At 66.1% G+C, this 53,228-nt stretch carries 65 protein-coding genes (2 of these 65 only partly in view); 30 read left to right on the forward strand and 35 right to left on the reverse strand.

Translation table 11 applies throughout. From position 1 onward, the window contains the following. A protein-coding gene (locus tag ACSYDV_RS20230; RefSeq protein ID WP_438325796.1) for a lipopolysaccharide biosynthesis protein crosses the window boundary here: on the forward strand, positions 1-286 show its final stretch. 1,247 nt of this gene lie to the left of the window's left edge; the window shows 286 of its 1,533 coding nt (coding positions 1,248-1,533); its start codon lies off the left edge, out of view; it ends in the stop codon at positions 284-286. On the opposite strand, the gene ACSYDV_RS20235 is transcribed toward ACSYDV_RS20230, so the two are convergent. Both ACSYDV_RS20235 and ACSYDV_RS20240 read right to left on the reverse strand, forming a co-directional pair. Further along, on the reverse strand, positions 279-1,064 hold the full coding sequence (locus ACSYDV_RS20235; RefSeq protein WP_438325798.1) for a nucleotidyltransferase family protein: 786 nt from the start codon (positions 1,062-1,064) through the stop codon (positions 279-281). The genes ACSYDV_RS20230 and ACSYDV_RS20235 overlap by 8 nt on opposite strands. After that, positions 1,061-1,990: an alpha/beta hydrolase gene (locus tag ACSYDV_RS20240; RefSeq protein ID WP_438325799.1), complete on the reverse strand. Its 930-nt coding sequence runs from the start codon at positions 1,988-1,990 to the stop codon at positions 1,061-1,063. Before ACSYDV_RS20240 ends, ACSYDV_RS20235 begins: the two co-directional genes overlap by 4 nt. Positions 1,991-2,143: 153 nt before the next feature. Here ACSYDV_RS20240 and ACSYDV_RS20245 point away from each other — a divergent pair, with 153 nt between their 5' ends. From ACSYDV_RS20245 to ACSYDV_RS20260, 4 genes are read left to right on the forward strand one after another with little or no spacing between them, the layout of a single operon-like run. Further along, positions 2,144-2,974, forward strand: a complete 831-nt coding sequence (locus ACSYDV_RS20245) for a diacylglycerol/lipid kinase family protein (RefSeq protein WP_438325801.1) — start codon at positions 2,144-2,146, stop codon at positions 2,972-2,974. After that, complete coding sequence (locus ACSYDV_RS20250) at positions 2,971-3,819, forward strand: metallophosphoesterase family protein (protein ID WP_438325802.1); 849 nt, start codon at positions 2,971-2,973, stop codon at positions 3,817-3,819. Before ACSYDV_RS20245 ends, ACSYDV_RS20250 begins: the two co-directional genes overlap by 4 nt. Before the next feature lie 46 nt (positions 3,820-3,865). Then, the gene (locus tag ACSYDV_RS20255; protein ID WP_438325804.1) at positions 3,866-4,960 is read left to right on the forward strand and encodes an Rv3169 family protein; all 1,095 of its coding nucleotides are present in this window, start codon (positions 3,866-3,868) and stop codon (positions 4,958-4,960) included. Then, positions 4,957-6,000 carry a phosphotransferase gene (locus ACSYDV_RS20260; RefSeq protein WP_438325806.1) on the forward strand — a complete coding sequence of 348 codons (1,044 nt, stop codon included), beginning with the start codon at positions 4,957-4,959 and terminating at the stop codon, positions 5,998-6,000. The genes ACSYDV_RS20255 and ACSYDV_RS20260 overlap by 4 nt, the downstream gene beginning before the upstream one ends. Here the strand turns inward: ACSYDV_RS20260 and ACSYDV_RS20265 are convergent. From ACSYDV_RS20265 to ACSYDV_RS20280, 4 genes are all read right to left on the reverse strand, one after another. After that, positions 5,997-6,302, reverse strand: coding sequence for a hypothetical protein (locus tag ACSYDV_RS20265; RefSeq protein ID WP_438325808.1), 306 nt, complete (start codon positions 6,300-6,302; stop codon positions 5,997-5,999). The genes ACSYDV_RS20260 and ACSYDV_RS20265 overlap by 4 nt on opposite strands. Before the next feature lie 103 nt (positions 6,303-6,405). Beyond that, positions 6,406-6,903 carry a 30S ribosomal protein S9 gene (rpsI, locus tag ACSYDV_RS20270; protein ID WP_438325809.1) on the reverse strand — a complete coding sequence of 166 codons (498 nt, stop codon included), beginning with the start codon at positions 6,901-6,903 and terminating at the stop codon, positions 6,406-6,408. Beyond that, on the reverse strand, positions 6,903-7,382 hold the full coding sequence (gene rplM / locus ACSYDV_RS20275) for a 50S ribosomal protein L13 (RefSeq protein ID WP_438326007.1): 480 nt from the start codon (positions 7,380-7,382) through the stop codon (positions 6,903-6,905). Before rplM ends, rpsI begins: the two co-directional genes overlap by 1 nt. Positions 7,383-7,623: 241 nt before the next feature. Then, on the reverse strand, positions 7,624-8,670 hold the full coding sequence (locus tag ACSYDV_RS20280) for a COX15/CtaA family protein (protein ID WP_438325810.1): 1,047 nt from the start codon (positions 8,668-8,670) through the stop codon (positions 7,624-7,626). Between the two features lie 103 nt (positions 8,671-8,773). Between ACSYDV_RS20280 and ACSYDV_RS20285 the strand changes: the two genes are divergently transcribed. From ACSYDV_RS20285 to galU, 6 genes are all read left to right on the forward strand, one after another. Next, complete coding sequence (locus tag ACSYDV_RS20285) at positions 8,774-9,766, forward strand: M48 family metallopeptidase (protein WP_438325811.1); 993 nt, start codon at positions 8,774-8,776, stop codon at positions 9,764-9,766. A 58-nt stretch (positions 9,767-9,824) separates the two neighbouring features. Further along, positions 9,825-10,361, forward strand: a complete 537-nt coding sequence (gene msrA / locus ACSYDV_RS20290; protein ID WP_438325812.1) for a peptide-methionine (S)-S-oxide reductase MsrA — start codon at positions 9,825-9,827, stop codon at positions 10,359-10,361. A gap of 137 nt (positions 10,362-10,498) precedes the next feature. Next, positions 10,499-11,023, forward strand: coding sequence for a regulatory sequestration protein YfiR (gene yfiR, locus ACSYDV_RS20295; protein ID WP_438325814.1), 525 nt, complete (start codon positions 10,499-10,501; stop codon positions 11,021-11,023). Continuing rightward, positions 11,020-12,258: a diguanylate cyclase DgcN/YfiN gene (dgcN, locus tag ACSYDV_RS20300; RefSeq protein ID WP_438325815.1), complete on the forward strand. Its 1,239-nt coding sequence runs from the start codon at positions 11,020-11,022 to the stop codon at positions 12,256-12,258. The genes yfiR and dgcN overlap by 4 nt, the downstream gene beginning before the upstream one ends. 26 nt (positions 12,259-12,284) lie before the next feature. Beyond that, positions 12,285-12,797, forward strand: coding sequence for an outer membrane lipoprotein YfiB (gene yfiB, locus ACSYDV_RS20305; RefSeq protein WP_438325816.1), 513 nt, complete (start codon positions 12,285-12,287; stop codon positions 12,795-12,797). A gap of 69 nt (positions 12,798-12,866) precedes the next feature. Beyond that, the gene (gene galU / locus ACSYDV_RS20310) at positions 12,867-13,730 is read left to right on the forward strand and encodes a UTP--glucose-1-phosphate uridylyltransferase GalU (RefSeq protein ID WP_438325818.1); all 864 of its coding nucleotides are present in this window, start codon (positions 12,867-12,869) and stop codon (positions 13,728-13,730) included. Between the two features lie 40 nt (positions 13,731-13,770). Here the strand turns inward: galU and aqpZ are convergent, their stop codons facing one another. Together aqpZ and ACSYDV_RS20320 are read right to left on the reverse strand one after the other, a co-directional pair. Continuing rightward, a complete protein-coding gene (aqpZ, locus tag ACSYDV_RS20315; protein ID WP_438325820.1) occupies positions 13,771-14,496 on the reverse strand; it encodes an aquaporin Z in 726 nt (241 codons plus the stop codon). Positions 14,497-14,592: 96 nt separating this feature from the next. Next, positions 14,593-15,870, reverse strand: a complete 1,278-nt coding sequence (locus ACSYDV_RS20320; protein WP_438325821.1) for a methyl-accepting chemotaxis protein — start codon at positions 15,868-15,870, stop codon at positions 14,593-14,595. Positions 15,871-16,053: 183 nt separating this feature from the next. Here ACSYDV_RS20320 and ACSYDV_RS20325 point away from each other — a divergent pair, with 183 nt between their 5' ends. Then, on the forward strand, positions 16,054-16,359 hold the full coding sequence (locus tag ACSYDV_RS20325; protein ID WP_438325823.1) for a hypothetical protein: 306 nt from the start codon (positions 16,054-16,056) through the stop codon (positions 16,357-16,359). 45 nt (positions 16,360-16,404) lie between these two features. On the opposite strand, the gene ACSYDV_RS20330 is transcribed toward ACSYDV_RS20325, so the two are convergent. Beyond that, on the reverse strand, positions 16,405-17,073 hold the full coding sequence (locus ACSYDV_RS20330; RefSeq protein ID WP_438325825.1) for a S24 family peptidase: 669 nt from the start codon (positions 17,071-17,073) through the stop codon (positions 16,405-16,407). A 125-nt stretch (positions 17,074-17,198) separates the two neighbouring features. On the opposite strand from ACSYDV_RS20330, the gene ACSYDV_RS20335 reads away from it, so the two are divergent. After that, on the forward strand, positions 17,199-17,459 hold the full coding sequence (locus ACSYDV_RS20335) for a hypothetical protein (protein ID WP_438325826.1): 261 nt from the start codon (positions 17,199-17,201) through the stop codon (positions 17,457-17,459). After that, positions 17,456-17,782: a hypothetical protein gene (locus tag ACSYDV_RS20340; protein ID WP_438325827.1), complete on the forward strand. Its 327-nt coding sequence runs from the start codon at positions 17,456-17,458 to the stop codon at positions 17,780-17,782. Before ACSYDV_RS20335 ends, ACSYDV_RS20340 begins: the two co-directional genes overlap by 4 nt. A gap of 6 nt (positions 17,783-17,788) precedes the next feature. On the opposite strand, the gene ACSYDV_RS20345 is transcribed toward ACSYDV_RS20340, so the two are convergent. Then, positions 17,789-18,652: a hypothetical protein gene (locus ACSYDV_RS20345; protein ID WP_438325828.1), complete on the reverse strand. Its 864-nt coding sequence runs from the start codon at positions 18,650-18,652 to the stop codon at positions 17,789-17,791. Between the two features lie 48 nt (positions 18,653-18,700). Next, positions 18,701-19,912, reverse strand: a complete 1,212-nt coding sequence (locus ACSYDV_RS20350) for a TIGR04063 family PEP-CTERM/XrtA system glycosyltransferase (RefSeq protein ID WP_438325830.1) — start codon at positions 19,910-19,912, stop codon at positions 18,701-18,703. Between the two features lie 109 nt (positions 19,913-20,021). Between ACSYDV_RS20350 and ACSYDV_RS20355 the strand changes: the two genes are divergently transcribed. From ACSYDV_RS20355 to ACSYDV_RS20390, 8 genes are all read left to right on the forward strand, one after another. Further along, a complete protein-coding gene (locus tag ACSYDV_RS20355) occupies positions 20,022-20,186 on the forward strand; it encodes a hypothetical protein (RefSeq protein WP_438325831.1) in 165 nt (54 codons plus the stop codon). Further along, the gene (locus ACSYDV_RS20360; protein ID WP_438325832.1) at positions 20,179-21,528 is read left to right on the forward strand and encodes a putative O-glycosylation ligase, exosortase A system-associated; all 1,350 of its coding nucleotides are present in this window, start codon (positions 20,179-20,181) and stop codon (positions 21,526-21,528) included. The genes ACSYDV_RS20355 and ACSYDV_RS20360 overlap by 8 nt, the downstream gene beginning before the upstream one ends. Next, positions 21,525-22,655, forward strand: a complete 1,131-nt coding sequence (locus tag ACSYDV_RS20365; protein WP_438325833.1) for an acyltransferase family protein — start codon at positions 21,525-21,527, stop codon at positions 22,653-22,655. Before ACSYDV_RS20360 ends, ACSYDV_RS20365 begins: the two co-directional genes overlap by 4 nt. A 203-nt stretch (positions 22,656-22,858) precedes the next feature. Further along, a complete protein-coding gene (locus ACSYDV_RS20370) occupies positions 22,859-24,019 on the forward strand; it encodes a mechanosensitive ion channel family protein (protein WP_438326008.1) in 1,161 nt (386 codons plus the stop codon). A 95-nt stretch (positions 24,020-24,114) separates the two neighbouring features. Further along, positions 24,115-24,573 (forward strand): MaoC family dehydratase, encoded by a 459-nt coding sequence (locus tag ACSYDV_RS20375; RefSeq protein ID WP_438325834.1) that lies wholly within the window; start codon positions 24,115-24,117, stop codon positions 24,571-24,573. Between the two features lie 53 nt (positions 24,574-24,626). Continuing rightward, entirely contained in the window at positions 24,627-25,808 is a 1,182-nt protein-coding gene (locus tag ACSYDV_RS20380; RefSeq protein WP_438325836.1) for an acetyl-CoA C-acyltransferase, read from the forward strand. Continuing rightward, the gene (locus ACSYDV_RS20385) at positions 25,808-26,392 is read left to right on the forward strand and encodes a carboxymuconolactone decarboxylase family protein (protein ID WP_438325837.1); all 585 of its coding nucleotides are present in this window, start codon (positions 25,808-25,810) and stop codon (positions 26,390-26,392) included. The genes ACSYDV_RS20380 and ACSYDV_RS20385 overlap by 1 nt, the downstream gene beginning before the upstream one ends. Before the next feature lie 15 nt (positions 26,393-26,407). Next, positions 26,408-26,698 (forward strand): putative quinol monooxygenase, encoded by a 291-nt coding sequence (locus ACSYDV_RS20390; RefSeq protein ID WP_438325838.1) that lies wholly within the window; start codon positions 26,408-26,410, stop codon positions 26,696-26,698. Positions 26,699-26,945: 247 nt separating this feature from the next. Here ACSYDV_RS20390 and ACSYDV_RS20395 read toward each other — a convergent pair whose 3' ends face one another. Both ACSYDV_RS20395 and soxR read right to left on the reverse strand, forming a co-directional pair. Next, positions 26,946-27,428, reverse strand: coding sequence for a hypothetical protein (locus ACSYDV_RS20395; RefSeq protein ID WP_438325839.1), 483 nt, complete (start codon positions 27,426-27,428; stop codon positions 26,946-26,948). Between the two features lie 89 nt (positions 27,429-27,517). Further along, the gene (gene soxR / locus ACSYDV_RS20400) at positions 27,518-27,988 is read right to left on the reverse strand and encodes a redox-sensitive transcriptional activator SoxR (protein WP_438325840.1); all 471 of its coding nucleotides are present in this window, start codon (positions 27,986-27,988) and stop codon (positions 27,518-27,520) included. Between the two features lie 103 nt (positions 27,989-28,091). Here soxR and ACSYDV_RS20405 point away from each other — a divergent pair, with 103 nt between their 5' ends. Together ACSYDV_RS20405 and ACSYDV_RS20410 are read left to right on the forward strand one after the other, a co-directional pair. Further along, positions 28,092-28,487 (forward strand): VOC family protein, encoded by a 396-nt coding sequence (locus ACSYDV_RS20405; RefSeq protein ID WP_438325841.1) that lies wholly within the window; start codon positions 28,092-28,094, stop codon positions 28,485-28,487. A 63-nt stretch (positions 28,488-28,550) separates the two neighbouring features. Further along, complete coding sequence (locus ACSYDV_RS20410; RefSeq protein WP_438325843.1) at positions 28,551-29,015, forward strand: pyridoxamine 5'-phosphate oxidase family protein; 465 nt, start codon at positions 28,551-28,553, stop codon at positions 29,013-29,015. A 107-nt stretch (positions 29,016-29,122) separates the two neighbouring features. Here ACSYDV_RS20410 and ACSYDV_RS20415 read toward each other — a convergent pair whose 3' ends face one another. Then, entirely contained in the window at positions 29,123-30,112 is a 990-nt protein-coding gene (locus tag ACSYDV_RS20415; RefSeq protein ID WP_438325844.1) for a dipeptide epimerase, read from the reverse strand. A 24-nt stretch (positions 30,113-30,136) separates the two neighbouring features. Between ACSYDV_RS20415 and ACSYDV_RS20420 the strand changes: the two genes are divergently transcribed. After that, positions 30,137-30,532 (forward strand): YkvA family protein, encoded by a 396-nt coding sequence (locus ACSYDV_RS20420; RefSeq protein WP_438325845.1) that lies wholly within the window; start codon positions 30,137-30,139, stop codon positions 30,530-30,532. 343 nt (positions 30,533-30,875) lie between these two features. On the opposite strand, the gene ACSYDV_RS20425 is transcribed toward ACSYDV_RS20420, so the two are convergent. Beyond that, entirely contained in the window at positions 30,876-32,096 is a 1,221-nt protein-coding gene (locus ACSYDV_RS20425; protein ID WP_438325847.1) for a polyhydroxyalkanoate depolymerase, read from the reverse strand. Positions 32,097-32,350: 254 nt separating this feature from the next. On the opposite strand from ACSYDV_RS20425, the gene ACSYDV_RS20430 reads away from it, so the two are divergent. Then, on the forward strand, positions 32,351-34,162 hold the full coding sequence (locus tag ACSYDV_RS20430; protein ID WP_438325849.1) for an ABC transporter transmembrane domain-containing protein: 1,812 nt from the start codon (positions 32,351-32,353) through the stop codon (positions 34,160-34,162). Positions 34,163-34,187: 25 nt separating this feature from the next. Continuing rightward, a complete protein-coding gene (locus ACSYDV_RS20435; protein ID WP_438325850.1) occupies positions 34,188-34,730 on the forward strand; it encodes a DUF1993 domain-containing protein in 543 nt (180 codons plus the stop codon). On the opposite strand, the gene ACSYDV_RS20440 is transcribed toward ACSYDV_RS20435, so the two are convergent. Both ACSYDV_RS20440 and ACSYDV_RS20445 read right to left on the reverse strand, forming a co-directional pair. After that, positions 34,681-35,406, reverse strand: coding sequence for a nucleotidyltransferase family protein (locus ACSYDV_RS20440; RefSeq protein WP_438325851.1), 726 nt, complete (start codon positions 35,404-35,406; stop codon positions 34,681-34,683). The genes ACSYDV_RS20435 and ACSYDV_RS20440 overlap by 50 nt on opposite strands. Before the next feature lie 154 nt (positions 35,407-35,560). Then, the gene (locus ACSYDV_RS20445; RefSeq protein ID WP_438325852.1) at positions 35,561-35,983 is read right to left on the reverse strand and encodes an ExbD/TolR family protein; all 423 of its coding nucleotides are present in this window, start codon (positions 35,981-35,983) and stop codon (positions 35,561-35,563) included. Positions 35,984-36,075: 92 nt separating this feature from the next. On the opposite strand from ACSYDV_RS20445, the gene ACSYDV_RS20450 reads away from it, so the two are divergent. Next, on the forward strand, positions 36,076-36,246 hold the full coding sequence (locus tag ACSYDV_RS20450; RefSeq protein ID WP_438325854.1) for a hypothetical protein: 171 nt from the start codon (positions 36,076-36,078) through the stop codon (positions 36,244-36,246). A 157-nt stretch (positions 36,247-36,403) separates the two neighbouring features. Here the strand turns inward: ACSYDV_RS20450 and ACSYDV_RS20455 are convergent, their stop codons facing one another. From ACSYDV_RS20455 to ACSYDV_RS20500, 10 genes are all read right to left on the reverse strand, one after another. Beyond that, the gene (locus ACSYDV_RS20455; protein ID WP_438325855.1) at positions 36,404-37,519 is read right to left on the reverse strand and encodes an OmpA family protein; all 1,116 of its coding nucleotides are present in this window, start codon (positions 37,517-37,519) and stop codon (positions 36,404-36,406) included. 130 nt (positions 37,520-37,649) lie between these two features. Further along, a complete protein-coding gene (locus ACSYDV_RS20460) occupies positions 37,650-38,102 on the reverse strand; it encodes a DUF2793 domain-containing protein (protein WP_438325856.1) in 453 nt (150 codons plus the stop codon). A 12-nt stretch (positions 38,103-38,114) separates the two neighbouring features. Next, positions 38,115-40,292: a GTA baseplate fiber-binding domain-containing protein gene (locus ACSYDV_RS20465; protein WP_438325858.1), complete on the reverse strand. Its 2,178-nt coding sequence runs from the start codon at positions 40,290-40,292 to the stop codon at positions 38,115-38,117. A gap of 2 nt (positions 40,293-40,294) precedes the next feature. Beyond that, positions 40,295-40,660, reverse strand: coding sequence for an NlpC/P60 family protein (locus ACSYDV_RS20470; protein ID WP_438325859.1), 366 nt, complete (start codon positions 40,658-40,660; stop codon positions 40,295-40,297). A 34-nt stretch (positions 40,661-40,694) separates the two neighbouring features. Then, complete coding sequence (locus ACSYDV_RS20475; protein WP_438325861.1) at positions 40,695-41,528, reverse strand: phage/gene transfer agent baseplate hub protein; 834 nt, start codon at positions 41,526-41,528, stop codon at positions 40,695-40,697. Then, positions 41,522-43,843 carry a DUF2460 domain-containing protein gene (locus ACSYDV_RS20480; RefSeq protein WP_438325862.1) on the reverse strand — a complete coding sequence of 774 codons (2,322 nt, stop codon included), beginning with the start codon at positions 43,841-43,843 and terminating at the stop codon, positions 41,522-41,524. The genes ACSYDV_RS20475 and ACSYDV_RS20480 overlap by 7 nt, the downstream gene beginning before the upstream one ends. Next, the gene (locus tag ACSYDV_RS20485; protein WP_438325863.1) at positions 43,843-44,421 is read right to left on the reverse strand and encodes a tail tape measure protein; all 579 of its coding nucleotides are present in this window, start codon (positions 44,419-44,421) and stop codon (positions 43,843-43,845) included. Before ACSYDV_RS20485 ends, ACSYDV_RS20480 begins: the two co-directional genes overlap by 1 nt. Beyond that, a complete protein-coding gene (locus ACSYDV_RS20490) occupies positions 44,414-44,626 on the reverse strand; it encodes a phage tail assembly chaperone (protein ID WP_438325865.1) in 213 nt (70 codons plus the stop codon). The genes ACSYDV_RS20485 and ACSYDV_RS20490 overlap by 8 nt, the downstream gene beginning before the upstream one ends. 151 nt (positions 44,627-44,777) lie before the next feature. Further along, entirely contained in the window at positions 44,778-45,089 is a 312-nt protein-coding gene (locus ACSYDV_RS20495) for a GTA-gp10 family protein (RefSeq protein WP_438325867.1), read from the reverse strand. Next, positions 45,086-45,493: a phage tail tube protein gene (locus ACSYDV_RS20500; protein WP_438325869.1), complete on the reverse strand. Its 408-nt coding sequence runs from the start codon at positions 45,491-45,493 to the stop codon at positions 45,086-45,088. The genes ACSYDV_RS20495 and ACSYDV_RS20500 overlap by 4 nt, the downstream gene beginning before the upstream one ends. Positions 45,494-45,542: 49 nt before the next feature. Here ACSYDV_RS20500 and ACSYDV_RS20505 point away from each other — a divergent pair, with 49 nt between their 5' ends. Next, positions 45,543-45,878 (forward strand): hypothetical protein, encoded by a 336-nt coding sequence (locus ACSYDV_RS20505; protein WP_438325871.1) that lies wholly within the window; start codon positions 45,543-45,545, stop codon positions 45,876-45,878. Positions 45,879-45,984: 106 nt separating this feature from the next. On the opposite strand, the gene gp17 is transcribed toward ACSYDV_RS20505, so the two are convergent. From gp17 to ACSYDV_RS20545, 8 genes are all read right to left on the reverse strand, one after another. Further along, on the reverse strand, positions 45,985-46,377 hold the full coding sequence (gene gp17, locus ACSYDV_RS20510) for a tail completion protein gp17 (RefSeq protein WP_438325872.1): 393 nt from the start codon (positions 46,375-46,377) through the stop codon (positions 45,985-45,987). Continuing rightward, positions 46,374-46,922 (reverse strand): head-tail connector protein, encoded by a 549-nt coding sequence (locus tag ACSYDV_RS20515; protein WP_438325873.1) that lies wholly within the window; start codon positions 46,920-46,922, stop codon positions 46,374-46,376. The genes gp17 and ACSYDV_RS20515 overlap by 4 nt, the downstream gene beginning before the upstream one ends. A 161-nt stretch (positions 46,923-47,083) precedes the next feature. Beyond that, on the reverse strand, positions 47,084-48,226 hold the full coding sequence (locus tag ACSYDV_RS20520; protein WP_438325875.1) for a phage major capsid protein: 1,143 nt from the start codon (positions 48,224-48,226) through the stop codon (positions 47,084-47,086). Positions 48,227-48,241: 15 nt separating this feature from the next. Beyond that, on the reverse strand, positions 48,242-48,661 hold the full coding sequence (locus ACSYDV_RS20525; protein WP_438325876.1) for an HK97 family phage prohead protease: 420 nt from the start codon (positions 48,659-48,661) through the stop codon (positions 48,242-48,244). After that, positions 48,658-48,984: a DUF6127 family protein gene (locus tag ACSYDV_RS20530; RefSeq protein ID WP_438325877.1), complete on the reverse strand. Its 327-nt coding sequence runs from the start codon at positions 48,982-48,984 to the stop codon at positions 48,658-48,660. Before ACSYDV_RS20530 ends, ACSYDV_RS20525 begins: the two co-directional genes overlap by 4 nt. Positions 48,985-49,081: 97 nt before the next feature. Next, positions 49,082-50,188 carry a phage portal protein gene (locus tag ACSYDV_RS20535; protein ID WP_438326010.1) on the reverse strand — a complete coding sequence of 369 codons (1,107 nt, stop codon included), beginning with the start codon at positions 50,186-50,188 and terminating at the stop codon, positions 49,082-49,084. Positions 50,189-50,657: 469 nt separating this feature from the next. Beyond that, complete coding sequence (locus ACSYDV_RS20540; protein WP_438325879.1) at positions 50,658-52,004, reverse strand: DNA-packaging protein; 1,347 nt, start codon at positions 52,002-52,004, stop codon at positions 50,658-50,660. After that, positions 52,004-52,519: a hypothetical protein gene (locus ACSYDV_RS20545; protein WP_438325880.1), complete on the reverse strand. Its 516-nt coding sequence runs from the start codon at positions 52,517-52,519 to the stop codon at positions 52,004-52,006. Before ACSYDV_RS20545 ends, ACSYDV_RS20540 begins: the two co-directional genes overlap by 1 nt. Before the next feature lie 531 nt (positions 52,520-53,050). Between ACSYDV_RS20545 and ACSYDV_RS20550 the strand changes: the two genes are divergently transcribed. Next, positions 53,051-53,228: the 5' end (the start) of a M28 family metallopeptidase gene (locus ACSYDV_RS20550; protein WP_438325881.1), read on the forward strand. It continues 1,496 nt past the right edge of the window; 178 of the gene's 1,674 nt are visible here — the first part of the coding sequence; the start codon lies at positions 53,051-53,053; the stop codon falls past the right edge of the window.

Below are 53,228 nucleotides of genomic sequence, written 5' to 3' on the forward strand. Positions count from 1 at the left end.
GATCGGACTGATCGTGATGGCGGGCACCCCGATGCTGCAACTGGCGTTCAACGAAAAGTTGCATCCCTTCGACCAGCAGTTTCCTCGCGTCGCACTACGCGGGATCGGCATCACCCTGATCGCGGGTATTGCCGCCCTGCTCGCCGGTCGCCTGCCCGATGCGATCGCATTGCCGCTGATCGCCATCATCGCCGCCGCCGGGATATGGGCGTCGATGCGTTTTGCGCTACCGCTCGCCGACCGTGCCTCGCTCGGCAAGACCGGACGGACGTTGCGGCTTAGCTGACCGCGCTCCGGCGCGCCGCGATAATCCGCTCGATCAGTTCGATATCGACGGGCTTGTCGGCGTCGATGCACGCCTCGCCCTCCGACATCGGCACCACTTTCGCTTTCAGCCCGAAACGCAGGCCCGCGCGCGCGATCCCCTGCTGGATGGTAAAGAGGCGCAGCAGGGCGCCGATAAGAAGCCACGGTCCAAAGGCTGCGATGATCTTCAGCCCCTTCTTGCGGTCGCGTTCGATCCGCCCCCAGAAATCGAGCAGCGGCAAGACGCGGCGCCCGCGCAGCCGGAACATATTCGCCCCCGACCACCAGCCACCGCGAAACTTCAGCCACGTCCGCTGCGATTGCGGATAACGCGCCAGCAGCACGTCGCGCTCGACCATCGCGACCGCGACGTCGCTGTCCCAGGCGCCGTTCAGAAATTCTGCGATCATGGCGGGGGTCAGCAACACATGATCGGCGGTGGTCACCATTACCGGGTCGTCGCCGGGCGGCAGCGCAGCGGCGAGCGAGGCGCTGATCCCCTGCCCCGAATCCTGAAACCGCACGTCACCGGGAATATTCGCAAGCGCGGGGTCGGCGGCGAGTGCCGCGCTATTCTGCGCGAGAATCGTGATCGTCCCGACCAGCGGCGACGCGGCCAGCGCACGCACGACATGGACGAGCATCGCATCGCCTGCGATCGGCAGCAGCGCCTTGGTCGAAACGCCGCTGCCGTCGAGCAGCGGATCGGGGCCAGGACGGCTTCCGGCAAGGACGATGGCGGGGGTGCGGCCGGTCATTTCGCTGCGGCCTCCCCGGCTGGCGCGAGACGACGCCCGGTGACGCCGCGCAGGAAATCGCTCGCCTCGTCCAGCACCGGCCCCTTGCCGCGAAACGGCTGCGCCAGCGCCATCACGATGCCGGTATGGCCCATGCCGGGGTAGATGCGCAGCACCGCCGACCCGCCCGCCTTTTCGATCGCGGCGGCCAGATTCTGGCTGTTGCGCGGCCGCACGACATCATCCTCGTCGCCATGCGCCAGCCACATCGGCGGCGCATCGCGGCGCGCGAAGGCGATCGGCTGGGTCTTTTCGATCGGACGCACCTTGCCCATCGCCTTTTCGGCGCGACCGCCCTTTTCGAGCGGCAGGAAATCATAGGGACCGGCCATGCCCGCGACGCCGCGGATCACCGACGGATCGCTCCCCGCGCCGCGCAGCCATTGCGGGTCGAGCGCCAGCATCGCGGCGTTATAGGCGCCCGCCGAATGGCCCATCAGCGCGATCCGGTCGGGATCGCCGCCCAATGTGCCGATATATTGATGCACCCACGCGACCGCCGCCGCGCTATCGTTCAGAAAATCGGGCCAATGCGCCTTGGGCACCAGCCGGTAATCGGGAATGACGACGACGAAGCCCTGGCTCGCCAGCGCGCGACCGGCAAAGCCGTAGCTCTCGCGATCCCCGCTGTCCCAGCCGCCGCCATAGAAAAAGACGATGACCGGCAGACGGTCGCCATCCTGTGCGCCTTCGGGAACCCAGATATCGAGCGACTGGCGCGGCCCGCGCCCATAGAGCTGACCGCCCAGCAGCAGCCGCGCACCATCACCCTGACCAAGCAAGCGGTCGGCCATATTCAGCGACTTTGCGCCGCCTGCGACGACCAGCTTCGCCCCGCCGCCGAACAGCAGGATGAGCAGCGCCACCACGATGATGAATTTGATCAACCGCCGCCCCTTTGGTTTCGGCCTTGCCGTGAAGCGCGCGTCCTACAGGGCGGCGCGGCGGCGAACAAGCGGCGAGCGATGAGATGTCACCAGCCTGCCCCTCCTCTGCCCGCAAACCCGTGACCTTTTCCGTCCTCATGCGTAGAAAAGCGCATGACCGCAAAATTCAGCCGCCCCGCTCTGATCTGCAACAGCCAAAGCGGCAGCCATGACGAAGCCATTCTCGAACATATTGCCGAGGCATGCAGCGCGCACGGCGCGCCGCTCGCGGCGACCTTTGCGTTGCCCGACGGCGATATTCCCGATGCCGACGCGCTGCGGGCGCAGAATATCGACCTGCTGCTCGTGTGGACCGGTGACGGCACGATCAACGCCGCCGCAACGCGTGTCGGGGGATGGGACGGCGCGATCCTGCCGCTGCCTGGCGGAACGCTGAACCTGTTGTCGAAGGAGCTGCACGGCGACCGGCCCGCGCCCGACATTCTTGTCGACGTGCTCACCGGCAAGGGACGGCGCCGCCCCATCCCGATCGTCCGCAGCGACGCAGGCGACGCCTTCATTACCATTATCGCGGGCCCCGCGACGCGCTGGGCCGAGGTGCGCGAGACGATGCGGCAGGACGGGCTACTCGAAGCGAGCCGCGCCGCCCCCGATGCGCTCGATACCATGCTGAACGCCCCCGGCGTTCGGGTGGCCGGGCAGACGCAGGCTTATCCCGCGATCATCCTGACCCCGACCGATGCGGGCCTCCGCGCCGATGGCATTCTGACCGAAGGCACGGGCGATGTGCTGCGCCATGGCCTTGCCTGGCTCGGCGGCGACTTCCGTGATGGACCGAGCGAGGCGATCACAACCGGGGAGACGATCATCCTCGAAAGCGACGACGCCATCAGCCTCGAGCATGACGGCGAGCTTGGCGAAATGGCTTCGCCCGCGCGCTTTGCCATCGGGACTAGCGCGGTGGACTTCATCGCCACGGAATGACGCTTCTCTATCACATCAGCGACCTGCATTTCGGACTCGAGGACTCGGCCGCCCTCGCCTGGTTCGCCGATATTGTGCGCCGCGAACCGCCCGACGCGGTGTTGATCACCGGCGACCTGACGATGCGCGCGCGATCGCGCGAATTCGCCGCGGCTTGCGACTGGATCGGCGCGCTCGGCGCGCCGGTGACGGTCGAGGTCGGCAATCATGACCTGCCCTATTTCAACCCGGTCGCGCGCTTCCTTTATCCCTATCGCCGCATTCTCGGAATCGAGGCGCTGATCGAACGCGAGATCGACCTGCCCGGGCTTGCGGTCGTGCCGCTCAAAACGACCGCGCGCGCGCAGTGGCGGCTGGACTGGTCGAAGGGCTGGGTGACGCGCAAAGCGCTGGCGAAGACCCTTTCCGCGATCGACGCGCTACCGCCCCGCACCCAGACGCTGGTCACCGCGCACCATCCGCTGGTCGAGGCCGGAACGCGCGGCCGCGCGCTGACCCGCGGCGGATCGCGCGCACTTCGCGAACTCGCCGCGCGCGGAGTGACTGCGGTCTTGTCCGGCCATGTCCATGACGCGTTCGATCTGGTCGCCGATACCGACGCCGGCCCGATTCGCATGATCGGCGCCGGAACGCTGTCGCAGCGCATCCGGTCGACCCCGCCAAGCTTCAACGAATTGCGGATCGCGGGTGAGGAGCTGACCGTGCTGGTCCGCAATGTCGAGGCGGTGCCGACCCCCGATATGCAGATCGGCGATATCCCGCCCGACGCCCTGCCGCCGCGCGAGCCGGGCGAGCCCGTCGCCCCGATCGACGCCGTCCCGCCGGTCGATCCGCCGGTGCATTGACAGCAGCCCTCATCTCCTTAGGTTGCAAAGAAAAACGGGATGAGAGATGATGCTGACCAAGGGCGACGATTTTCCATTGCACCAGACGAGCGAGCCGATCGCCTTCGCGGGCACCGACCGCAATTTCTATGACCGCTATTTCTTCAACGGCTATGCGCCGGACGGATCGGTATTTTTCGCCGCCGCCATGGGTTTTTACCCGCAACTCGGGATCGTCGACGCCAGCTTCTGCGTCATACGGGACGGGGTGCAATATAACCTCCGCGCCAGTCGCCGCTCGGGCGGCGAACGCTTAGACCTCAGCGTCGGGCCGATATCGATCGCGATCGATATCCCGCTACAGCAGGTCACGCTGCGCATCGCGGCGAACGATGGATTGCTCGCGGGCGAACTCTGCTTCAGCGGGCGCCATTTCCCGATCGAGGAACCGCGCTTCATCCGCCGCAACGGCACGCGCCTGTTCATGGACTATACGCGGATGACGCAAAATGGCCGCTGGTCGGGCTGGCTGTCGGTGGGCGGCCAGCGCGTCGAGGTGGGCAGCGACTGGGCGGGGACGCGCGACCGCAGCTGGGGCGTCCGTCCCGTCGGCGCCAGCGAACCGCAACCGCCGCCCGAGGGCAATTTCAACCAGTTCTTCTGGCTGTGGACGCCCTGCAATTTCGATGACCGATCGCTGTTCTTCCACAGCAATGACGATGGCGTCGGCGCGCCATGGAACCGCCGCGCGGTGATCATTACGGATGGCGGCGCAGAACAGCATTTCGACGCCGCAGGCTTCGAGATCGGCTGGCAGGCGGGAACGCGGCGCATCGCGAAAATGCGATGCGATCTGGGTGCGGGCCGCTCGCTCGCGCTCGTACCATCGGGGCCGGTGTTTGCGATGAGCGGCCTTGGCTATACCCATCCGATCTGGGCGCATGGGCGCGATCAGGGCGCCGAGGTCGCGGTCGCACACGACAGCCTGACCGAAGCCGAGCGCGGCTGGGGCAATCCGCTCGCTATGCACATCCAGGCCTTCACCACCGCCGAACTCACCGATGGCGACACGGTGCATCGCGGCGTCGGCATGCTCGAACAATTGTTCGTCGGGCCGCATCTGCCCAGCGGGCTCACGGGCCTGATGGACCCTGCCGCATGAGCTTTCCGACCTCGCCCCCCGCGATGACCCCGGCGTGGCTCGCGGCGGCGCTGGGACAGGAAGCGGACGCGCTTCGCGGCTTCACCGCCGCCAAAGTCGGCACCGGGCAAATGTGCGACAGCTTTCGCCTGACGCTCGACTGGGCGGGCGGCGTCGAGGCGCCCGCCAGCGTGATCGCCAAATGCCCAAGCCACGACGAGGCAAGCCGCAACATCGCCAAGCTCGTCGGCACCTATATCAAGGAAGTCAGCTGGTACCGCGAACTGGCGGCAAACAGCGGCGTTCCCGGCCCGCATTGCCATTTCGCCGATATCGCGGCGGATGAGGTCGATTTCATCCTGATTCTCTCCGACCTCGCGCCTGCGCGCGCGGGCGACCAGCTCGCCGGGTTGGGGCTCATGGGATTGAAGCCGTGCATCGACGCCGCGGCGCGGCTGCACGCGCTGTTATGGGACGATGCGCAGCTTGCCGAATTGCCGTGGCTGTCGCGCGACAATAGCACGCTGGTCCGCGCGCTCTTTCCGCAGCTCTATCTGGGATTTCGCGAACGCTATGCCGACCGCCTTGCCCCCGAACTGCTCGATGTCGGCGCGGGGCTGGTCGAGCGGCTCGACGCCTTCATGGGCCGCGAGCCTGCCGCGCGGACGATCGTTCACGGCGATTTGCGCATCGACAATATCCTGTTCGCGCCCGACGGCGACAAATGCTGGCTCGTCGACTGGCAAACGCTGGCCCGCGGCAGCCCCGCCGCTGACCTCGCCTATCTGATCGGGACCAGCATCGCCGACCCTGACGAGCGCGCCGCTGCCGACCGGCCGGCGTTCGACCACTGGATCTCGGCACTGACCGGCGCGGGCGTTGCGCCCGATGCGGAGGCACTGTGGACCGACTATCGCGTCGGCGCGCTCAGCGGCTATTTCATGGCGATTTTCGCATCCATGAGCGTCGAACGCACGGAACGCGGCGACGAAATGTTTGCAGTGATGGCCGAACGCCCGGCGCGGCAGGCACTCGCGCTCGGGAGCCTCGATTTGCTTTAGCCGAGCCGGTGCGGCGTCGGATCGCCGAGTTCACCGACAAGCTGGCGGTAAGCCTCGGCACGGCATTTGGCGTAATGATGGCCAAGGTCTTCGCGCGACATCGGCAGGTCATTCGCGAGCGCGTCGAGAATTGCCGGATCATCGTGCAGCGCGATTTCGCGAACAAGCGCGCCGGGGTCGATATCGAGCACGACAGCGAGCAAGCGAAAGCTCCGCGCGCGCTGGCGGAACTCAAAATCCATCAGCCGGGCAGAATCCTTTTCCTCCTTGGCGAGGAGAGCTCTGCGAAGGTCAAAAACCATGGCGCCAATCTATGGCGCCCGACCCGTTTCTTCAACGCACAACGAAAAAGGCGGCCCGTTGCCGGACCGCCCTTCCCTTGTCCGTCCGTCGACGGAAAACTTTTTAGCGCTTCGAGAATTGGAAGCTACGACGGGCCTTCGCCTTGCCGTACTTCTTACGCTCGACGGCGCGGCTGTCGCGGGTCAGGAAGCCAGCCGTCTTGACGACACCGCGCAGAGCGGGTTCGAAACGGGTCAGCGCCTGCGCGATACCGTGAAGCACGGCACCCGCCTGGCCCGACAGACCACCGCCCTTGACGGTTGCGATCACGTCATACTGGCCAACGCGCTCGGTCAGACCGAAGGGCTGGTTGATGACGAGGCGCAGCGTCGGACGTGCGAAATAGACTTCCTGGTCGCGGCCGTTGATCGTGATCTTGCCCGTGCCGGGCTTGACCCACACGCGGGCAACGGCGTCCTTACGACGGCCGGTCGCATAGGAGCGACCCTGCTTGTCGACGATCTTTTCGCGCAGCGGCGCGTTCGAGACCGGAGCAGCGACGGTGCCTTCGACGGCGCCGGCGAGATCCTTGAGATCGGTCATGGTCTGTTCGTCAGCCATTATGCACCCACCTTATTCTTGCGGTTCATCGACGCGACGTCGATCACTTCGGGGCTCTGCCCTTCGTGCGGATGTTCGCTGCCGGCGAAAACGCGCAGGTTGCGCATCTGCTGGCGGCCAAGCGGGCCACGCGGGATCATGCGTTCGATGGCCTTTTCAAGCACACGCTCGGGGAAACGGCCTTCTAGGATCTTGGCCGGGCTGGTTTCCTTGATGCCGCCGGCATAGCCGGTGTGCTTGTAATAACGCTTGTCCTGCAGCTTCTTGCCGGTGAACGCTACCTTTTCCGCGTTGATGACGATGACATTGTCACCGCAATCGACGTGGGGGGTAAAGCTCGGCTTATGCTTGCCGCGCAGGATGTTGGCGATGATCGATGCAACGCGGCCCACAACGAGACCCTCGGCGTCGATCAGCACCCATTTCTTTTCGACCGTACCGGCATTGGCCGACGCGGTCGTCTTGGTCAGCGCCTTCATCATGGCACGCTCCTTGACAGATATGGACTGGGGCGACCGGCACGATGCCTGTAGCCCGAAACAAACCGCGCCGCCCGTCCAGCAAGGACATAGCGGCGCTTCGGAGCGGGCCAATGGAGCCAGATGAGCGGAAAGTCAAGCGCAGCGCGGCTTTGCTGACGGGTATTATGATACCTTCATCTATTCCGGCAGGCTGCGGCACGCTTGTCCGTTCCCGGACCAGCGCCCCTACCGCCGACGATTATCGCGCGACGTTCCGCCCCAGTCGGTGGACCGCCCCCGCCGCAATGGCGACCAGCAGCCCGCCGACCACCTGATGCGCCACCGCGATCCACATCGAAACCCCGGTCACGACCGTCAATATGCCCAGCGCCATCTGGGCGGCGACGACGATCACCAGCAACCTCGTCTCGACCGAGGCGCCGCGCCGCGACAATGTCCGCGCCAATAACAGCAGCACGAGCGCGGCGACCCACGACCACCAGCGGTGCAGGAAGTGGATCAGGAAGGGATCGTTAGTCAACGCCATCCATGCGCCGGCCGACCAGTCGATGCCTTCGGGCACGAAGTGGCCGTTCATCGACGGCCATGTGCTCGCGACATAGCCTGCGTTGAGCCCGGCCACCCATGCACCGAGCAGCAATTGGACGAAGAGGACCGCAATCACACCGACGCCGAAGCCCGTCAACCGCGCAGGTCGCGCGCGCTTATCCTTGGCCAGAAGCCGCAAATCGAGCGCCGTCCATACGAGCCCGGCGAGCAGGAACAGCGCGGTCAGCAAATGCGTGGCGAGGCGGAAATGGCTGACGTCGGTACGATATTCGAGCCCCGATGCGACCATCCACCAGCCAATCGCACCCTGCATCCCGACGAGCGCCGCAAGCGCCAGCAAGCGTGGGCCATAGCCCGCCGGGATCGCCCGCCGCCACGCGTACCAGACAAGCGGAACGACAAGCGCCATACCGACGAGCCGTCCCAATATGCGGTGCAGCCACTCCCAGAAAAAGATCGCCTTGAACCCCGCGAGCGACATGCCAAGGTTGATCTCCTTATATTCGGGGATCTGCTTGTATTTTTCGAATTCGGCGACCCAATCGGCTTCGTTGAGCGGCGGCAGAACGCCCGAAACCGGGCGCCATTCGGTGATCGACAGCCCCGATTCGGTCAGCCGAGTGATCCCGCCGACGGCAATCACCCATATCACCAGCAGGGCGACCGCCCACAGCCAGCGCGCCAGAGCAGCGGGGCGCGGGTTCAAAGCACGGGCATTTGTCGGAAATTTCGTCATCGCCGCCCTATCGCCCCTCCCCCGGCGATAGGCAAGAGGCCGAAAGCCGGGCCTTTCGGGAATATTCATGGCCGCGACAGCCCGTAGTTGATAAGCCGCGCCGATGTCGCGTCCCGTCCGGTCCCTGTTTGCCGTTCTGTCAGTCCTCGCCGCTACGCCAGCGCTCGCCGCCGCGCCGGCCGCGTCGGCACCCTATGCCACGCTTGCCGCGCTCGAAGCGCGCGTCGCGGCGATCAGCTTCCGCCTGACCACCGCCAATGCCGGCTGGTGCCCGGCCGTTCAGCCGCAGTTCGGCTGGCTGTGGGGCGACCTTCGCCTTTATGGCGAGCGCGACCGCGCCGCCGCCAGCACCACCTATCGGGTCGGCGACGCCGATGCGCCCTTCATCGCGGCCATTGCCCCGGGGTCGCCCGCTGCCGCCGCCGGGCTGGACGTGGGCGCTCCGATCCTCGCGATCAATGGTGCTCCACTGCCTGCACAGCCGGGCGACGATCCCTTTGCGCGCATCACTGCATTGGAAATCCAGCTCGCCGCCCTTCCTCCCGAAACTCCGGTCAACATCACGACAGGCGATAACCAGACCGTGCGCGTCGTTCCCGTCGCGGGATGCGCCAGCGACTTTCGCGTCGAGGACCGCAAGCAGGTCGCAGGCGCCGCCGATGGACGGCTGGTCCTGACCAACGCCGGGCTCGCGGGCTTTGCCGACGACGACAACGAACTCGCCGCCGCGGTCGCCCACGAACTGGCCCATAATATCCTGCAGCACCGCGCGCGGCTCGATGCGGCGGGGGTCGATCGCGGGCTCGGCAAGCAATTCGGACGCAGCGCGAGGCTTTTTCGCCAGACCGAGGTCGAGGCCGACCGGTTGTCGGTATGGCTGATGCAGGGCGCGGGCTATGACATCGACGCTGCGGTGCGCTTCTGGCGCGCCTATGGCAAGCAGGGCGGGCCGGTGCTGTTTCAGGCCGGAACCCATCCGCGCTGGAAGGCGCGGGTCGAATCGGTCGAGACGGAAATCGCCGCGATCCGAAGCGCCCAGGCGGCCGGGACGCCCCTGACCCCGCCCCTGATCGGCGCGCCGCCGCCCTTGGAATAACCGCACGCGCATCCTATCTGGGGGGCATCCCTCCCCTTCCCGATCAAGGACTGCCGCCATGACCCGAGAGACCGCCATTTTTGCCGGAGGCTGCTTCTGGTGCACCGAAGCCGTGTTCCAGTCGCTTCGCGGGGTCGAAGCGGTCGAAAGCGGCTATATCGGCGGCGCGGTGCCAAATCCGACCTACAAGCAGGTTTGCAGCGGCGATACCGGCCATGCCGAGGCGATCCGCATCACCTATGACCCCGCCGAAATCGGCTATGCCGATCTGCTCGACGTCCATTTCGCGACGCATGATCCGACCCAGCTCAACCGTCAGGGCAATGACGTCGGTACCCAATATCGCAGCGCGATCTTCCCGCTCGACACCGCACAGGAAGACGCCGTGCGCGACGGAATAGCGCGCGCGCAGGCCGACTGGCCGGCACCGATCGTCACCACGGTCGAGCCGCTGTCCGACTGGTATCCGGCCGAGGATTATCACCAGTCCTATTGGGACGGCGAAGGCCAGCGCAACCCCTATTGCCTGGCCGTTATCCCGCCCAAGATCGCCAAACTACGCAAGGGGTTCGGCGATCGGTTGCGCGCGGACTAAAGACCGGGCCCGCCCTAACGACCTGTTGCATTATGGTCGCATGACGTCAGTTTTCATTGACTTTCCGGTAGTTTTGGCTAGCGGACCCCCGCGCACCGGGGCAGGATGGGTTCAGGGCGCAGTTGGGGACCGCGAAAGTGCTGGCATCACTATTTCTGATCGGCACGTTGTTCGCGACGCCACAGATGTCGATCCAGGCGGCCAGCCAGACGATCGTCGAGGATAGCGCCGACGGCCGGGCCCGCGCGGTCAACCGCATGCTCGGCGGCATCATCAGCTATGCCCGCTGGCCCGGCAAGCAAGCGAACATGCCGCGTTCGATGTGCATCGTCGGCGCGCCGCAGATGACCAATCGCATTGCCCCCGGGGCCCCGACTGTAACGGTGCGCCGCATGACCGTCGCCGGCATCACCGACGATGGCGGCTGCGACATCATCTTCATGGGCCGAATGCCTGCCGCCGACCGCCTGCGCCTGATCGGCTGGGTCCGCAGCCGCCCGGTGTTGACCGTCACCGACGACGACGCGGCCTGCGTCCATGGCGCGATGTTCTGCCTCGACGGCCGGCGGACCAGCCTCAGCTTTTCGGTCAACCTCGATTCCATCGGGCGCGGGCCGCTGCGCATCGACCCGCGCGTGTTGAAGATCGGCGGCAGCGAATGACCGAGCTTCCCGTCGAACGCCCCGCGCCCGAAAAAACGTCCGAAAGAACGGGGCCACGCACGACACTGCAAAAGCTGCTGTCGCGTTTTCATTTCGGCATCACCCTATTCGCCGTCGCGCTGTCTGGGCTCACCATTCTGCTCGCGGGAGTCACAGCGCTGCTCGGCTCGGCCGACCGCAATCTGGAACTCGCCGCGCAACTCGGTGCCTATGGCGCCGAACCGGCGCTGGTGTTCGCCGACCCGCAGGCGGCGCGAGAGGGGATTGCACCGCTGACCCGCATTCCGGGCATCGCCCGGCTGCGCGTCCTCGACGACCGGGGCAAACCGCTGACCGAATGGACGTCCCCTGCCAAGGACCCCATCCCGCTGCTGACAGGCATCTTCTTTCCCAAGCCTGCATCGGTCGATGTGCGGCGCAATGGTTCGGTCATCGGTACGATCGAAGTGTGGGGCGATTCGTCGACGCTCACCGACTATGTCCGGATCGGAATGCTAGCCGGCCTCGTCTGCCTGTTGATCACGGCGCTGGGAACCATTTTTCTGGCGCGGCGGTTCGAATATGAGCTGGTCAAACCGCTCAACGAAATTGCAACCGTGGCCCATGACGTGCGCCTGCACCGTCGCTTCGACAAACGCGTGACGCCGTTGGGCATCGCCGAACTCGACCGGCTGGGCGGCGACATCAATGCGCTGCTCGACGAATTGCAGGGCTGGCAGGGCACGATGGAAAGCGAAAATAAGATCCTCGCCCATCGCGCCTCGCACGACACGCTGACCGCCATGCCGAACCGGGCCGCCTTCGACGAGCAGCTGGCGCTGCGCATCCAGTCGGCGCAAAGCCGGAACGACCGCTTCGCCCTGCTGTTCATCGACGCCGACAACTTCAAGGCGGCGAATGATAATTTTGGCCATTCGGCGGGTGACGCCGTGCTGGTCGCCCTCTCGGGCCGGATCAAGGACACGTTGCGCAAAGGCGATTTCGCGGCACGGATCGGCGGCGACGAATTTATCGTGATCATTGATCCGTTGGGCAGTGACGCCAGTCCCGATGATCTGGCGAGCCGCGTTCGCGCGGGCGTCGCCCGGCCGATCAACCTGCCCGGCGGTGACAGCTATGCCATATCGGTGAGCGTCGGCGTCGCCGTCTATCCCGACGACGGCACGGACCCGACCGCGCTGCTCACTGCGGCCGACGCCGCGATGTACACCGACAAGCTGACCAGTCGTTCGTGATCTGCCACCCCCAGCGGAGTTACCCCATGACCTATGCCCTCCCCCCCCCATTCCGTCTTATGATCGTCACGGCGTTCGCCGCCTTGCTCGCCGCATGCCAGAGCGCGCCGCCGGCCCGTGGCTTCACCCCGGCACAAATCGTGGTGCTGAAGGCCGAAGGATTTATCGAAACCGAGAGTGAGGCCGACGACAGCTGGCAACTGACCCTGACCGAACGCCTGCTCTTTCCGTCGAACGAAAGCGCTCTCCAGCCGGGGCAGGCCGACCGCATCACCACGCTTGCACGCAACCTGCTGTCGGTCGGCATCGTCAGCGCGCGCGTCGAGGGACACAGCGATTCGACCGGAGCGAGTGCGTATAATCTGGCGCTGTCAAAGGCGCGCGCAGAGGCGGTGGCCGCACCTTTGACGGCCGGCGGTATGCGCTTCACCCCCCAGCAGATCGTCGGGCGCGGCGAAACGCTGCCCTTGTCGAGCAATGCGACGCCCGAAGGACGGCAGGACAATCGGCGCGTCGTCGTGATCGTGTCGCCCGAATAAGCCATCGGGTCGGCGGCACCGGCCCGGCTTCGCTTTCCTTGCTTCGCCCTCATCGCTATGGCCCGATCCATGAAACCGATCCGCAAAGCCGTCTTTCCCGTCGCAGGCCTCGGCACCCGCTTTCTTCCCGCAACCAAAGCCATTCCGAAGGAGATGCTGCCGGTCGTCGACCGGCCGCTGATCCAATATGCGGTCGACGAGGCGCGCGAGGCGGGGATCGAGCAGATGATCTTCATCACCGGCCGCGGCAAGGGCGCGATCGAGGATCATTTCGACATCGCGTTCGAACTGGAAAAGACGATGTCGGAACGCGGAAAGGACCTCTCGGTCCTCGAACCGACGCGCCTTGGGCCCGGCAATTGCGCCTATGTCCGCCAGCAGGAACCGATGGGTCTGGGCCATGCGATCTGGTGTGCGCGCGACATTGTCGGCGACGAACCCTTCGCCATCTTCCTGCCCGATGAGTTCATGCACGGCTCGCCCGGATGCATGAAGCAGATGGTCGATGCCTACACCCAAGTCGGCGGCAATCTGATCTCGGTCCTCGAAGTGCCGCGAAGCCAGGTATCAAGCTATGGCGTGATCGCGCCGGGCCGAAGCGACGGCACCTTGACCGAGGTCATGGGCCTTGTTGAAAAGCCCGCCGTCGCCGACGCGCCGTCGAACCTGATCATTTCGGGCCGGTATATCCTGCAACCCGAAGTGATGCGGGTGCTGGAAAAGCAGGAAAAGGGCGCGGGCGGCGAAATCCAGCTCACCGACGCCATGGCGACGATGATCGGCAATCAGCCGTTCCACGCGGTAACCTTTGACGGCGCGCGCTATGACTGCGGATCGAAGGCCGGATATATTCAGGCCAATCTGGCGGTCGCGCTCGAACGGCCCGACATGGCGGACGAAGTTCGCGCCTTCGCGATCGACCTGCTCAAATAGGATGCGGCACCGGCGGGATCATCCCGCCGGTGCACAGCCCTTATTCGCCCTTGATGTCGGGCTTGGCGACGCTGTCGGCGCCGATCGTGCGGTACAGCCAGCCGCCGACGAGACCGCCGACGAGCGGAGCCAGCCAGAACAACCACAATTGCTGCAGCGCCAACCCGCCGACGACAAGCGCCGGGCCGGTGCTGCGCGCCGGATTGACCGAGGTGTTGGTCACGGGGATCGAGATCAGGTGGATCAGCGTCAGCGCAAGGCCGATGGCAATCGGTGCGAAACCCGCTGGCGCGCGGCCATCGGTCGACCCCATGATCACCCACAGGAAGACCGCGGTCAGCAGGATTTCGATCGTGACCCCGGCGATCAGATCATAGCCGCCGGGCGATCCTGCACCGACGCCATTGGCCGCGAGGCCGTTGGTGGCGAGGTCATAGGCGGGATTGCCGCTCGCGACATAGAATAGCAGGAAGGCCGCGACGATGGCGCCCGCGACCTGAGCGGCGACATAGAGCGGAATGTCGCGCGCCTCGAAACGACCGCCTGCCCACAGGCCGACCGTCACGGCGGGATTGAGGTGGCATCCCGAGATATGGCCGATCGCATAGGCCATCGTCACGACCGTCAGGCCGAAAGCCAGCGCAACGCCCAGAAAACCAATTCCAAGTTCAGGAAAACCGGCCGCGAATACCGCGCTGCCGCAACCGCCAAAGACAAGCCAGAATGTGCCGATAAACTCGGCCAGACCCTTTTGCATATTGGTCATGTGACCCTCCTCCCCGCCGGCGGCCATGCGCCGCTGGCGCGGGGGTATCCTAACAGCGCGGCGCCGCGCAGCAAGTGTTTGCGGACACCCGCAAAATCAGGCGGCGGCCACCGCTTCGACGAAGTGGCGCGCGCGCTGGTGCAGCGACAAGGCCGCCTGCGTGAGCCCCGAGGACAATTGCCCCAGCGCCGTCGCACCGTCGCCCACCGCCCCCGCGCCATGACCGATTTCCTGAATCCGGCCGTCGATTTCGCGGCCCGCCGAAACGGCCTGCTCGACATAGCTCGCGATCATCCATGTCGTCGCGCTTTGCCCGTCGACGGCCCGGTCGATCGCGTCGGAAAAGACATTATTCTCGTCGATCGCCTTTTCCACTTCGACGACACCCGCCGTCACCTGACCGACGATATCGCGGATATGATCGACATAGCGGGTGATATCGCCCGCGGCGGACCGCGTCTGGCTGGCGAGCGTCTTGACCTCGGACGCGACGACGGCAAAGCCGCGCCCGGCGTCACCCGCGTGCGCCGCCTCGATCCCCGCGTTGAGCGCCAGCATATTCGTGCGGCTCGCCATGTCGATAATCAGCGCCAGCATCTGTTCGATCGACTGGCTGGCCGCCTGCAGCGCCAGGGCCCGTTCGCCCGCCTGCTTGACCTTTCGCTGCGCGTCCTGCCGGACCGCGCGCGCGCGCGACCCGTCGTCGACAATTTTCGCCATCGTCGCGGCGAGCGTATGGCCGCGGTCGCCCAGTTCGCGCAGCCCCGCCAAAGTCTGCGCCGATGCACCGGCGACGGTCACGGCATCGCCCCCGGTTTGCCGGGCGCGATCGGACAATCGCTCCGCAACAGTTTCGACCTCGCGCGCCATGTCCGAAAGCGTCGCCGACAGGGCGGCGATATCCTGCTGGAACCGGCGGCCCGCGTCATCGATCCCGGCCGCACGTGCGGTGTGTTCCTGTGCGATCTCCACCTCGCGCAGCATCGCCAGTCTGGCGAGTTGGCCGCTGTCGAGCGTCTCGACGAACCGGCCGCGATCGACAAGGACCAGATTGTCATGGCCTTGCGACCGCGACATCAGGCGCAGCAGATCGGCCGTCGATTGCGCCACATCGGCGGTCAGGCACGGCTCGATCATCGTGGCAATGGATCCGCCGATCGTCGGGTTCTGCATCAACGAGAACCAATAGGGGCAAAAGAGCAGTTCGCGCACCCGCTGTTCGCGGATGACACCGACCGGCTTACCGGCTCCGTCGAGCACCGCCAACACGTGCAATTGGGGATCGCCGCGGAACAGGTCGATCACCTGCGACAGATGCGCGTCGCCTTCGATCGCGACCGTATGGCCGATCGACGGGGCAAGGGCGATGTCCATGGTATTTTTTCTTCCTGTTTCGGTCCTGTTACGCCGCCGGGACCTAGAACATGCTGGTAAACACGGTTTTAACCATTTGTTTCAGTGATATGACAGGCCGCCGCAAGAACAGGGTGTCTGCCGCAATCATCTGTTCAGATCGCGGCGGTTATGCGATGAAGCCGCATCGCCGGGAGAGTGAAAATGCGCGTCGTGATTATCGCACTATTGTCAGCGCCGCTGCTCACCGGCTGCTTCAGCGCCGTGAAGACAGTCGTCACCGCACCGGTAAAGGCCGTCGGACAGGTTGCCGACTGGACGACCACCAGCCAAGACGAATCCGACCGCAACCGCGGCCGCGAAATGCGCAAGCGCGAGGAACAGGTCGGCAAGCTGTCGCGCCAGCGCGACAAAGCGGCGGAAAAATGCCAGCGTGGCAACGCCGAACAATGCCAGCGCGCCGAGGTGCTGGAGCATGAGATCGAAGCCGCAATGGCCGCCCCGCTCTGATCCATCGCCGCACCCGGCCGCTCCCCCGCCGTCAGGCAAAGAGAATCAACGCACCCGCCGCCCGGTCCACACAACCCGGCCGACAAGCTGAACCGCCGCCATCGGCAGGTCGTCCCAGCTTTTATAATGCGCATTGTCACTGATTACCGAGACGCGCCCCGGCCCCGGCGCGCGCGCGACGCGCTTCACCATCAGCACATCGTCCATGCGCAGAACATAGATGCCGTCGCGCAACCGCGCCGCCGCGTCGCCGCCATCGACCATGATGTCGTCGCCGTCGTTCAGCGTCGGCGCCATCGAATCGCCCTCGACCCGGATGATGCTGAGCGCACGCGGATCGGCGCCCAGCCCGCGAAGCCATTTGGGGTCGAACGCAACCTCACCCTCGACCGCTTCCCCGTCGACACTCGCCCCCGGCCCCGCCGAGGCGCCGATCGCAAGCTTCGGCACCAGGATCATGCCGGGACCACGAACCCGCGCCGGCGCAGCGATGCGCTGAACCGGGCCACCCAGCATCGCCTCGGACACCCCCAAATAGGCGGCGATGCGCGCGCGATCCTGTTCGGCCAGCCGTCGCGGGGACCCGCGCTTGATATATTGCTGGATATAAGCGGGGTTGCGCCCGATCTTCGCCGACAGATGGGCATAGTCGATGCCCTTGTCCTGAAGCAGACGGTCGAGCGCTGCGCGCGGATCCTGAAAATTATCGGACAAAGACCGGTCCTTTCCATTTCCTCCTAGCAAGAGGATTTTTCCTAGACAAGTAGGAAATCATACTCTTTGATAGGAAATATCCTATTGGGCGATTCGCCCGGTCGGCGTTGGATGGGGAGTAGAAAATGGAACGCAGCCTGCTGCAACGAATCGAGGCCTTCATGAAAGAATCGGCGATGCCGCCCAGCGTCTTCGGCCGCGCCGCAGCGTCCGATCCGCGGCTCGTCAGCGACCTGCGCGGAGGTCGCGAACCAGGCCGTCGCCTGATATGCCGACTGGAACATTTCATGAACAAATGGCGCGCGGAGCATCGTGCCGGGCGTGTCAAACCGGTGGGCGACCGCCGCGTGCGCGGGGCGCGGGGTGCCATGGGAGTGGAGGCATGATGCGCTGGTCGCCCGCACCGCCGCCGCGCCCCGGCTGCCCGCACCGCCGGCTACGCCGCCTGCTTGAGCGCGAACTTCCATCCGGGCTCATGCTGGGATTTTCAACGCTGCGCCCGTGGGCGAGCGCCAATTTCGTCGGCGCACGCCACTTGTTCGACTGTTCCTATGCCGTGGACGAAGCGGCACCGCTGCGCTGCGCGCTAAAGGATCGGCTCGACGCGGTCCTGTGGAAACTGCCGGGGCATATCGTCGCCGACGTCGCGGTCGAGGCAAGCGATGGTCCGGGGATGATGCGAATCGAAATGCTGACCGTCGAGGATTGAACGGCGTCAGCCCGCGGCGTGGCGCGTCATCCGTTGCAACGTGCCAAGCGCGGCCTCGAGCGCGAAATCGACATCCGGCGCGCTCGGCGCAGGAATCTCCGAATCGGGCATTTCCGCGACGGGAGCCACTGCGGGGTTGAGCGCGGCGGACTCCGCCTCGCGGCGGCGTGCCAGCCCCGCCTCGAGCCGCGCGACCAGCGCGCCAAGGCTGTTATCGACAGGGTCGGGCGTCACGGGTGCCGGCGCCGTCGCCATTTCGGCGGGCTGCAACCAGGGCTCGTCGCCCGTCGGTGCGGGCTCGGCGGGCGCAAGATCGCCCAGCACCAGTTCGTCGCCATAATCATATTCGTCGGCCGGTTCGGCGAAAGCGATGCCCGCGTCATCATAAGCTTCGTCGGCGAGGGGCATGATCAGCGGCCCCAGCCCTTCGGCGGGCAGGTCGCGCCCGGCCCGAATCGGCGGGCGCGGCGGATCGTCGGGGTGAAGGTCGGCGCGGCGGCGCGGCAAGGCTTCGTCATCGGCCGCGTCGCGCTCGTCCTGGCGGCGCATCCGGCGGCGCAGCGCCGAAAATCCGGCTTCATCGGGCCTGGCGATGACCAGCGCGACAATGCCGGCGATCAGCGCGGCAACCGCCGCCATGCCAAGCGCCATCGCGAGTCGCCCACCATTGCCGATCGGCTGCACAAACAGGTCCGACAAACGATCGAGATAAAGATTCCAGCTGATCCCCGCGACCCACGAAAAGGGCATTATGGCGGCGAACAAAAAGACCAGCGCGCCCGCGCCGATCACCGCAGGAATGGCTGGCCGCAGGCCGCTCAGCACCGTCTTCCACATCGGAGTGGCGGAATTTTCGCTGGCATATTCCATATCGTTCCAAATCCGTCGGCGCCGCAGGAACGCCTTGCTTCTATTTCGTCAGGTCGCGCTGCCGCGCAGCAATTGCTGGTAAACAGGCTCGTAACGCAAAATGTTTGACGACCAGTTACGATCGGCTTCGACAAAAATCCGGGCGGTGCGGCGACGCGCCTCCCACATGCCGCGATCGGCCAGCAGCGCCGCCAGCGTTGCGGCGATCGCCGCCGGATCGTCGGGCGCGAACAGGCTGCCCGTCGCACCATCCTCGATCAATTCGCGGTGGCCCCCGACGTCGGATGCCGCGACCAGCTTGCCCTGCGCCATGGCCTCCAATGGCTTGAGAGGGGTGACAAGGTCGGTAAGCCGCATTTTCTTGCGCGGATAGGCGAGGATATCGATCAGCGAATAATAGCGTTCGACCTGTTCATGCGGGACGCGGCCGACAAAATGGATATGCGCCGCGACCGGCGATGCCGCCGCCTGCCGTTTCAGCGCCGTCTCCATCGGCCCGCCGCCGACGAGCAGCAACTGCGCCGCCGGCTGCGCCGCGACCAGCGCCGGCATGGCCGCGATCAGGTCGTCGATACCCTCATAATCGTAAAAACTGCCGATAAAGCCGATCACGGCATCGGTCGCAGCCAGCCCCAATTGCCCCGCAAGCCCAGCGGCGCGCGGCGGCGGGTCGCCGAACAGTTCCAGATCGACGCCATTCGGCGACACGGTGATTTTCGCCGGATCGATCCCGCGCGCGATCAGGTCGCCGCGCAGCCCCTCGCAAATCACCGCTACCGCATCGGCCGATTTCACCGCGCGCGTCTCCAGCCAGCGGGTCAAATGATAGCGCGCGCTGCGCTCGGTCCCGGTGCCATTGCCGACCGCCGCATCCTCCCAGAATGCGCGAATCTCATAGATCACCGGAATGCCGAGCCGCTTGCCGACCCGCAGCGCAGCCATGGCGTCCAGCACCGGCGAATGCGCGTGGAGCACATCGGGCCGCCATTCGCGGGCCAAAGCCTCGATCCGGTCCGCAAAGGCGCCGATCTCGCGCCATTCGCGAATGGGCGAGCGCATGGGTGCGATCGGCGGGGTGCGGTAAAAGGTCAGCCCGTCGACCGTTTCGCCATCGGGGCCGGGTTCGGGATGACGCACGCCGGTGACGCCCGCGACCTCCCACCCCTTCGCCACCTGCGCCTTCATCAGCGCGCGCGTGCGAAACGTGTAGCCGCTGTGCGCGGGCAGACTATGGTCGAGGACATGTAAAATGCGTGTCATGGGCTAGCTGCCCTGACATAGAAGGCTTAACGCCGCGTCAACCCCATTCGATTAAAGCCGCTGCGGCGATCATATAGTTCGCGAAAGAAAGCAAGGCGTTACCGGACCGATGGTCGACAATCTTTCCATTGCCCTGACCCATGTGCTGATGGCGATCGCGCTCTGGCGCCTGCTCCACCGCGACGATCTCGATCAGGAGGTCAGCCCGCGCAAGCTGTGGGAACAACGCCGCGACGCCGACATGACCGGCCGGGACACGCCTCGCGATGCGTGACATTGCCTTCATCGCCTTTTTGTTCGCCTTCATCGGACTCGGCTTTCGCCGACCGTTCCTGTTCGTCCTGTGCTTTTGCTACATCGACATCGTCGCGCCGCAACGCCTCAGCTATTTCCTGATCAACTCGATCCCGATCTCGCTGATCGTCTTTGGCCTCGCGATCGGCGGCTGGCTGTTTGCCGATGACAAGCGCGACACGCGCTGGTCAGGACGGCAATCGCTGCTCGTCATGCTGCTCGGCTATTGCTGGATGACGACGACGATGGCCGATTTCCCGGTCGAGGCGCAGGATAAATGGAGCTGGGTGTGGAAGGCGCTCGTCTGGGCGATCTTCCTGCCGCTGACGCTCCGCACCAAGCTGCGGATCGAGGCGCTGGCGCTGATCATGCTGTTGTCGGCGGCTTCGATCGCGATCGCCGGCGGACTCAAGACAGCGGGCGGCGGCGGCGGCTATGGTCAGCTGCAACTGCTGCTCAACGAAAATTACGGCCTTTACGAAGGCAGCACCATGTCGACGGTTGCCATCTCGATCATCCCGCTGATCCTCTGGTATCGCCGCCACGGCACGATTTTCCCACCCGACTGGCGGGTGTCCCTGTTCTGCTTTGCCCTCGCCTTCGCCTGCATGCTGCTGCCGATCGGGACGCAGGCGCGCACCGGCCTCGTCTGCCTTGCGGTCCTCGCGGTCCTGTCGCTCCGCGCGGTCAGGCACCGCCTGCTCTACATCGCCGGCGCCGGCCTTCTCGTCGCCGCCGCCATCCCGCTCCTGCCGCAAAGCTATACACAGCGGATGGAAACAATTCAGGGCTATAAGGCCGACCAGTCGGCTTCGACCCGCGTCGCAGTGTGGAAATGGACCTGGGACTATGTGAAGGAAAATCCGCTCGGCGGCGGGTTCAACGCCTATCTTCAGAATCATGTCCGCGTCGAAAAGGCGGCGGGCCCCGGAAACGCACCGGATGCCGAAGCCGGCGCCTATGAGGAACGCGCGCGCGCCTATCACAGCGGCTATTTCGAAATGCTGGGCGAACAAGGCTTTCCGGGCTTGGCCCTCTGGTTGTTGCTGCACTTCGCCGGGCTGGTGCAGATGGAACGGACGCGGCGACGCTACCTCAAGACGCGACGTGCGGAAGAGGAATGGATCGCGCCCTTTGCCACCGCGCTCCAGCACGGTCACATCGTCTATCTCGTCGGGTCGCTGTTCGTCGGCATCGCCTTCCAGCCGTTCATCTATATGATGCTGGCACTCGAAATCGGGCTTTCAACCTATTGCCGCCGCCGCGAACGCGAAGCGGGCTGGCGGCCGCAGATGCAACCCCGGGGCTTCGCCAGAACATGACGGCCACCACGCCGAAAATCTTGCTGCCCACCCTGACCGGGCTGCGCGGGATCGCGGCGCTTGCGGTGCTGTTTTACCATATTCGCGGGGGCATGAGCGGATTCCTGTCCGATCATGTCATCGCCTGGCTCGCTCAAGGCTATCTGGCGGTCGACCTGTTCTTCGTGCTGTCGGGCTTCGTGCTCTGGTGGAATTATGGCGCGCAATTTCGCGACCAGGGCGCCCGCGCCGCGCCGCGCTTCATCGTGCGGCGCTTCGCCCGCATCTTTCCGCTCCATCTCGCCATTCTGTCGGCGATGGCGCTGTTCGCGCTCGCGCTGCTGGCCAGCGGGCGCGATCCCGGCGACCATTATGCCTTCGCGCAATTGCCCGCTCATTTCCTGCTAATCCAGAATTGGGGCTTTGGCGATCAACTGCGATGGAATGACCCCGCCTGGTCGATCTCGACCGAATGGGCGGCCTATCTGCTGCTCGCCATGGCGGGGGGGTGGCTAGCGCGGCGGACGGTCGGGCCATGGTCCTTTCCAGGCCTTGTCCTCGCGCTATCGGCCGGGCTCGGCCTCTGGTTTGCCGCGACCGGCCGAACCGGCATCGGCGACGACATCCCCGTCACCGGCCTTGCGCGCTGCCTGATCGAATTCACCATGGGAATCCTGCTGTGCCAATGGTGGAGCGTACAGCGAAACCGGAAACAGGGCGCCGCCATCATCCATGCCACGCTGGCGGGACTGGCGGCCGTTGCCGGAATTTTGCTGGTGACGGGCCTGTCACAACCGGCCGCCGTGCCGATCGCCATGGTCGCGATCGTCGGCCTCGCACTTCAGGTCTCGCAGCTGTCGCGGCCACCGCTCTCGGGCAAGCTCGCGCAATGGCTGGGCGACATCAGCTATGCGGTCTATCTGTCGCACTTCTTCCTGTGGATACTCTTCAAACTCTTCTTCGTCGCTGATCCGCTCCGCGTCGCGCCCGTTGCGATCATCGCCTTTGTCGCGCTGACGCTGGCGGTATCGCACCTCCTCCATATCGGCCTGGAGGTGCCGGCCCGCCGCATTGCGCAAAATGCGGGCGACAACCTCTTGCGCGCGGCCACGGCGCGGCGCAATCGCGCGGACAGCATCGAAAACTGACCGCGCCCAGCCGGACACTTCCCTTCGCCGGCGGGAACCTCCGCCACCGCGACACGTTGGTCGAGGCAACCGCACGGGGCACGCCCCCTTCACCGCATCGGCACGCGAGGGACGTTGAATTCCGCATTGCAAATGCGCCAGCCAGCCCTAGCTTGCCGATCCCGGCCCAACCACCTCTCACCCCCGAAAGAACCGACGTGACCTTGCATTTCCTTGCCGCTGCGACCGCTCGACCCGATGCCCAGCTCCGCCTGTGGTGGGACAGCAGCGTCGCGTGGGTCGATTCGCATTGGCTGCAGATCGCGATTGCCGTGGGGGCGGGCCTTGCCATCTATTTCCTGCTGTCGATGACCCGCGGTTTTGCGCTCAGGCGCGCGCAGGCGGCCCCCGGCCAGTTCACGCTGACGGACATTGTCGGGCGCGTCCTTCACAAGACCAAATCGGCTGTCCTCGCCATCGTCGCGATCCGGATGGTCGCGGGCTACGCTCAGCCACCCGCGATCATCATGGCCACGATCAATTTCGTCTTCACCGTCGCGGTGGTGTTGCAGGTCGCGATCTGGGCGCGCGAGATCATTATCGGCCTGATCCAGCGCCGCGCCTCCGACGGGCATAATGAAACATTGTCCAATGCGATGGGGATCATCCGCCTGCTGATCAGCGTCGCGCTGTTCGCGATCGCCGCGATCGTCATCCTCGACAATATGGGGGTCAATGTCACCGGGCTGGTCGCTGGCCTCGGCATCGGCGGAATCGCGATCGGCCTTGCCGCGCAGGGGATTTTTTCCGACCTGTTCGCGTCGCTATCGATCATCTTCGACCGCCCGTTCCGCGTCGGCGAGACGATCAAATATGACACGAGCACCGCGACGGTCGAACGCATCGGGCTGAAAAGCACGCGGCTGCGATCGCTCAATGGCGAACTTCTGGTCATTTCAAACACCAATTTGCTGGGCAAGGAAATCACCAATTTCGCCAACCTCCACCGCCGCCGCATCACCTTCCGGATCGGCGTCATCTATCAGACGACCCCCGCGATGCTGCGCGATCTGCCCGCCTTGCTTCAGGCGCAGGTCGAGGCCGGGGCGCATGAGTTCATCCGCTCCAGCTTCCTGACCTTCGGCCCGTCGAGCCTCGATTTCGAATTGCTCTTCGATGTGTTCAGCGACGATTTCGACGTCGTCGCGGCGGCGCGGACCGACATCGGCATCCGCCTGTTCGAGGCGATGGCGGCGGCGGGATATGAATTCGCCTATCCGACGCAGACGACCTTCACCGCCGCGCCCGACGGCACGATGATCATGCCCTATGCCGAGTCTTCCCGGGCCAAAGCGGGCGCCGCAAAGGCCGCCAAGCCCGCCTGACGCTACGGCGCTGCGGCGCAAAAGCTTGGCCCTTGTGCTTTGGCGCCCGACCGGCCTAGAAACCCCGCCTCACAAGATAGGATAGGGGAAGATCGATGGGCGGAATCACGCCACAGGAACTGCAGGCCAAGGTCGGCGAGCATCTCGGCACCTCGGATTGGGTGCTGGTGGATCAGGAGATGATCAACAAATTCGCCGACGCGACCGGCGATCATCAGTTCATCCATATCGACGTCGAAAAGGCGAAGCTGACTCCGTTCGGCGGCACCATCGCCCATGGTTTCCTGACCCTGTCGCTGATCCCGATGCTCGGCGCCAGCACCGACGGCCCCAAGGTCGCCGATGTCAAAATGGGCGTCAACTACGGCGGCAACAAAGTCCGCTTCCTCGCGCCCGTCCGCTCGGGCAAGCGCGTGCGCAGCCACATCAAATTGCTCGAGCTCGACGAAAAGCGTCCGGGCCAGTGGCAGCAGACCAACGAAATCACGATCGAGATCGAAGGCGAGGAAAAGCCCGCGCTGATCGCCGAATGGATCACGCAGTTTTTCGTCTGATCCTGCCCTCCCCGGCAAAGACCTGTTCAGATTGACCAAGAAGGAAGTTCATCATGCGTGACGCCGTCATCGTTTCCACCGCCCGCACCCCGCTGACCAAGGCGGGCCGCGGCTCGTTCAACAACACCCTCGCGCCGACGCTGGGCGCCTATTCGGTCCGCGCTGCAGTAGAGCGCGCCGGCCTCGAAGGCGGCGAAATCGATGACGTCGTATTCGGCGCCGCGATGCAGCAGGGTTCGCAGACGATGAACGTCGCGCGCCTGATCGGCCTGCGCGCCGGCCTGCCCGTCACCGTCCCCGGCATGTCGATCGACCGCCAATGCTCGTCGGGCCTGATGACCATCGCCACCGCCGCGAAGCAGATCATCGTCGACCGTCAGGACATTTGCGTCGCTGGCGGCGTCGAAAGCATCTCGAAGGTCAGCGGCAGCGGCAAAGTGTTTATCGAAACCGACGCCGAACTGCTCGCGATGCACAAGGACACCTATATGCCGATGATCGGCACGGCAGAGGTCGTCGCCAAGCGTTATAACATCAGCCGCGAAGCGCAGGACGAATATTCGTTCCAGTCGCAGCAGCGCACTGCCGCTGCGCAGGCTGCGGGCAAATATGCTGACGAGATCGTCGCCTGCAAGGCGACGATGGGCGTGATGGACAAGGAAACGAAGGAAATTTCGTTCCATGAAGTCGTCGCCGACAAGGACGAGTGCAACCGTCCCGACACCACTCTCGAAGGACTGCTCAGCCTGAAGCCGGTGATGGGCGAAGGCCACACGATCACCGCAGGCAACGCCAGCCAGCTCGCCGACGGTTCGTCGGCCGTCGTCGTGATGGAAGCCAAGGTAGCGGAAAAGCGCGGCCTGAACCCGCTCGGCCGCTATGTCGGCATGGCGGTTGCGGGCACCGAGCCCGACGAAATGGGCATCGGCCCCGTTTTCGCGATCCCGAAGCTGCTCGAACGCTTCAACCTCAAAATGGACGATATCGGCCTCTGGGAACTCAACGAAGCCTTTGCCGTGCAGGTTCTCTACTGCCGCGACACGCTGGGCATCCCCAATGAGCTGCTCAACGTCAACGGCGGCTCGATCTCGATCGGCCACCCCTTCGGCATGACCGGCGCGCGCTGCACCGGCCACGCGCTGATCGAAGGCAAGCGCCGCGGCGCCAAATATGCCGTCGTCACCATGTGCATCGGTGGCGGTCAGGGCGCGGCGGGTCTGTTCGAGATCTTCTGATGCGTCTCGACGCTCCGCGTATCGAGCCGGTCGATCTGGACCGGCTCGATGCCGACCAGCGTTCCGCACTCGAACCCTTCCTGGCTACCGATGGTGGCCGGGTCGGGGGCGGGCGGATCCTCAATATTTTCCGTACCCTCGCCCACGCCCCCAAGGCGCTGACCGCCTTCCTCGGCTGGGGCAATTATATCCTGTCGAAGCGCAGCGCACTTTCGCCCCGCGACCGCGAACTCGTCATCCTGCGCACCGGCTATAACTGCCGTTCGGGATATGAGTGGACGCAGCACAAGCGCATCGGCCTCGACTGTGGCCTCACCGAAGACGAAATCGCCCGCATCAAGGCGGGGCCCGACGCCCCCGGCTGGAGCGACCTCGACCGCGCGATGCTCCGCGCGATCGACGAACTGAACGGCGATCATCATATCAGCGATGCGAGCTGGGCCGCGCTCGCGTCGCTTGGCGACAAGGGCCGCATGGACCTTGTCATGACCGTCGGCCAATACACCCAGGTTTCGATGATATTGAACAGCTTCGGCGTGCAGGTCGAGGACGGCTGGACCGTCGATCCCGATCTGAAGCCCTGACATCAGGAGAGTGTGATGAGTGGAATTGGAGTAATCGCAACGCTGCGCGTCCAACCCGGCAAGGAGGGCGAATTCGAAGCCGTCTTCGCCGAACTCGCCCCTGCGGTGCGCGCGAACGAGCCCGGCAACAGCTATTACAAGCTATTCCGCACCAGCGAGACCGGCATTTACAAGGTGCTCGAATGCTATGACGACGATGCGGCGGTCGAAGCGCACCGCGCCTCCGACCATTTCCGCACCCTCGGCGCCAGACTCGGTCCGTGCCTCGCCAGCGCTCCCGAAATCGAACGGCTTCCGGCGGTCTGACCAGCGTTCCTGCGACGGAATGAAGATCGGCTGGCGGCCGAAACGCCCCGCCCCCGGTGACTAAAGCCCTCTCCCTTTGGGAGAGGGTTGGGTGAGGGTGTGTGAGGTTCCGCAACCGGCAGTTCCGTAATCTACCGGCGATCCCCTCACCCAACTTCGGCTAGGTTGCTCCGCAACCAACCCTGCGTATCCCTCTCCCGACGGGAGAGGGAAATGACAGATTTACCCCACCCCAAAGCCGCGGTCCTCAGCGCACGCGGTTAAAGTGGTTCGTCCGCATCGCGGGCACGCCCCCGGATTGGAAATAGACAACCGTCTCGGTCATCGCATCCCCGTCGGCGGAAACGGTGTAGGTGCGCATCGACCCGGGAATGCCGCCGCGCGCGAGCGCGGTTACCATCACACCGGGCTCGGGCAATCGTGTCGCCGCCATATCGGCCTCGAAATTCCCTTCGACGGGGACGACGCTGCCGTCGGGAACATAGGTTGAGGTCGCCTGCACGACCTTGCCGTCCGGCAGGACGACTTCGACTTTCGTTTTCCATTTGCCGCCACCGGCATCGCTATAGGTGATAGTGACGCTTTTCGGCCGCGCTTCGGCCGGCACCGTCAGGCGGGCGGTGTCGACCGCCCAGCTGCCGATCAGCGGCGATGGCGGCGCCTCGGCGGCGGCGGGCGCTCCGTGCATCGCGGCGGCGGCGAGCAGGATCGGATAGAATAGTTTCACCATGGGGCCTCTCCGGAGGAACGCCGATTACCGGCTGATATGATGGCATAACATCCGATTTCCCGGCCTGTCGAGCGCGGGCCGGTCCCGTATCAACCGACCTCCGCAATCTCCATCGCGCGATCGCCGAGCAGATAGCGCGGCCCGGCGCCGCACTGCGCCGCCTTGTCCTCGCGGTTATAAAGCCCGCAATTTTTCAGGCTGAGGCAACCGCAACCGATGCAATTGTCGAGCAGCTCGCGCGTCCGCGCGAGCGCGACGATCTGGGCATCGATCCGCGCACGCAGCCCGGTGCTGATCCGCGTCCAGTCGGCGGCGTTGGGTGTCCGCCCTGCGGGCAGACGCTTAAGCTCGGCGGCGATCCCCTCAAGGCTCAGCCCCAGTTGCTGTGCGATCAGAATGAAGGATACGCGGCGAATATCCGCGCGCAGGAAACGCCGCTGGCCTCCGCCGGTGCGCAGCGCCTCGATCAACCCCTTCGCTTCGTAAAAACGGATCGCCGACACCGCGACCCCCGTTCGCGTCGCCAGTTCACCAATGGGTATCAGATCGCGCCGGTGCATGCTCGCCTCCTGTCGGTCCAAAGGTCTTGCCGAATATCTCTTGACCTAAACCTCACTTGAGCTTGCAAAAGATCTGCGTCAACCCGAATCAGGAGCGAGCAATATGACGCACCCCTTTATCGAACATGTGAACCTGACCGTCAGCGACCCGGCGCGCACCGCCTCGATCATGATCGCCATCTTCGGCTGGCACGAACGCTGGAGCGGCCCCGCGCGCGACGGCGGTCATACGATCCATGTCGGCAGCGACCGCGCCTATATCGCGCTCTACACCGGCCCCGACGGCGAACATGCAAACAGCCGCTATCCCAAGGGCGAACCGCTCAATCATGTCGGAGTGCAGGTCGACGATCTCGACGCGATCGAGGCGCGGGTGAAGGCGGTCGGCCTCATCCCCTTCAACCACGGCGACTACGAACCCGGCCGCCGCTTCTATTTCTTCGACCCCGACGGCATCGAATATGAAATCGTCAGCTACAAAGAGCCTGTGCCGCGCTGAAGCGGGCAACATCGGCGGCGCCCACGCGTTGATCGCTCATCGAGGGAAAGAAAGGACTTTCCGATGAGCGACGACATCAAAAAACATTTCTGGAAGGCACTGGCCGACAGCCCCTATCTGATGGTCGGCCAGACCGGCGAGCGCGAGCATAGCATTCCGATGAACGCACAGCTCGACAAGGATGCGCATGGCGCATTCTGGTTTTTCACCGCCACCGACAACCGGCTCTCGGGCGGCGGTCCCGCGATGGCGCAGTTCGCGTCAAAGGGGCACGACCTGTTCGCCTGTATTTCGGGAACGCTGCGCCGCGAGACCGATCGCGCGGTGCTCGACAAGCTGTGGAACAACGGAATTGCCGCTTGGTATCCCGGCGGCAAGGAAGACCCCAAACTGGTCCTGCTCCGCTTCGATCTCGACGATGCCGAAATCTGGACCGCCGATCCGGGTATCAAGGGCATGTTCAAGCTCGCGACCGGCATGACGATGAAAGAAGGCGAACTCGGCGAACACGCCAAAGTCGCGCTCTAAACCATAGGATTCGTTTGCATCGAGCGAAGTCGAGATACCCATCGGGAGCGCCCGCTCTATCGGTGTCTCGACTTACCTCGATACGAACGGGGCTCGACGCGAACGGGCTAAAGAAACGGCCCGATCCTCCCCTCGCGAAACTCGAACCCACCCTCGCGGTCGCGCTCCAGCAGCGCCGGGCCGTCCAGATCGACCCAGCGCGCGCGCTGCGCCAGCACGAAGGCTGGCCCAATCGCGAGGCTGGTCGACAACATGCACCCGACCATGATCGATAGCCCTGCGGCGTCGGCGGCATCGGCCAGCCGCAGCGCCTCGGTCAGCCCGCCCGCCTTGTCGAGCTTGATATTCACCCCGTCGTAAAAGGCGCCGATCCGCGCGACGTCGGCGGCGGTGTGACAGCTTTCGTCGGCGACAAAGGGCAGCGGCGCATAAATCGGATCGAGCAGCGCGTCGGCACCGACCGGCACCGGCTGCTCGATCATCTCGACCCCCATGTCGGCCAGCGCCTCCGCCTCGCTTAAAATATCGATCTCGCCCCAGCTTTCATTGGCATCGACGATCAGCCGCGCTTCGGGGGCGCCCTTTCGCACCGCCGCAACGCGCAGGCGGTCCTCTTCACCGGTCAGCTTGAGCTTGAGCAGGCGATATCCGTCGGCCGCCGCCGTCGCCGCGCGTTCGGCCATCGCGCCGGGCGTACCCAGCGAGATGGTGAAGGCGGTGACCCGCGCGGTCGGCGCCGCGTCGAGGCCGGCGATCTGCCACAGCCGAAGCCCCCGCTGCCGCGCCTCCAAATCCCACAAGGCACAATCGAGCGCATTGCGCGCCGCGCCCGGTGCCATCAGTTCCTGAACCGCCGCGCGCGCCTCTGCGGCGCCCATGTCGGCGATATGCGGCGCGGCGCGCAGCAACTGATCGCGGCACCCCGCCGCATCCTCCCCCAGATAATAGATTGGCGTTCCCTCGCCCCGCCCGACGGCGCCCTCTCCCTCAATCTCGGCGACGACGACATCGACATGCGTCTTGGCGCCGCGGCTGATCACGAACTCGCCCGCGACGGGCCAGCGTTCGACACGCGCGCTTTTCAGTTGGATAGCCATGGAACGACAGTAAGGATGTGTGCGATGACCGGCAAATCCTTATCCGAACGCATCGGCGATCTGGGCCACCGCCTCGCCGTCGAAGCGCACGCCGCCTGGCTCGCCGCGCGCGACCCGCGCGTGCCTTGGCTCGCGCGCTTTCTCGCCGTAGCCGTCGCCGCCTATGCGCTCTCGCCGATCGACCTCATTCCCGATTTCATTCCCGTTCTGGGCTGGCTCGACGATCTCATCATCGTGCCATTGGGATTATGGACGGTCCGCCGCCTGATCGCCGCCCCGCTATGGGCCGAACTCCACGCTGCCGCCGAGGCCGCCAGCGAGCGCCCGTCGAGCCGCACCGGCATGATCTTCATCCTGCTGCTGTGGGCCGGGCTGCTCTATCTCGTCTATTGGAGCGTGCGGATCTCGCCCTGGCATTAGGGGCAGATCAAAGCCGACGGACCGTCTGACATGGGGTGGGAAGCGGACGTTAGAAGCCTCCCTGTCGCGTAGCGATGGGGAGGGGGACCGCGCCCAAAGGGCGTGGCGGAGGAGCCGGAACACCCGCGCCATCGCCCCCCCATCAGCACTCCGCGCTGCCACCTCCCCATGACTTCGCCACCGGGAGGATCAGAACGTCCACAACTGGTCGGTTAGCTGACATGCCCAAACTCGTCATCCCGGACTTGATCCGGGGTCCATGCGGCGAGCGTGGCAATGGATGCCGGATCAAGTCCGGCATGACGAGGAGAGAGGTCAGTTTTCGATCATTAGCCAACCAGCCTCACCCGCCGTTGCTGCGAATCCATTTCTCGACCGCCGGCGCAATCTCGTCACGCCATTTCCGGCCGTTGAAGATCCCGTAATGGCCGACGCCACCAGCCATCAGATATTTCTTCTTCGCCGCCGGCAGCGACTTCGCCAGCGTCAGCGCCGCCTTGGTCTGGCCCAGCCCTGAAATATCGTCGCGCTCGCCCTCGATCGCAAGGATCGCAATATCCTCGATCGCCTTCAGGTCGACGGGCTTGCCACGGTGCAGCATCTCTCCCTTCGGCAGCAAATGACGCTGAAACACGACATCGACCGTCTGGAGATAGAATTCGGACGTCATGTCGCACACCGCACGATATTCGTCGTAAAACTCCTTGGTCTTGTCGGCGCTTTCGCCGTCGCCCTCGACCAGATGTTTGAACATCTCCCAATGGCTCATCATATGGTTGCCAAGGTTCATCGACATGAAGCCCGCAAGCTGCAGGAAGCCCGGATAAACGCGGCGTCCGGCACCCGGATAATAGGCGGGAACCGTCGCGATGACATTTTCCTGGAACCAGGCATAGGGCCGGTTCGTCGCATGCGCGTTGACGGCTGTCGGCGCCTCGCGCGTGTCGATCGGCCCGCCCATCATCGTCAGCGTCGCGGGGCGGCACTTATGCTTGTCGGCCGCCATGATCGCCGCGGCGGCAAGGCTCGGCACCGACGGCTGGCACACCGCCAGCACATGCGCGCCGGGACCGATATGCTCGAGCCAGCCGATCAGATAATCGACATAATCGTCCAGATCGAACCGGCCCGCTTCCAGCGGCACGTTGCGCGCGTCGCGCCAGTCGGTGATCCACACGTCGTGGCCGGGCAGCATCCGCTCGACCGTGCCGCGCAGCAGCGTCGCATAATGGCCCGACATCGGTGCGACGATCAGCAGCCGGGGGGCGCCCTTCGTACCCTTGTGCTTGAAATGCTTGAGCTGTCCGAACGGCCGCCGCGCTTCAATCGCCTCGGTCACCCGCACCGTCTCGCCATCGACGATGGTTTCGAAGAGGTCGAACCCGGGCTTGCCGCGCGGAGCGGCAGCATGGGCAAAAACCTCCAGCGCCGATGCGAACATCGGGCTGCCGCCGAAATAGCCCAGCGGATTTGCGGGATGTTGCATCGCCTGCGCCCCGGCGGTCGCGAGCGCGCTGGCGCCGGCCAGCCAGTTCTTCTGCATTTCAAAGGCGTGATAGAGCATATTCATTCCTTGCGTTGCCCCCAGCGGCGCTCTTTTGGCGCCTGCTTGTTGGCGCCAGTCTAGGGCTTCGGCTCTATTGTGCAATGCATCATAATCGTTGCAGCCGCGATATCTTGGGCGCAGTGCGCGCCCAGCTCGACAACCGCTGATGCATAAAGGGGAGCGCGATCATCGCGCTCCCCTTCACACTCTTTGAAGCCCGGCTCCATTCTGCGACGTTGAGCCGCGCCATCGCGGCTGCTAGGGCGATCGCAATGGCGACAATATCAGAACCATCCGCCCTTCCCGCAGCGAGCGAAGCGCCGGAACCGCGCCGCCGCAAGCTCGGCAGCCTCCGCATGATCTGGCATTATGCCAGCCGCTATCCGCTGCAGGTGATGATCGCAGCGGTCGCACTATGCGTCGCCGCGCTCGCGACGCTCGCCATTCCCTGGCAGTTCAAGGAAATGATCGACAGCGGCTTCGTCGCCGGCGGCGGCGATGTCGCCCCGCATTTCCGGCTATTCTATGTCATCGTGCTGCTCCTCGCCGCCGCCACCGCGCTCCGCTTTTACTTCGTCAGCTGGCTGGGCGAGCGCACCGTCGCCGATATCCGTCAGGCGGTTCAGCGCAATCTGCTCAGCCTCGCCCCGGGATTCTTCGAGGAAAACCGCCCCTCCGAAATCGCCTCGCGGATGACGTCGGACACCTCGATCATCGAACAGGTCGTCGGCACCACCGTCTCGGTCGCGCTGCGCAATCTGGTGATGGGGGTCGGCGGGATCGCCTATCTCTTCTCGCTCTCGCCCAAGCTGACCGGCGGCATATTGCTCGGCATTCCGGTGATCATCATGCCGATCGTCTTGCTCGGGCGAAAGCTGCAGAATGTCTCGCGGTCGAGCCAGGACCGCGTCGCCGACATCGGCGCCACCACCGCCGAACAATTGGGCGCGATGAAGATCGTTCAGGCTTTCGGGCAAGAGGCGCGCGAAGCGGCACGCTTCGCCGCCACGGTTGAATCGACCTTCGAGACGGCGAAGCGCCGCATCCGCCTGCGCGCGATGATGACCGCGATCGTCATCGGCCTGCTGTTCGGCGCGATCACGACGCTGCTTTGGTACGGCGCCGCGGGTGTTGCCGCGGGGACGATCAGCGGCGGCACGATCGCCGCCTTCGTCCTCACCGGCGGTCTTGTCGCGGGTGCTTTCGGCGCGCTCACCGAAGTCTATGGCGACCTGCTCCGCGCGGCCGGCGCCGCCGAGCGTTTGAGCGAGCTCCTCAACGCCGAACCCGGCATCGCACCGCCCGCAAACCCGCGCGCTTTCCCCGAACCCGCCGTCGGCACGCTCGAATTTCGCCATGTCGAATTTCATTATCCGACCCGCCCCGACGCCCCGGCGCTTCACGATTTCTCGCTCGCCATTCAACCGCGCGAGACGATCGCGATCGTCGGCCCCTCGGGCGCGGGCAAGTCGACCCTGTTCCAGCTCGCCGAGCGCTTCTACGATCCGCAAGGGGGCCAGATCCTGCTCGACGGCGTGCCGCTGACAGAGGCCGATCCCGCCGACATCCGCGCCCGTATCGCGATGGTGCCGCAGGAAACCGTGATCTTCGCCGCCTCGGCACGCGACAATCTGCGCTATGGCAATTGGGACGCCAGCGACGATGAGCTGTGGGCCGCCGCCCGCGCCGCCAATGCCGAGGAGTTTTTGCGCAAGCTGCCGCAGGGCCTCGACACCTTCATGGGCGAGGGCGGCGCCCGCTTGTCGGGCGGCCAGCGCCAGCGCGTCGCGATCGCGCGCGCTCTGCTCCGCCGCGCCCCGCTGCTGCTTCTCGACGAAGCCACCTCGGCGCTCGACGCCGAATCCGAAAAACTGGTGCAGGATGCGCTCGAAACGCTGATGCACGACCGCACGACGATCGTCATCGCCCACCGCCTCGCGACCGTGCGCGCCGCCGACCGTATCATCGTGATGGACGACGGCCGCATCGTCGAAGAGGGCAAGCATGACGCGCTCGTCGCGGCCGACGGCCTCTACGCCCGCCTCGCGCGGCTCCAGTTCCAGGACAATCTCGCCGCCGCCTGACGCACACCCCTTCGAAGGATGTAACATGACGACGCTCTATGATCTTTCCGTGCCCGCCTATGCCAACGGCCTCAGCGCCCTGTCGGGCCAGCTCGACAAGGCGCTCGCCTGGGGGGCGGAAAATGGCGTCGGCGAGCTGCAGTTCGTCGCCGCACGCCTCGCGCCAGACATGTTCCCGCTGGCCTCACAGGTCCGCTTCACCTGCGCACAGGCGATGCAGCCGGCAACGCGGCTCGGCGCCGCCGGAGCCCCCGCTTTCGCCGACGATGCCAGCGATTTTGCGGGACTTCAGAACCAGATTGCAACGACGCTCGCCTGGCTCGACACCGTCGATGCGGCGACCTTCGATGGCGATCCCGGCCGCCCTGTCGGTTTCGACCTGCCGAACGGCATGGCCTTCGACATGACCGCGCTCACCTATGTTCGCGACTGGGCGCAGCCCCAATATTATTTTCACCTCGTCGCGGCTTACTCGATCCTCCGCCACATGGGCGTCCCGCTCGGCAAGGCCGACTATGTCAGCTATATGATGTCCTATCTGCGCCCGGGAACCGCCCCCGCCGCGTGAAACGACCCGGCGACGCATAGGCGAATCTTTCAGCCCTCGAAGCAGGAGGGTCCGCGCCATCCTCATCGTGCCAGCCGACGATCGTCAGCGCCGGCCAGCAGCCGTGCCAGCGCCGCACCTTTCTCTCATAAATATCCTGTGTAATCTGGGTCCTGTTCGCCCTGACGATGCCCCCGAACATATCCGCCAGCCCAAAAGGCGCAAAGATTTCAAGATAGTCGGCCCCGGGCCGGATCGCCACCGAACTTGCCGTCGTGGGGAAGGTCGTGATCGCATGTTCAATCGAACGATAGGGCGGAATCGGATAACCGAACTTGCCTTCGTACCACAGGTGAACACGCGCCTCATTCTTGATGTCGATCGCTAGCGGCAGGTCGGGAAACAGGCCGCGCACCCGTTCGGCTTCTCGCATTTCGCGACGCTCGGACATGTCTGCAGCGTCGAAATAGACCAGGTCGATATCGGCCAGCCCATGATCGGGCGGAAAACCGAAAGCGGCGTTCCACACCGTCTGGGCGATCGCACTTCCCGACACCCAGCAGCCGGGAAGTGCGATGGCGTCCCAGCGATCCCATATTGCGCGGAAAAGCGGGCTGGCCGCCACAATCGCGCGCAAACGCGCGTCCAGCGCCGCCTCGGCGCCCAAAACCCTATCGGGTCGCTGCTGGTTCGACACGCGCACTCTCCTCGCTCGGACCGATATTCAGACGATGCCTGCGATACGGCAAACGGACAAGAAGACCGGGGACCAGCGTCTCGCAGAGGGCACCGACCGAATGCGACATAGGACCGGCCCGTGCGTTCTTTCAGCACGGGCCGGGCCGCTCAGATCAGATCAGATCCCGATAATTGTGGATGCCCGGAAAGCCGAGCTTTTCGCCGCCGTTGCGCCGGATCGCGCCGATCGCCTGATCGACGCGCAGGTAACGCGCGCGTGCATCGGGTTCCAGCAGGATCGTTGCGGGCTCGGCGCGCTCGGACGCTTCCTTCACCAGTGCCCCCAATTGGGCGAGATCAATCGCTTCCGCATTCCAGCGAATGACGTCGGCGGTATCGATCGTCACGCGATTTTCGTCGCTTACCTCAACGTCGCCCGTCCCGGTCGGCAAGGTCACATCGACGCTGTGCGTCGGCGGCGGGATGGTGATGATGAACATGACCAGCATGACCAGCATGACGTCGATCAGCGGCGTCGTGTTGATGTCGGGGTCGCCATTCGGGTCGGCACGGAAAATGCTGCGGCGTCGGCGCATAATCTCTCTCCCGGTTCGGGGGCGGATCCACGCGCTTCGATCGGCGGCCAGCCCCTCGTCGAGGCACAAGACCATCCCCATGCCCTTATGTCATGGTATATCATAATTCCACAAAGGCAAGTCGCGATAGCGCCCTCGCCGCGAGCGCGCTGCGCGACGAAGCCGCCTGTTTCCGCACCGCTGAAATTCAGGACGGAAAGGCGGCGGCCGGCGAAGCGATGCAGCCGGGCGGCAGGGTCGCCGCGGGCAGCGTCCACCGCTAGAGCGACGGCCTGACCATCCGTTTCTTCGCGACTCACGGCACGGCGTCGGTACCGGTCGAATAACGGCGCAAAACTACCAAACGCCCATAAAGAAAGGGCGGCGCCTTGCGGCACCGCCCCTCTTTTTCGTCCCATTCCATCGGAATGGAAACCGGTCTTACATGCCCGAGTTCGGACCGTAAGTGATTTCCACGCGACGGTTCTGGTCGTTGCGGACGCCATCGGCGGTTGCAACGGCCGGGCGGGTTTCGCCGAACGCTTCTGCGCTGATCGAGCCGTCCGAGATACCGCGAGCGGTCAGATAGCTGCGAACCGCGTCGTTGCGACGCTGCGACAGGCCGACGTTGTACTTGGCCGAACCCGAACGGTCAGCGTGACCGGCGAGCATGACCTGCGTACCCGTGCAACCACGGTTGTATGCGCTGATCGCGTTGTCGAGCGTCGAAGCCGCTTCCGGCGTGATGTTCGACTGATCCCAGTCGAAGTACACGATATACGGTCCGGGCTCACACACCACCGGCGGAGGCGGCGGCGGGGGAGGCGGCGGGGGCGGCGGGGGCGGCGGGGGCGGCGGAGGTGCCACGACCGGAGCCGCTTCAGCGCCACCGAAGTTGTAGGTCAGCGTGCCCAGGATCGAGTGCGAACGGAAGCGCGTCGAAACGTCGCGGCCGCCCTGATCGACCAGATCAAGATTGTCGGCGTTGAAGAAACGATACTTCAGGCCGGCATCCCAGTTGCGGGTCAGCGGAGCGCGGATGCCCGCGATCGCCTGCCAGGCAAAGCCCGTGTCCGAATCGTCAAGGAACGCACCGGCGAAGACCGGCTCGACCGAGACGCGAGCGACACCGGCGCCACCGCCGACGAAGCCCTGCAGCCCGTCATCGTCACCGAAGTCGAGCATGCCGTTGACCATGAAGCTGAGGACGTTGGAGTCGCCATTCAGCGGCGTCGTGCCGGTGAACGCGCCACCACCGTTCGGAACCGACGGAATGCCGGGTGCACCAAAGGTGCCGCCCTTGATGTCGGCTTCGCGATAGCCGACTTCGACTTCTGCGCGGAAACCGCCGAAGTCATAACCGACGGTACCTTCGAAGTCATAACCCTTACGGTGATCGAGAGTGCCTGCGTTCTGGACGGTGCCGATGTCGAGGTCCATGTCCTCAACGATCATCACACCACCACCAACACCAACATACCATGAGTTGTCGCGTGCCAGAGCAGGCGACGCCAGGGCAGTGGAGGCCAACGCCACGGCGACGGCTAGCTTCCTCATAATAAATTCCCCTTTCAATTGAGCTTTACGTCTCGTCAGACGTCCTACTCGCGCCTTTGGTTCCGCGCAACCCAACAAATCGCCAATATGTTGCCCAAAAGTCGCACTTAGCCCGCGAATAGGTGCAAAATTAGCCCGAAATCAGAAGGCCCTGCGCGCCGAGGTGCAGAATCAATGCCATGATGGCGGATCGCGCCTCGGAATCCACGGTAATACCGCCTGCGGGGGCCGCTATTGTTGCCGGCTCGACCCACCCGCCACCGTTGCACCGCAGCCACGCATCGTCGGTCAGTCGCACGGCGCGCATTCCGGCGCGGGGCGGGGCAAAGCGCCATCCTCCGGCGGACCATATGGCCACAGCGCCCGCCTCGCCTGCCCAGACACCCGTCGGGGCGGCACCGACCAGCCAGCATTGCCCTTCCAGCGGCGCGGTCGGCGGATCGTTCCACGGACCATCCTCGACCGCCATATGGGTCAGCGCATCGAGCAGGGTCAGCGCTTCATTGTGCGTCACCTCTTTCTGCGCCTGCGCCATCGCCAGCAGCGGGAGGGCAAAGCGCGGGGTCGTGGGAGTATCGGCCATGCTGTCATCCTTTCATAGGAGCGTTAGAGTAAGGGGAAGCGACAGTGCGAAATCGCCGATCTGGCGAATTTCGACCGCTTGCCCCGGCGGCACGGACGCCAGAACAGCCCCCGGGATATGAAGCTCGGGCGTCAGGCATTCCCAGGGCCCGACGCCGGCAACGGAAGGAACCACCGCTACGCGCCAGGCAGCGCGGCTTTCTCCCACCGCCAGGTCGACATGGTCGCGCCATCCCGAATCGACGCGGCTGCGCCGCACCCATCCGATGTGGACGCCGCCCGCCCCGTCGCTCCGGATCCGCCCATGGACCGGCGCCAGCGGCCGGAGCGCCAGCGCATCGCCGGGCACAAGAACTTCGGTCAGCGTCACTCCATTTCGCGGCGCCCATTGCAGCGTCGCTCCGGTGCCTTCGGCCGCACCGGCAAGCTCATCGGGCAGCATCAGCGCGGCCGGGTCGCCCAGCAGCACGAAGGGTGCACCCGCGCCATGCACCATCGCATCTTCGGTGCCGCCGCGCCCGCGCAGCAGCCGCGACAAGCGCCAGACCCCGGGGGCCACCGCTTCGGCGTGCCCGAATTGCATCAACTCGCCGCCAATCATCGCCCGGTGTGCGCCGCCCAGCAGCCGCGCGTCGTCGATCGATTCCAATGTCATCGCCGGATTGACCAGCGTGACCAGCGCACGGCTGACACCGTCGAACAAGGCAAGGCTTCCCGCCCCCAGTGGCTCGGCCAGCATCCCCAGCGCCGCTGCCGGGCGCAAGGCACCGACGGCGACCGGCGCCGATCCAGACGCCGCGACGAACCAGCAGTCGGCGCCGCGCCAGCCGTCGTTGCTTCCCGCGCCCGCCACCAGCAACCGCGGTGCATTCGCCGCCGGGCTGCCGATATTGGGCAGGTCGAAGATTTGCACCGTGCCGACGGCATCGGGCCAGTCGGGCGCGATGACCGGCGTGCCCGGATCGGCGCCAGCGCCATCGACCGGCAAGGGCTGGTGGCGGCGCAGTTCGAGGAGGATATCGCGATCGCGCACCGTCCGCCCCGCAAGCCGCCAGGCGCCGCCATCGGCCAAAGTCACCACCCCGCCGACCGGCAGCGCGAGCGCGCCCAGGTCAGCGCGCCACACCAGCGCCTCGCGGCCGTCGGCCACTGCGCCAGCCATCTGCCGCGCCAGCGCCCGCGCCAACCCGGCGGACAGCACCGCGGGCAGATCGATCCGCTCCTCGCGCACCCCGCCGCCCGCGACGATGCTCGTCTGCTGCCCCAGCTGATAGTCGCGCCCGGGTTCATAATGACGCAGCCGGATCACCCCCGGCAGCGCATCCATCGGCGCGCGCCGCCGCTCGGCACAATCACCCACAGCCTCACTCCGCCGCGCCTCGCCGAAATCCGCCAGCGCGACCGGCGCGCCGGCCAGCACCGCAGGTGCCAGCCGCCATCCGTCGGGCCGGCTCACCAGCCGCACCGCATCGACTTCGAACAAGGGCGCCAGCGCCTCGCGCGCCCGGTCGCCCGACGCAGCATAGCCTGCAAAAGGCCAGCGCCCGGTGCAGCGCCCCGGCTCGCCCAGCAAGGCATCGCCCACCATCCCCGCATCGATATCGCCCGCATCGGCCTCGACCTCAAAGGTCAGCGACGGGATGCGATTGCCGAAGCTCGCCAGCTCCAGCTCCTCGAACACCGCATAGGACAGCCCGCGAAATGCGCTGGCCGACGCCATGCCGACCGCCGACGCGATCAGCGGATCGACCGGCTGATCCTCGCTGCCGTCGTGCCAGCGAAAGACGCAGCGCTCCTGAAACGTCCCGCTCGTCCCGCGCAGCAGATTGCCGTCGGCCCAGATGCGCTTGATCGCCCGGACCGGCCGCGACGACACCGCCACCGCCAGCGAGGCGGCATAGCTATATTCGGTCACCGACGGCCGCCCCTTGCCGCCGCCGCGCTTGCTGCGCCGCTCGATCAGATCGGTCGCCCAGATGACGCTCCCCGCGACGCGCATCGTCCCGAACATTTGCGGGATCTGCTGGCCATAGGTCGATGCCTGCACTTTCAGATCGGCCAGCCGTGGCCCCTCGCGCCCTTTCGGCTTGAAGATCGCGGCGTCGATCTGCTGGCCGACGGCGGCCCCGATCGCCGCCCCGACCGGACCGCCCACGATCCCGCCAACCACCGTCAGCACCAATGTCGCCATGATCATAAACTCCCTAAGCGCCACAGCGCCGCGCCCTCTGCCTTTGAATCAAACGGAGTCTCGACCACCCGCCGCAGCCCCGCATGCGCGTGGACCAGACTCCCCGGCCCGATCAGCCCCAGATGAAATTGCCCCGCCGCAAAAGCGATCAACGCGACGTCCCCGTCGCGCACATCCGCATCGATCGCCACGAAACCGGCCGCCGCCAGCGCCGCCTCCACGCGCGCCCGCGCCCACCCGCGAAGGGGGTAGTCTCGCGGCCTCACCAGCCGCAGCCCCGCCGCCGCATAGGCCGCCCACACCAGCCCGACGCAGTCGACCCCCGTCGCCGGATCGCATCCCTGCGCCCGGAATGGTGCCCCGGCCATCGCCCGCGCCGCCGCAAAAGCGTGCGCGCCGACCTCATCCACCGGGATAACGCGTCAGCAGGTCATTGCCAGGCAGGTGAGCTTCTCCGCGAAAATTCACCGCATTGGCAAAACGCGTCCGACAGGTCGCCAGCTGCTTGTCGCACCCTTCGATCAGCCGCACGCGCAGCGGCAGCACCGCGGTCAGCGGCGGCCCCTCCGCCAGATGCAGCGCCGTACCCTCGGCGGCGATCACCGGCGACGCCAGCCCGCAATTGGCGCCCTCGATCCACATCAGCTCGCCAAAGGCCATGGCGTCTACCGCGCTGTCGAGCGTCACGATCCGCCCCGCGACCGCGATCGCCCGCCGGAAATGCGTGCGCGGCGCCAGGTCGACCCGGCACGCCCGGTCGCCCAGATTGGCGCGGCAACTCGGCGAAGTCGCCGGGCACACCGGCCGGTCGAGCATCCGCGTCACCCCCTGCAATTCGGCCGTGAAGGCCGCCCCGCGCCGCTCGACCGCGCCCAGCGACCCACGCGCCACCGTCACCGGCGCCGCATCCGCCGCGGTCCAGTCGGTGACGAACAGCGTCAGTTCGGCGCCGTCCCAGCGCCCGGCATCCAGATCGTCCGCAGCGATCGCATCGCTCGCCAGCCCGCCCTCCAGATCGAGCGTCTCCATGTCCAGACTGTCGCTCGTCTCCAGCGCCGATGGCTTCATCCCCGGCGCGGCGCGATAGGCCAGCCCCCCGACCATCAGGTCGCGGTCATGCGAGGTCAGCCCGATCAGCACCCCGTCGCGGCGCGACAACCGCCAGCACCAGGCGAGCGTCACCAGCTCTTCACGCAGCCAGCCGGGCGCCGCGCTCAACGTTTCCGGCATCACCATGGCGCCCGCACCTCGATCAGCGGTACATTCGCGATCTCGCCCGCCAGAAAGGTCGCGCGGCTGACCTCCAGCCGGTCTTCGGCAAAGCGCACCGCAACGTCGAACAGAAAGCCCGCGCGCACCATCGTCCCCGGCGCAGGCGCGGCATCGAACAGCAATTCGCCCGCCCCCGTCATGGAAAAACCCGCCGTCTCCACCCCATCGAGCGACGCGCGCACGCTGTCCGCGACCGGCAGGCGGATCGTGCGCATCTGCACCGCATCGCCGCCGCCATATTGCTTCACCAGCATAAACTGCCGCCGGCTGCCGTCGCCGATTCCCAGCAACTGGTCGTTCGCCCCCGGCATCGCACCATCGGCGGCCGAGCTGGCATCGAACGGGTCGCGAAAGCGAAACCCCCGCGCCGCCCCACGCCGGGCGCGGAAAAAATCGGCCAGCGTCCGGACATCGGCTTCGGACCGCACCCCCGGCCCCGCATCATAGCGCATCCGCGCCTCGACCCATTCGCTCGCGCGCTGCTCATGCCCCGACGGCGATGCGATGATTTGGGTCGAAAATTCGGTCACCACCATCGCCTCGCGGCCGATCGCCAGCGGGAAATCCACCGCATCAAAGGCTTGCACATCATCCTCCCCGTCAAAGGTCACGAAACCGTCGCGTGCGACCTGCGGCAGCGCCCAGACGAACACCCGCGCCACCCCTGCACGCCGCGCTTCATCGGCGGCATCGGCGATCGGTCCCCATTGCGCGCGATCTTCGGCGTTCAGCACAAAGCCCGAAAAATAATGCTGCTCGTCCACCGGATAGCCCAGCCGCTCGACCATCGCCGCAACACCGCCCGCCGTCTCGGCGCCGCGTCCGCTCGTGACCCAGTCATAATCCTCCAGCTGCAGCACATCGAACGCCGACGCCGCCCAGCCGATCGGCACATTGGCGCGCCGCACCTCGGGGGCCGCGGCATCGAGGACGGTGGGCAGAAAGACCAGCAAATGGCTGACCAGCCCCGCCGTCCCGGCCTCATCGCGCGCCGCTGCGACCAGCGCCGCGGTCGACGTCGCGAGCAGCGCACCCAGCGCATCGAGCATCGCCCGCTGCCCCGCATCCAGCGCGCCCCGCACATCGGCCATCGCCACGCTCGCCGAACCCAGCGCCGCCGTCGTCGCATCGTCATAGGCGCAAAGGCGGCCGCCGCTCGCGATCCACCACCATGGCTCGCCGACCTGGAATTTCAGCGGCAGTCCCGCGCCGCGTCCGATCGCGACGAACGCCCGCGCGACCAGCTGCAAATATCCCATCGCCGCCGCATTGGCGGGCGACAACAGCGTCGACGGCGGTTCCCAGCCGGTCAGCGCCGGGGACCCGTCGGCCGCGCGCTGCTTCCAGTCGTTCCAGCAATAGGCGTCGAAATATTCATAGGATAGCGACCAGATCAGACCCAGCCCCGCCGCCTTGCACGCCCCCGCGAACCCCGCGTGCCACGCCGTGCAAGGCGCATTGAGCACCCCGCCCGCGAGGCTGGCGTAAAGGCCGCCGCCCAGCGCCTCGAGCCGCATATAATGGCTCATCCCGACATAATGGACGACATCGCCGCGATAACCCAGCTGGACGATCTGCCGTACCAGCCGCGCCGGGGTCAGATGATAGCTGTCGTCATATCCGCTCGCGATCCCCAGACGATGCTCGGGCATCGTCACATCGCCGATCGCCAGCACCGATCCCGACCCCGAACAGACGATCTCGCTCATTTCGGCCCAGCCCTCGGCCGGAGCGGACAGCACGCCGTCGCTGCCATCGAAGGACGGGGGCACCAGCGAAATGAACATCCGGTCGATGTCGCCCGCCCACACGGGATCAGCCTCGTCCGGCAACAGAAATCCGCCTACCAGCGCATCGAAATCAAGACTCACGAGCGCATCCTCGGCCGTTCCGGCCGCATAATTCCACAGCCGCACATACCAGGCGCGCGGGTTCCCCGCGGCATCGCGCCCCTCGATCGTCAAGGTCGGCCCGTGCAGCGCGTCGAGCGGCTTCATTCCGCCCGACCGCCACCGAAATTTCAGCTGCGTGCGGCGAAAATCGCGCCGCGTCTCATAGGCGAGCAAAGGATGATCCCAGCGGTCTTCGCTCTCCCAGATCAGCCCCGCCAAATCCTGCTTCCGATAAAAAAGCGCCTCGACGCGCAGCATCCCCGGCGTTTCGCTCACGACGCTCGCCATCATCGGCCGCGCAAAATCTACCGTCCAGTAACGCGGGTCAAAGCGTTTCAGCCACCCCTTGCGATGATGCGGCTCGGCCGCCGCCAACGCCCAGCCCATCACTCCTCTCCGGCAGCGACCGCACGCCGCACCGCGCGCGCCAGCTGCCGCCCCGTCTGTGCCAGCCGCTGCGGGTCGCTTCCCGTCTCACCGCGCACATTCACCGTGATCGCGATGTTGCGCACCGTCCCGCCTGCGGCCTCGATCCGCCCGCTCGCGGTCGGCACGAACAGTTCGGGCCCGCGCTCGCCGACGCGATAGGCGCGCCCCGCGCTCACCGGCCCGCCCGTCGCGCGTCCGGGCGCGCCGAACAGCGCCGTCGCCAGGCTCATCCCCAGCTGCAGCAATCCACCGCCGCCGCCCGATCCGCCGCTTCCCCCCATCGCCGCGCCGATCCCGTTCGAAATCGCCGCGCGCGCAATATCGGCCATCACCGACAGCGCGATCCGCTTCAGATCCTCGAACCCCAGCTTCCCGGAGACGATCGCGCGGTTGAGCGCCCGCTCGATCCCGCGCCCCGCCGCATCGGCGGCGGTCGTCAGCCCGCCGCCCAGTTCGGCGCGCAATACTGCAATGTCGCGGCGAAACGCCCCGGTGTCGGCGCGGACCGCCACCACCATCTCGTCGATCTCATCCATCGGGAAATGCCTCCATCATCGCCGCCAGCCCGCTCCGGCCCAACGGCGCTTCGCCGTCCTCAACGACCCGGCCCGCCAGCACCGCCGCCACATCGGCTGGCGTCGCCGCCCAAAATTCCGTCGGCCGCCACCCCGCGACCCGCGCCATCAGGCCGAGCAAAGGCAGCGCCGCAGCGCCAAAAAGCCCCGCCTCGCCCCCATCCATCCTCCCTGTCGCGCAGCGATGGGGAGGTGGCAGGGGCACAGCCCCTGACGGAGGGGCCTTTGGCGCCGTCGTAGCGGCCCCTCCACCGCCGTCGGCGGCCCCCCTCCCCATGCCTGCGGCACAGGGAGGATCGGCTTGCGGGAACGCCACCTCACCGCCCCTGCAAAATCTGCCCCAGCAGCACGCGCAGCGCCGGGGTCACCGCCGCCAGTCCCGCCGCGACCACCGCCTCGCCCACCGCTTCTCGCGTCAGCCCCTCCGCGCGGTCGCGGACACAATGCCAGAACAGGCAGGTCATCTCGCCCAGCTCCAGCCGCCCATCGGCGGCGCGCTCGACCAGCGCGAACAACGGCCCCAGCTCCGCTTCCGCCGCGACCAGCGCGGCAAAGCTCGGGCGCAGCACCAGCACCGCCCCTCCGACGCGCAGTTCGGCCTCCCCGCGCAAGCCGTTGGCCCCGCTCACAGGCTGACCACCGCGCCGCTCGATTCCAGGTTCAGCGTGTAGTTGCGCTCACCATTATAATCGCCGGCATAATCGAGCCGCGTGACCAGGAACCGCCCCTGCATCCGCTCGCCGCTTTCGAAACTCAGCTCATAGGCGTCGATCGCGCCCGCCAGCGCATGACCACGCAGCCGCACTTCGGCATCGGACCCGGTAAAAATGCCCGCTGCGCTCACCGAAACCGAACGCACCCCGGCGCCTGACAACAGCTCGCGCCAGCCGCCCGAATCCTTGGTCGTGACATTGACCGCCTCGCCATTGACCGACAATTGGGTCGTGCGCAGCCCCGCAACGGTGCGATAGGCAGGCGGCACCGCGCCATCACCGATTTTGAGCAGAAAAGCGCTCCCATTTTCAATCGCCATCGTCTATTCTCCTCACCTGAAAAATCATGCGTTAACGGGGAGTCGCAGGATGCTGATCACGACAATATTGCTGGCCGCCATGGCGCCCGCGCCGACCGCAACGGTCGACACGACGCGCGCCGCCTTCACCAAGTGCCTCCGCGACAATGTGAAGAAGTCGCTGGAGGCCAAAATGCCGGCCGGCGAATTCGAAGTGGCGGTCAAATCGATCTGCAACGACGAACGCGCCGCCTTTCGGGGCGCGGTGATCGCGTTCAGCCGCTCGGGCGGCGATTCCGAAAAGGTCGCATCCGAGGATGCCGACATGCAGGTTGACGATTATCACGCCAATTTCGTCGACAAATATAAGGATTACGCCGACACCAACACGATGCCTGGCGACTGATCGCCGCCGGCGTCCTTCCCGTTCCCTCTATGGCTCCCCGGCGAAAGCCGGGGCTTGGGACGGGTTGCAACCGGCGCTTGTGCACACTGCACGCGACCGAAAAACCTCACGCCATCAGACAGCGGCAGCGCCAGATGGTTTCGTGCCGCCAGCCGCCATCGCGCCCGAAGGCGAAGCGCGTCCGGATCACCCGCGCGCTCACGACCGACCAGCCATCGGCGGCCCCTCGCATCATCGGCGCCACCGCCGCAATACGCGCGGACGCCCGATCGTCGACCGCGCCCCCCACGCCCGTCAGTGTCAGCGTCAGGCGGACCTCGCGTCCGGTCCGGTCCTTGGTTCCCCAATCAACCCCTTCGGCGGCCCCCACCGCCACATAGGGCGCGCTCGCCCGCGCCGGGACGCCGTCGAAGACGCCATGAACCAGCCCGGCCAGCGCGCCATCGGCCGCCAGCAATGCCAACGCCCTGCCGCGCACCGCCTGTTCGGCGCCGGTCATCGCGCGCCTCCCAGCGTGATCTGCCGCCAGGGGTGCCAGAGCGCCGCGATCGCGGCCGGCGGCGGCGCGCCCTCCCCGTCGCGCGCATCGTGCAGATGCCGGACCATGCGCAGAATGCCGTGGCGGATGGCTTCGGGGACGGCGCCCGCATCCTCGGCGATCCCGGCGCGATAGGCGACGCGCAGCTGCGCGCCGTCCCCGGCCCGATCGATCGCCAGCCGCCCTGTGCCGTCGCGATCGCGGCGCAGGCAATACGCGCCCGCCTCCACCACCGTCGCCATCTCCTCCGGTCCCGGCAGGGTGACGGTCCCGATCGTCACCACCGGACGCGCGCTCAGCCGCACGCTCCCGCCCCGCAGCGTCAGCACCTCTTCGACGTCCCGGATCATCAGCCACGCGCCGACAAAGGCTTCGCAAATGCCGGTCGCCGCGAGGATCAATCCCGTGACGATCGCATCGTCGGTCGCCGCCCCCATGCGCAACCAGTCGCGCGCTTCGTTCAGGCTCACCGGGGCATCGCCCGGCAACAGGCTTGTCGCCCCCATCGCCCATCCTTTCGTTTTCCGATTTATGTCCGCCGCCTCTCCCTCTTCGCGAAAGGGGGCGCGCGTTATGACCGATCTGCTGGCTGGATCGGCGGCCGGCCCCCGCTACCGAAAGGGATAGAGGAACAGGGACCGGGCGCCCATCGCACGCCAGCGCCGTGTCAGCTGGCGGCGAATTTCATCAGCTTGATGGCCTGCGAGTCGATCACCGCGCCGCCGACCCTTTTTGTAGCATAGAAATGCACGAAGGGCTTGTTGCTGAACGGGTCGCGCAGGATGCGCGTCTCGCCGCGGTCGGCAACCAGATAGCCGGCGCGGAAGTTGCCGAAGGCGATCGACAGGCTGTTCGCCGCCACATCGGGCATGTCCTCGGCCTCGACCACCGGATAGCCCAGCAGGCTCGCCGCCTGCCCCTCGACCAGCCCCGGCTGCCACAGAAGCGCCCCGTCAGTCGTCTTGAACTTGCGGATGCGCGCCAGCGTATCGCTGTTCATCACCCACACCGCGCCCTGACGATAGGGCGCGCGCAGGCTGTGGACCAGCTCGACCAGCTTGTCCTGCGGGTTCGCCGCCGGAAAGGCCCCCGCCGTCCCCGACGCCAGATGCTGCAACGTCCCGAACGCGCGCACGCTGTCGACCTCATTCGTCGTCGCATAGGACAAGATGCCCTTCGGCCGGTTCGTGCCATTGCCGCTCACGAACGCCGTCCCCTCGGCGACCGCAAATTCGCGCGCCAGCTCGTCGGCCAGCCAGTCCTCGACGTTGAACATCGCATCGTCCAGCATCGCCTGGCTCGCCGCCGGATTGGCGTAAAGCTCGCCCGACGGCGGCACGATCTCGGCAAAGCTGCGCGTCGCCGTCTCGGGCCGCGCCGCGGTCTCGCCGACCCAGCCCGCGCCCATCGCACCCGTCGCGATCAGCTTGCGATAGCCGCTCGACCCCGTCTGCACGACGGTTGCGATCGACCGGATCGGCGACAGCGATTTCAGCGTCGCCGCGATCGTCCCGTCGATCTCGCGCGGCACCGCATAGCCGCCCTCGCCGCCGCTAGCCCCCGACAGGCTCTTCATCTCCGTGCCCGCATCGACCCCGCGCCGCAGGTAACGCTCGACAAAGGCATCGCGCGCCGGATCGGCCGCCTTCGCTCCGTCCAGCGGCAGCCGCGACGCCGCCACCGTCTGCGCATCGACCTGCGCCTTCAGCGCCGCCACCGACGCCTTGAGCTCATCGACCGCCTCGGCCGCCAGCACCGCATCGAACGCCCCGTCGAGCGCATCCGCTTTCACTTCCACATCAAATTCCATTCCCGTCACTCCTGCTCAAAAATCTACAGCAATCACCCGCGCCAGCGGCTGCATCGGCATCGCCACCAGACTCACCTCGGCCAGATCGAGCGCCAGCAACTCGCGCGGATTGCTCCCCCGCGCCGCCGTCACCCGATAACCAAAGCTCAATCCCGTCAGCGCCCCGCGCGCGACCAGCCCCGCCGCGACGCCATCCGTCACCCGCGCCACGACGCGCAGCCCGCGCGCATCCTCCGCCAATGTCTCGATCGTCCCGATCACCGCGCCCGGCCGGTGCTGCCACAACAGGGGCACCGCGCGGCGCCCACGCAAACTCGCGGCAAATGCCCCCGCGCGCACCACATCGCCCCCGCGATCGACCCGGTCGAACACCGAAGCATAGCCCGCAAAGCGAACGCCCCCGGCGCGCGGCGCGGCGAGCGCCGCCGCCCTCACCGCAGCAACCCCGGCAACCCCAGCTTCACCGCCAGCCCGACGACCAGCAACGCCAGCATCCCGCGCACCGCCCAGTCGACCGCCGCCTTCCACGCGCTCGTCTTCGCATCGCGCCAGGCGCCGAGCAGCTGGCGCAGATCCACCATGTCATCACGCGCCGCCTCGTCGGCCAGCCCCAGCCGCGCCAAAGCCCGCCGCGCCCCCAGCTCGCTCGCCTCCTCGACCACCGCCCGCAGCAGCGCCGCATCGAGCGCGCCGGAAACTCCGGCCGCACCCGTCCCCGCCAGCGCGATCAACCGCGCGAGCGCCTCTTCCTCATCCATCGAGATTCTCCAATATTCGTCATCCCGGACTTGATCCGGGATCCACAGCAGCGCCGCAGTCATGGACCCCGGATCAAGTCCGGGGTGACGGGGGTGGCTAATCCACCCCCAACAGCGCCTTCTTCTCATCCGCCGTCAGCCAGTCCGCCGCCGACACCTCGCGCCACAACGCCATCCGGTCCTCGGCCAGCGCCGGCACCTTATCCAGATCGACGCGCAATTCGGCGCCCGCGAACCAGCCCGAAAGCCCCTGCGCCACCGCCCCCAATATCTTCGCGCACAAAGGCAACACCGTCAGCCGCCACAGCGCGCGGTTGGCCTCGCGATAATTGGCATAGGTCGCATCACCGGGCAGCCCGAGCAGCATCGGCGGCACCCCGAACGCCATCGCAATCTCGCGCGCGCTCGAATCCTTCAGCGCCAGGAAATCCATCTCGGCGGGCGACAGCGACAAGGCCTGCCACCGCAGCCCCCCTTCCAGCAACAACGGCCGCCCCGCATTTGCCCCGCCCGCGAAACTCTCCGCCAATTCCTCGCGCAGCCGATCCACTTGTTCCGCCGACAAAGGCATGCCCTTGTCCCCCGGATCATGCACCAGCGCCCCCGAAGGCCGCGCCGCATTGTCGAGCAGAGCGCGGTTCCACACCGCCGCCGCATTATGCGCCGCGATCGCCGCCGACGCCGCGCCCAGACAGCCCGCGCCATAATGATCGTCCAAGGGATGCAGCGCCTTCACATGCACCACCGCCGTCCGCCCCGCGCCATCCTCGGCGGGAAGCACCACCCCCGCGCCGCCAGCCTTGTACCGATAGGCGACCGGCCACCCGCGCGCATCGGCCTCGACCGTCACCCGCTCGGGCCGCAACGCGAACAGTTCGGCGGGCGCGCCCGCGCCATCGGCCAAAATCTGCACATAGCCATTGCCGTGGAGCAGCAATTGCGACACCAGCGTCTCGACCAGCCCCTGCCCGCCCGACGCCCCCGACACCAGCGCCGCCAAAGCCGGATCGCTCGCGACCAGCGGCGCGCTGCCCGCCGCCTCGGCGACCAGCCGCACCGCCCTCTGGACGATCGCATTGCCCATATATCCCTCACGCAGCTGCGCTTCATAAGAGAGCGGCGCTGGCGAAGCCCACGTCCCATACACCCGCGACAAAGCAGGCCGCGCAGACGACTGCGCAGCCTTCCGGCCAAACCAGTTCATGATGTTCTCCGATTTCAACATGGACACGCTTGAGCAAGCGGCCCCTGTAATTCAAATTTATGCCCAAGATTCGAGATCAATGGCTGGAAATGGCCACTGTTCATGGTTGGCTATTTGTTCTCACTCGATTATGAACGTTTTCGGCAGCCGTCCTATTCGGCTTTCTGACCGGAACCGTCGCCTCTGATCGGCGCGGAGGCGTGGGCCTTCCGGAGCGCGGGCTCAACCCTGCATTCAGAAAGGCGGTGGCTTATGGGTCGCGTATTTGTACGTGCTTATAGGCGCTGGCGGCTTGGCCGAGTGGAGCATGTGCGTGCTCACACTCGGCGCTGGCCTTGCCAGTATTCGTTCGACTTCTAACCCGGAGTGAACGGTAGGGCGGCTGCCACCCTTACGGAATAACTTCCGCGTTTTAGGAATCGCATATGCCGCCGCCGGCGGCAAGAGCAATTATCCTATCAGGACAATTTCAAACCCGCCGCACCCCCGGCGCCCGCTCTTTGCGCAGCCCCTCCAGCAACTCCGCCAGCGCCCAAACACAAGCGTCCGCCCGATCGGGAGATCGGCCCGGCCCGGCATAACCGCCGCCCAGCTGAAACCCGCAAAGCTGGTCCTCCAGCGCCGCAAACGCCCCCGCATGCACCACCTGTCCGCGCTCATAGGCGAGCGCGACCGGCTCGGCGCGCCGCGCCTTGCCGACGCTCGCATGGACCGCCTTCACCGGCAGCGCGATATTCGCCTGCGCCAACACCGCGCCGACCATTTCGCCGCCCATATTGCTTTCGGCGACCACCCGGTCGGCGCCCCAGCGCGCCGCCGCCGCCGCGACCGCATGCGCCCACACCCCCGGCAAGGCATGTTCGACGCTCGCATCCTCGACGACCGCCAGCCGCCCGTCGCGAAGTTGCGCGGCGACCACGATCCCGCACGCGTCGCCATGCGACGTCGCCGGCGGATCGACCCCGATCACCACGCGCGCCAGCTTGCCGACGTCATCTTCGGCGATCCGGCACCGCTCGATCAGCGCGCGCGGCCACAGCGCGCCCTCGACATCCTCCAGCATTTCGCCGTCCAGTTCCTGCCGGCCCAGCCGCGTCCCGCCATATTGCGCGATCATGTGGGTCACGAAACTCGGCGGCAGATGGGGATTCCCGGCCGTCCGCCCCCATGTCATCACATGCCCCGGAATTTTCTCGATCTTCGCCATCAGCGGCACCGGGCGCGGGGTGGTCGTCACCAGAACGCGCGGTTTTTCGCCCAGCCGCATCCCCATCATCAGATTGTCCCACGCCGTATCGCCATGACGCCATTTCGCCAGCTCGTCGCACCAGGCGGCATGATGTTCAGGGCCGCGCAGATTCTCACCGGCCTGCGCAGAGAAGAGCGTCGCGACCGCACCGCTGTCGAAATGCAGTTCGCGCAGCCGATATCGCCAGCGCGGATTTTCATCGGCGCGGGCGACCGCAATCAGTCCGCTCGGCCCCTCGATCATCACGCGCAATCCGTCGCCCTCATTCGCCGCGACCAGCGCGATCCGGGCGCCCGGCATCCGCCGCGCAACCTCGCTCACCCATTCGGCCCCGGCACGGGTCTTGCCGAAACCGCGCCCGGCGCGGATCAGCCACACCGGCCAGTCGCCCGGCGGCTCGCGCTGCCCGTCATGCGCCCAGGTGTACCAACGCTCCTCCAGCTCCTGCACATATTTACGCGGCATCTCGCGGATCAGCCGCTCGCGCTCCTCAAGCGACAACGACAGAATGCGGTCGAGGATGGTTTCATCGGCGCCCAGCTTCAGCTGGTCGATCCAGCGCGCCATTAATCGCCTTCCTGCGCGGCCGGTTTCACGCGCTGCCGCTCGATCACCGCGATCCGCCGCAGGATTTCGGCGTCGGTTTCCTCCGCCGTCGGCCGCTGGCGCGCGTTCAATCGCACGCGCTTCGCTCGCCCGCCCTCGATGCTCGCGCGATGCTTGTTCATCAGGTCGATCGCCTGCGCCACCGTCATGGCGCCGACGACAGGCGACGCATCGGGCGCATCGTCCCGCGACGTTTCGATCGTCAGGATCGCACGCTCGACCAGCGCCGTTTCCAGCCGCACATAGCCGGTTTCGATCGCCGCCTGCCACGCGGCGGCAAAGCCCGTATCGCGCTGGCGGATCTTGTACGCCGTCGACGGCGCAAAGCCCGCCTCGACCGCCGCCTGCCGCACATTGCAACTGCCCGCCAGCGCGTCGAGAAACAGCTGCCGCTGTTCGTCGGTCACATTTTTATCCTGCGGCTGCCGCGCCATCACCGTGCGACCGCATCCGCCCTGAATCACCGGATCGTCCATATCGCCTCACCCCAAAACGCAATCGGGCCGGAACACCCCCGGATCAGGGGGCGCCGGCCCGACTCGCAATTCTTCATGATGTGACACTTGTGCCATATCAGCGTTACGATGTCAATAGAAAATAACCCATATGGTTATCACTATCTCCGCCCTCCCCGCGGAGCGGCGGCGGAACCCGCCGCGACATGGGCCAGCCCCACGGCCAGCCCCGTCAAATCCTGCATGCCACCTTTGCACCCCGTCATTCCCGCGAAAGCGGGAATCCAGCTTCTCTCTTCTTCGTGCCTTTGCGCCTTCGCGTGAGATTTCCTTTTTTCATACAAAGACACAAAGGCACAAAGATTCGCCGCCATCCCAAACGGGACGAAAAGCTCCGCCGGCTCAACGGGCACAAAAAGCTGGGTTCCCGCTTGTGCGGGACTGACGATATCTTGCCATCGGTCGAAATGCGCCGCTTCGGCGCCCGATCATTTCGCCAAACCCCGCCCCGCCATGCTAGAAGGCTCCCGATCAACCGGGAGCTTACACCTCATGTCCTCGCGCCTCACCGCCGCCCTCCTCCTCGCGTCCCTCGCGGCACCCGCCGCCGCACAAAGCCCATCGGCCCCGGCCCCCGCCATCGACCCCGCCAACCTCACCACCACCGTCCGCACCCTCGCCTCCGACCTGTTCGAGGGACGTGCGCCGGGCACGGCGGGGGAGGACCGGA

Source organism: Sphingopyxis selenitireducens (genome assembly GCF_051550705.1).
GTDB lineage: Bacteria > Pseudomonadota > Alphaproteobacteria > Sphingomonadales > Sphingomonadaceae > Sphingopyxis.

Bases quoted from the DNA above. Each gene is read 5' to 3' on its own strand.
- ACSYDV_RS20480 (WP_438325862.1), bottom strand. From the start codon at position 43,843: ATGGGCTGGGCGTTGGCGGCGGCCGAGCCGCATCATCGCAAGGGGTGG.
- rpsI (WP_438325809.1), bottom strand. From the start codon at position 6,903: ATGGCTGACGAACAGACCATGACCGATCTCAAGGATCTCGCCGGCGCC.
- msrA (WP_438325812.1), top strand. From the start codon at position 9,825: ATGACCCGAGAGACCGCCATTTTTGCCGGAGGCTGCTTCTGGTGCACC.
- ACSYDV_RS20340 (WP_438325827.1), top strand. From the start codon at position 17,456: ATGATGCGCTGGTCGCCCGCACCGCCGCCGCGCCCCGGCTGCCCGCAC.
- ACSYDV_RS20415 (WP_438325844.1), bottom strand. From the start codon at position 30,112: ATGGCTATCCAACTGAAAAGCGCGCGTGTCGAACGCTGGCCCGTCGCG.
- ACSYDV_RS20395 (WP_438325839.1), bottom strand. From the start codon at position 27,428: ATGGTGAAACTATTCTATCCGATCCTGCTCGCCGCCGCCGCGATGCAC.
- aqpZ (WP_438325820.1), bottom strand. From the start codon at position 14,496: ATGACCAATATGCAAAAGGGTCTGGCCGAGTTTATCGGCACATTCTGG.
- ACSYDV_RS20500 (WP_438325869.1), bottom strand. From the start codon at position 45,493: ATGGCGATTGAAAATGGGAGCGCTTTTCTGCTCAAAATCGGTGATGGC.
- ACSYDV_RS20255 (WP_438325804.1), top strand. From the start codon at position 3,866: ATGATGCTGACCAAGGGCGACGATTTTCCATTGCACCAGACGAGCGAG.
- ACSYDV_RS20535 (WP_438326010.1), bottom strand. From the start codon at position 50,188: ATGAACTGGTTTGGCCGGAAGGCTGCGCAGTCGTCTGCGCGGCCTGCT.
- ACSYDV_RS20485 (WP_438325863.1), bottom strand. From the start codon at position 44,421: ATGGATGAGATCGACGAGATGGTGGTGGCGGTCCGCGCCGACACCGGG.
- yfiB (WP_438325816.1), top strand. From the start codon at position 12,285: ATGACCTATGCCCTCCCCCCCCCATTCCGTCTTATGATCGTCACGGCG.
- ACSYDV_RS20375 (WP_438325834.1), top strand. From the start codon at position 24,115: ATGGGCGGAATCACGCCACAGGAACTGCAGGCCAAGGTCGGCGAGCAT.
- dgcN (WP_438325815.1), top strand. From the start codon at position 11,020: ATGACCGAGCTTCCCGTCGAACGCCCCGCGCCCGAAAAAACGTCCGAA.
- ACSYDV_RS20430 (WP_438325849.1), top strand. From the start codon at position 32,351: ATGGCGACAATATCAGAACCATCCGCCCTTCCCGCAGCGAGCGAAGCG.
- ACSYDV_RS20540 (WP_438325879.1), bottom strand. From the start codon at position 52,004: ATGGCGCGCTGGATCGACCAGCTGAAGCTGGGCGCCGATGAAACCATC.
- ACSYDV_RS20450 (WP_438325854.1), top strand. From the start codon at position 36,076: ATGGTATATCATAATTCCACAAAGGCAAGTCGCGATAGCGCCCTCGCC.
- ACSYDV_RS20405 (WP_438325841.1), top strand. From the start codon at position 28,092: ATGACGCACCCCTTTATCGAACATGTGAACCTGACCGTCAGCGACCCG.
- ACSYDV_RS20465 (WP_438325858.1), bottom strand. From the start codon at position 40,292: ATGGCGACATTGGTGCTGACGGTGGTTGGCGGGATCGTGGGCGGTCCG.
- ACSYDV_RS20490 (WP_438325865.1), bottom strand. From the start codon at position 44,626: ATGGATGGGGGCGAGGCGGGGCTTTTTGGCGCTGCGGCGCTGCCTTTG.
- soxR (WP_438325840.1), bottom strand. From the start codon at position 27,988: ATGCACCGGCGCGATCTGATACCCATTGGTGAACTGGCGACGCGAACG.
- ACSYDV_RS20520 (WP_438325875.1), bottom strand. From the start codon at position 48,226: ATGGAATTTGATGTGGAAGTGAAAGCGGATGCGCTCGACGGGGCGTTC.
- ACSYDV_RS20505 (WP_438325871.1), top strand. From the start codon at position 45,543: ATGCTGATCACGACAATATTGCTGGCCGCCATGGCGCCCGCGCCGACC.
- ACSYDV_RS20365 (WP_438325833.1), top strand. From the start codon at position 21,525: ATGACGGCCACCACGCCGAAAATCTTGCTGCCCACCCTGACCGGGCTG.
- ACSYDV_RS20530 (WP_438325877.1), bottom strand. From the start codon at position 48,984: ATGGATGAGGAAGAGGCGCTCGCGCGGTTGATCGCGCTGGCGGGGACG.
- ACSYDV_RS20410 (WP_438325843.1), top strand. From the start codon at position 28,551: ATGAGCGACGACATCAAAAAACATTTCTGGAAGGCACTGGCCGACAGC.
- ACSYDV_RS20470 (WP_438325859.1), bottom strand. From the start codon at position 40,660: ATGGCCGGGGCACCATTCCGGGCGCAGGGATGCGATCCGGCGACGGGG.
- ACSYDV_RS20265 (WP_438325808.1), bottom strand. From the start codon at position 6,302: ATGGTTTTTGACCTTCGCAGAGCTCTCCTCGCCAAGGAGGAAAAGGAT.
- ACSYDV_RS20345 (WP_438325828.1), bottom strand. From the start codon at position 18,652: ATGGAATATGCCAGCGAAAATTCCGCCACTCCGATGTGGAAGACGGTG.
- ACSYDV_RS20350 (WP_438325830.1), bottom strand. From the start codon at position 19,912: ATGACACGCATTTTACATGTCCTCGACCATAGTCTGCCCGCGCACAGC.
- ACSYDV_RS20460 (WP_438325856.1), bottom strand. From the start codon at position 38,102: ATGGCCGATACTCCCACGACCCCGCGCTTTGCCCTCCCGCTGCTGGCG.
- ACSYDV_RS20245 (WP_438325801.1), top strand. From the start codon at position 2,144: ATGACCGCAAAATTCAGCCGCCCCGCTCTGATCTGCAACAGCCAAAGC.
- galU (WP_438325818.1), top strand. From the start codon at position 12,867: ATGAAACCGATCCGCAAAGCCGTCTTTCCCGTCGCAGGCCTCGGCACC.
- ACSYDV_RS20280 (WP_438325810.1), bottom strand. From the start codon at position 8,670: ATGACGAAATTTCCGACAAATGCCCGTGCTTTGAACCCGCGCCCCGCT.
- ACSYDV_RS20425 (WP_438325847.1), bottom strand. From the start codon at position 32,096: ATGCTCTATCACGCCTTTGAAATGCAGAAGAACTGGCTGGCCGGCGCC.
- ACSYDV_RS20360 (WP_438325832.1), top strand. From the start codon at position 20,179: ATGCGTGACATTGCCTTCATCGCCTTTTTGTTCGCCTTCATCGGACTC.
- ACSYDV_RS20435 (WP_438325850.1), top strand. From the start codon at position 34,188: ATGACGACGCTCTATGATCTTTCCGTGCCCGCCTATGCCAACGGCCTC.
- ACSYDV_RS20325 (WP_438325823.1), top strand. From the start codon at position 16,054: ATGCGCGTCGTGATTATCGCACTATTGTCAGCGCCGCTGCTCACCGGC.
- ACSYDV_RS20390 (WP_438325838.1), top strand. From the start codon at position 26,408: ATGAGTGGAATTGGAGTAATCGCAACGCTGCGCGTCCAACCCGGCAAG.
- ACSYDV_RS20545 (WP_438325880.1), bottom strand. From the start codon at position 52,519: ATGGACGATCCGGTGATTCAGGGCGGATGCGGTCGCACGGTGATGGCG.
- ACSYDV_RS20475 (WP_438325861.1), bottom strand. From the start codon at position 41,528: ATGGTGATGCCGGAAACGTTGAGCGCGGCGCCCGGCTGGCTGCGTGAA.
- ACSYDV_RS20320 (WP_438325821.1), bottom strand. From the start codon at position 15,870: ATGGACATCGCCCTTGCCCCGTCGATCGGCCATACGGTCGCGATCGAA.
- gp17 (WP_438325872.1), bottom strand. From the start codon at position 46,377: ATGACCGGCGCCGAACAGGCGGTGCGCGGCAGGGCGTTGGCATTGCTG.
- ACSYDV_RS20455 (WP_438325855.1), bottom strand. From the start codon at position 37,519: ATGAGGAAGCTAGCCGTCGCCGTGGCGTTGGCCTCCACTGCCCTGGCG.
- ACSYDV_RS20355 (WP_438325831.1), top strand. From the start codon at position 20,022: ATGGTCGACAATCTTTCCATTGCCCTGACCCATGTGCTGATGGCGATC.
- ACSYDV_RS20445 (WP_438325852.1), bottom strand. From the start codon at position 35,983: ATGCGCCGACGCCGCAGCATTTTCCGTGCCGACCCGAATGGCGACCCC.
- ACSYDV_RS20260 (WP_438325806.1), top strand. From the start codon at position 4,957: ATGAGCTTTCCGACCTCGCCCCCCGCGATGACCCCGGCGTGGCTCGCG.
- ACSYDV_RS20515 (WP_438325873.1), bottom strand. From the start codon at position 46,922: ATGGGGGCGACAAGCCTGTTGCCGGGCGATGCCCCGGTGAGCCTGAAC.
- rplM (WP_438326007.1), bottom strand. From the start codon at position 7,382: ATGAAGGCGCTGACCAAGACGACCGCGTCGGCCAATGCCGGTACGGTC.
- ACSYDV_RS20250 (WP_438325802.1), top strand. From the start codon at position 2,971: ATGACGCTTCTCTATCACATCAGCGACCTGCATTTCGGACTCGAGGAC.
- ACSYDV_RS20335 (WP_438325826.1), top strand. From the start codon at position 17,199: ATGGAACGCAGCCTGCTGCAACGAATCGAGGCCTTCATGAAAGAATCG.
- ACSYDV_RS20285 (WP_438325811.1), top strand. From the start codon at position 8,774: ATGTCGCGTCCCGTCCGGTCCCTGTTTGCCGTTCTGTCAGTCCTCGCC.
- ACSYDV_RS20235 (WP_438325798.1), bottom strand. From the start codon at position 1,064: ATGACCGGCCGCACCCCCGCCATCGTCCTTGCCGGAAGCCGTCCTGGC.
- ACSYDV_RS20380 (WP_438325836.1), top strand. From the start codon at position 24,627: ATGCGTGACGCCGTCATCGTTTCCACCGCCCGCACCCCGCTGACCAAG.
- ACSYDV_RS20420 (WP_438325845.1), top strand. From the start codon at position 30,137: ATGACCGGCAAATCCTTATCCGAACGCATCGGCGATCTGGGCCACCGC.
- ACSYDV_RS20385 (WP_438325837.1), top strand. From the start codon at position 25,808: ATGCGTCTCGACGCTCCGCGTATCGAGCCGGTCGATCTGGACCGGCTC.